Raw genomic sequence first — 53,182 nt, 5'->3', positions numbered from 1 at the left:
GAGGTTGACCCAGCGACAGGATTGGCAGTTGTGCCTTCAAATTGTGATTCGGTAACGGTTACTATAGTAGTGTCGAATCCATTCGATGCCGTAGCTGATGTTTTCCCAACGCAAACTCCAAGCACAACAGCTCCAACAACAGTTGGAAATGTAACAGCAAACGATACGTTAAATGGAGTTCCGGTAACGGCCGACAATAGCGATGTGACGCCTGTAACGGCAGGCCCATTAAGCATTGATGCTGACGGAGTATTGACTCTGGCGCCAAACACACCATCTGGAAGTTATTCAATCACGTACACAATATGTGAGGTTAACCCAGTGACAGGATTGGCAGTTGTGCCTTCAAATTGTGATTCGGTAACGGTTACTATAGTAGTGTCGAATCCAATTGATGCTGTAGCCGATAGGCCCCCAGCTGTATTACCGGGAGCGAATGTACCAAGTGTAATTGCAAACGATACGTTAAACGGAATTCCTGTAGTAATCGGAACTGCTCCGGGGAATGTAACGCTAAGCTCTACGCCGACCGGACCGTTAACGATGAACCCTGACGGAACGATAACAGTGGCGCCAAACACACCTGCGGGAAGCTATTCAATAGCTTATACGATCTGTGAGGTTAGCAATCGAAGTAACTGTAGCACGACAACAGTTACGGTAACGGTAACGGCACCAGCGATAGCGGCAGTAGCCGATACAGCAACAACATTGCCGGGAACCAATACACCGAGCGTGATCACAAACGATACGCTAAACGGTGTACCAGTTGTGATCGGAACTGCTCCGGGTAATGTAACGCTAAGCTCTACACCGACAGGACCATTAACGATGAACCCTGACGGAACGATAGCTGTTGCGCCAAACACGCCAGCTGGAGACTACTTAATTGATTATACGATATGTGAGGTAAATAACCCAAGTATCTGTAAAACAACAACAGTTACGGTAACGGTAACAGCACCTCCGATGACGGCAGTAGCCGATGCTACAACGGCATTGCCGGGAACCAATACGCCAAGTGTAATCGGAAACGATACGCTAAACGGTGTACGAGTAGTAATAGGAACCGCTCCTGGAAATGTAACATTGAGCTCTACGCCGACAGGACCATTAACGATGAACCCTGACGGAACGATAGCAGTTGCGCCAAACACGCCAGCGGGAGTCTACTCAATAAATTATACCATATGTGAGGTAAGCAGCCAGGGTAACTGTAAAACAACAACAGCGACGGTAACGGTAAGTGCATCGGTGTTATTGGCTAATAATGACAACGATAATGGTAGAGCAGCAGAGTTTACCATAAACGGATTTACTGGAGGTAAAGTGGCTGATATAATTGGTAACGATACTTTGAATGGGGTGGCTTTAACGCCAGCTATGGTGAATGTTTCTTTTGTAAGTTCAACCAATGCGGGTATTACATTATCGGGTATCGATGTTATCGTAGCACCAGGTACTCCTGCGGGAACTTATACATTGAGATACGCTGTTTGTGATAAAGTGAATCCTAGTAATTGTGAAGAGGCATTAGTTACCATAATAGTAACTTCAGAATGTGAAATTAAAGTGTACAACTCAGTTACTGCAGATGGAAGTGGGATGTATGATAGATTTGTTATACAAGGAATAGAATGTTATCCAAACAATTCAGTACAGATTTTTAACCGTTGGGGAGTATTGGTATTTGAACGTGAACATTATAATAATGATGACGTTGCATTTAGAGGAATCTCCGAGGGTAGGGTGACTTTCGAAAAATCACAAGAATTACCAGTTGGGAATTATTTCTACATACTGAAATACAAAGACAGTAATTCGAATGCTTTTGAGAAATCTGGTTACCTGTATTTGAATAGAAGATAGTCAGATGAGACAAAGGTGTTATAAAAAAAATCAGAACATGAAAACAAGAATAATAGGGGTAATAGTAATGTTTTTTACTATTGTGGTTTCTGCCCAACAAGACGCACAATACACACAGTATATGTACAATACGATAGTGGTAAATCCCGCTTATGCCGGATCCAGACAGTCGATGAGTATTTTTGCTTTGCACCGTAACCAATGGGTAGGAGTCGATGGAGCTCCAGTGACAAATTCCTTTTCGATCAATACTCCTTTGAATGATAGTAAAGTTGGATTGGGTTTATCCATTGTAAACGATAAAATTGGAATTTCTACAGAGAATAATATTGCTGCGGATTTCTCCTATACAATACCGGCATCAGAAAAGTATAAAATGTCCTTTGGATTAAAAGCCAGCGCGAATTTGTTAAACATAGATTTCAGTAAACTTACTTATCAGCCAGGCGACCCAAATCAGTATCAGGATGATATTGATAATAAATTTTCGCCTAATATAGGAGTTGGATTTTATTTGCATTCTGACAATAGTTACATCGGAATATCGGCACCGAATTTGCTTGAAACGAAGCATTTTGATCAATCATCAAACTCGAGCCCTTCAAGCCATGTTGCTGCTGAAAAAATCAACTATTACTTGATCGCTGGATACGTGTTTGATTTGAATCCAAGCCTGAAATTAAAACCCACTTTGGAAACCAAATATGTTCAAGGAGCTCCTCTGCAGGTAGATGTATCGGCTAATTTTATGTTTAACGAAAAATTTGTCGCAGGATTGGCTTATAGATGGAGTGCAGCTATGAGTGCCATGGTAGGATTTCAGGCAAGTGATTCCTGGTTTATTGGATACAGTTATGATTTTGACACCACCGAATTTAGGCATTACAATTCAGGCTCACACGAAATCTTTTTGCGATACGAATTGTTTAATAAATACGACAAAATTATATCCCCAAGATTCTTCTAAAACCGACACCTATGAAAATTAAAAAATTACTATATAGTCTGTTCTTGAGTATTTTCTTATTACAAGGATTTGCACAAAAATCTACAGTGGCTAAAGCCGAAAAAAAATATGATCGTTTTGCCTATATAGATGTGATAGACATTTATGAAAAAGTGGCAGCAAAAGGGTATCAAGACGAGAAGATGTTTCAGAAATTAGGGAATGCCAACTATTTTGTTGCTGAATTTTCACAAGCTTTAAAGTGGTATGACCAGCTTTTTACTTTATACCCCAATCAGGAACCAGAGTATTTTTATCGTTATTCCCAGACTCTAAGAACCAAAGGGGATTATACTAAAGCAGATCAGATACTAGAGCAGTTCAATCAAAAATTAAATAATGATAAGCGTGGGATATTGTTCAAAGACAACCGAAATTATCTTGAGAAAATCAAGGCCAATTCAGGTCGCTTTGAAGTAGTGGATGCGGGGATAAACTCTATGTTTTCAGATTACGGCAGTTCGTTGTTGGGAAATAAATTGGTGTTTGCGTCTGCTAGAGATACGGGTGGAGTTTCAAAAAAAGTATTCAAATGGACTAATAAAGCGTTTACAAATTTGTATTGGTCGGAGATTAAACCCGATGGAGAAATGGGGACACCGGAACGATTTAATCGCAAGATTAATTCTAAATTCAATGAATCGACTCCAATATTTACAAAGGATGGTCAAACCATGTATTTTACCCGAAACAACTTTTTGGAAGGAAAAAGAGGGAGAGATGCCAATAAAAACACTTTGCTAAAACTGTACAAAGCCACACTCGATAAGAGCGGTCAATGGGGTAATGTAGCGGAATTGCCATTTAATAGTAACGAATATAGTGTAGCACATCCTACTTTAAGCGTTGACGAAAAAACTTTGTATTTTGCCTCGGATATGCCTGGAACATTTGGACAATCGGATTTATTCAGAGTCAAAATAAATGCCGATGGCAGTTATGGAGTTCCTGAGAATCTAGGACCTGAAGTCAATACAGAAGGAAGAGAAAGCTTCCCTTTTATCTCCAAGGATAACGAATTGTATTTTGCTTCTGATGGAAGACCTGGTTTAGGGGGATTGGATGTTTTTATAGCTAGAATAAGCGTAGATGATAGTTTTTATGATATACAAAATGTTGGTGAACCTATTAATAGCAAACAAGATGATTTTGCTTTTTTAATCAACAGCAAAGATAGAAATGGATTTTTTACCTCTAATAGAGAAGGAGGAAAAGGATATGATGATATTTACCGATTTGTGGAGAGAAAAAAACTGAATTGCGAACAAACGCTTGCCGGGCTTGTTACCGACTCAGATTCTGGAAAAATACTTGCAAATACGAAGATGACCTTGTTAGATGCTAGCTTAAAGCCTCTTCAAGTGGTTCAAACTGATGAGCAAGGGCGTTACAGTTTTCCTGTCGATTGCAGTAAAACCTATTATGTAAGAGGAGAAAAAGACGAGTATCAAACGAAGGAGGGTTTTGTTACAATAAAGGCAGTTTCTGGCAATGAAGACTTTCCTTTGACACTAGAGCGTTATGTCAAACCAGTAGAAGTTGGAACTGATCTAGCTAAAACATTGAATATTTCGAATATTTATTTTGATTTGGATAAATCAAACATTAATAAGGATGCGGCTTATGAGTTGGCTAAAATATTAATTGTGATGAAGGAACATTCAGAGATGAAAGTTGAAGTTCGCTCCCATACGGATAGTCGTCAAACAGCTGATTACAATCAAAAATTATCAAATATGAGAGCCAAAGCCACGGTGGAATGGTTAGTAAAAAATGGTATTAATTCGGTTCGATTAATAGGGAAAGGTTACGGTGAATCCCAGTTGGTAAACCATTGTTCTGACGGAGTGGAATGTACTGAAGAAGAACATAAAGCCAACAGACGTTCGGAGTTTATTATAATTAAATTATAATAGTTGAAACTGATTGAATGCTGATAAAAAGCACTTCCTAGAAAACGTGTGTTTTAAAAAAAAAGGTTTTGTTTTTTTAATCAGTTAAATTCCTCGAGGCTCTGTCTCGGGGTTAGAGAGGAAAGCTTGAAAACCTAAGGTTTTCATAAAACTAAAAATTTACTTCCTTCCGATAGACACCTCGAGGCTTTGCCTCGGGGTGATCCATTTATAATCCAAAATTAAAATCATTTATGTTTCTCAAATTCTACTTCAAAACGATCTGTATTTCTTTTATCGTTATTCTTTTACTAACAGCTTGTAGCAGCAATGATGAAAGTTTATCAGAAAATACTGGTGAATCTATAACTCCAGCTACAAGCAATTTAAAGATAGAATCTACTAATACTTTTTGCTATTTAAAATTATCAGCCGATGATTATAACTACTGGAATGGTAATTCCATTAATTCAATAGATGCAACTGCTAAATTAAAGGCTTTTTACAAGAAGGAAATTTATTCAAACCTAAAAGATGATTTTGACTTCGTCATCATAGTGATGAATAATACCGATCTTCCTTCACTTCCAGCGGGGGGAAGTATGCCTTATGGTGAGTACCAACATGTAAAAAATGACATACAAGGTATTGGTCTTGAATTATTTGATCACACAAGTGAATATGGCTCTACGGGTAAATTACAAGGCGTTTATTTCCTTTATAAAAACAACATTGACCTTGGTCCTGTATTGCACGAAATGTGTCATCGCTGGGCAAATTGGGCAGTTCCTCAAAATTACGGGGGGCATTGGGATAAGGTACAAGGGGTACTCACAGGTGCGGGTAACAGTTATGCAGATATCGAATTATATCTTGCAGGAGCAATCCCTGCTTCACAAATTAAAGATCCTGAAAGTTTGACTATTTATAATGATTCCCGTTTTACCAATAAAACAAGAACTCCAAATAGTGCGAATTCTCAAAAAAGCTTCAAGTCACTTGTAGTCGTTATGAGCAAAACCGATTTGACTGATGCGGAAATAACTGCTTTTAAAGCTCGTATTGCAAATATAACACGTATTCCTTCGCAAGGAACCACAAATCCAGTTTATCAAAATATATATAATAAAAGTAATGGACTATTGACATTGTCAATAGGACAACTTGATGCATCTAAAAAATAGTATTACTTGTATTTTAAAAAGTAAAAAAAAGGGAAATCGCGAGATTTTCCTTTTTTTATATAGAAAATATAGTTGTATCCGTCTTTAAAATTGCTTTCGTATTTAAGAAACTCTTCAAGCTTATAGATAAACGAGCTGGATATCTCCAAAGCAGGTATATCATTAATCTCATAGTTTTTTTTCATAAAATTCAACAGAAGTTCTTTCGATCTCTCATATTTTTGAAGTGAAGCAGAGGAACGCTCACATGCTGCTACTTTTCTTCTAAAGTGCTTATTGTATTTGTCCAAAATCTCAATTATGGTAATCTGTTTTGTACTGAGGTTAGTTTTTACTTTACCCACCAGATCAGCTTTTAGTAATTCCAAGGATACTTCAGGATCAATTTTGAAGAGTTCGTTCAATTTTTTTTCCGCATTGAGCTGGAAAAGATCAAGAGAGTTTTTAATCACTTTTTCTTTTTCGAGTTTTAAAACATTTCTTAGGTTATTTGTAAAGAGCCATCTTTTTTTAGAGATAGATCTACATGTACTAATTGAAATACGTTGATTTTTGAATGATAGACGGGCGAATATCGGAGATTCTCCATTTTTGTCTATTTTGTCTGATTTTTGGTAAAAAATTACTTTTAACATGTTTTCTAGTTTTTAAATTAATAATCAAATTGATTTAAAAATTTTGCTAGAACTCTATAATAGCAGGGAATTCCCGGGGAATTCTCTTTTTTTAGTGCACTTAAAATTGGAAAAAAAATCCAAAATTTTTAGGTGCACTAATAGGTGTACTGTTCTTTGATAGAAGATGTGTTTTTTGAAAGGTTTCCAAAAAAGAAAAAGCCTTTAAACACTAGTGTTTAAAGGCTTTTGATTTTTAAAGTTTCTTTTGAAACTTCTACTGGCGGAGAAAGAGGGATTCGAACCCCCGGACCTGTTACAGTCAACAGTTTTCAAGACTGCCGCATTCGACCGCTCTGCCATTTCTCCAGTATGTTGCTTTCATTATCTGATTGCGAGTGCAAATATAAGAACCTTTTTTGGTTATGCAAATCTATTTTTAGAAAAATTACCCTTATTTTTCTAGTATTTTTTTAATTGTTTCATTTGCTTTGGTTTAGGTTAAAAATATTTTTCAAAAAAAATTGATGTGAGATTTGATCAGTTAGGATCCGAACAGCAAATCAAGTATTTTTTGGAATGATTGTATAGTTATAAGTGAAAATTTGGATCATTAGCTACGAATAGTTTTTCGAAAGACAGAGTCTGTTATATGTTTTTGGATATAATTAATTCAAGTTGCTAGTTAATTGACTTATTTAATAGGAGTCCAAATGCAAATAAGGTTAGCTTTATTAGAAAACCCTCGAATGTTACAGCATGTATTGTTCTTGGAAACATTTTCTTGATGTCATTTATTGTCGTTTCTACTCTTTTTCTCATTTTTAACTTTTCGATTTTTTGTTCCAATATATCTATTCTTTTGGTGTTTGACTTGCATTGAATTTTCAACAAAATGCATTTCCTCTCAATTCCGAAATATCAAAAATGAGGGGTACTTCAGAAGAAGCCGTTCAATAAACGCCGATCTCGACAATTTAAAATCTAAAATTTTAAATGCGGATAAACGATTCAAAAAAAAGATTAAATCTATTTATTACCTTTTGTTTGCTATTACTTCAAAAAATATTGAAATATCAACGTTTTTTTATAAATTTACTTGTCAGCTTCTTTCCTGCTAATTCCTGCAATTATGACTTTCAAAATATTTTTTTGTTTAGTAGTCTTTACCGCATCCGCCCAAAACATAAAGGAATCCGTTGGGTTTAGGGAAAACAAGGGACAGATTATGGACCAAAACAGGAAACCCAATTCTTTAGTAAAGTTCCTGTTGAATACTAAGGGATTGAATGTACAAATCAAGAAGAATGGATTTTCGTATGAGGTGTATGAACCTAAAAAACGCCCCAAAGAAAAGAGAGTTGATCAAAATATAGACGAATTAGCAATCCCTTTAAAAGAAAACAAGAACAGTCCAAGCGAAACTTTAGATTATGATTGCCACAGAATTGATATTGATTTTGTCAACCCTAATCCAAAAGCAACATTGATTGGTGAAGGGAAGTCAGATGATTATGATAACTACTACAATGTACCCAACAAGCCTGATGGCATTACGATGGTGCATCAATACAAAAAGATAATCTACAAAAATATTTATCCAAAAATCGATGTTGTTTTTTCCATTCCCGATGACAGATTAAAACCGGTTGAATACAATTTTGTAATCCATCCCGGAGGGAACATGTCTGATATCCAAATGAAATTCAGTGGAGCCAAAACCGAATTGATTAAGAATAAAATCCGAATTGAAACCCGATTTGGTCTGATGAATGAAACTCTTCCTGCAAGTTGGATAGAAGAGAAAAATAACAAAAATGGAATTACTGTTGGATACCGAAAAATTAAGGATGGTATTTACGGTTTTAACACCAAAAAAGTAATTACAAATAGAACAGTGGTAATAGACCCTATACCCGAGCGGCTGTGGGTATTTGTTTATGGCTTAGAAGATAAAGATCAACATTTTACTGATATGGATTCTGATAAAAATGGAGATATTTATTTTTCAGGGGATACTTCGGGAGCATCTTCTTTTTATGCCAGTTCAGGTGCGTATAAAACCATTCTAACGGGAGGGGAGGATGGCGTAATTGCAAAATTTGATGCTGATGGGAAAAGGATATGGGGTACCTATTTTGGAGGTTTAGAATTTGATCACGTAGCTGGTTTAGCAGCTGATTCAGAGGGGAATATTGTGATTACTGGTTCAACTTCAAGTGTTGCCAATATCTCGACTTCTGGAGCTTACAAAGAATATTATTTAGATAATGATGGACAAAGTATGGGAGACGCATTTGTAGTGAAATTCAATTCCAGTGGTATTCGTCTCTGGGGGACTTATTTTGGAGGAAGTACATATGAAGGGGGATATAGTATTGATACAGATAAGGATAATAACATATACATTGCAGGAGCAACATCAAGTGCCGACGGAATTGCGGTAAATAGTAATTTTCAAAATAAATTTAACGGTGGTTGGCGAGATGGTTTTTTATCCAAGTTTGACCCAAACGGTAAGATTACTTGGAGCACCTATGTCGGTGGAGAGGTCTATGATTATTTTGGAGAAAGTATAAAATGTGCAGATGACTATTTGGTTGTAATTAGTCGGTTTTCTGAATCTCGATATCTTGGAACTCCAGGAGTGTTTCAGGAGAATTATTATCCTAAGTTATATGGAGAAGACCTTGGGGATCCTCTAATATCCAAATTTGCTTTGGATGGGAAAAGAATTTGGAGCACCTATTACGGTGGAGAAAGAGCTTCAGTACTATTTGATGTAGAAATTGATGACAATAATAATATTTATATTGTTGGTGGAACAAAAGCTACGAAGAATATGGCCACTACAGGAAGTTTTAAAGAGTCCTATCCAGCTGGTTTTTCCTCTTTTCTAGGTAAACTCGATAGTAGCGGCATGAGGGTTTGGGGGACCTATTTCAGCAAAAATACAGAAGTAAATACCATTGTTTTTAAAAACGGATATCTTTATGTTTCCGGAAACGGTGGTGGAGATGATACCTCAATCACAACCCCCTGCGCATTTAAAAGAGCAGGAGCTAACGAAGGATATTTGGGAAAATTGAACAAAAATGGAGAATTGGTATTCGGGACTTATACCGGTAAGCCTTCCGGATATGAAAATGGAAAGGCATCTACTAGCAGGCTTTGTTTCGATAAAAATAATGATATTATTATAGGAGGAACAGCACAAAAGGGACTTGGAGATTTTGAGAAATCTTCTTTTTATTTCATGAAGTTTCATGAGTCCATGGATAAAGGTTTCCCAAAACCAGAGAGTAATTCTCCCGTGTGTCTGGGCAAAGACATTAAACTCAAAGCCTCAGGGGGCACCAGCTATTTGTGGACTGGACCAGAAGGATTTACATCAACGGAACAAAATCCAATAATAGCAAATGCAACTACCGAAAATGCTGGGGAATACATTTGTACAATTACAGCCGATGAAGGTTGTGTGGATACATTGACAACAACTGTTTTTGTAGGAGACAAAACTCCTCCCATTCCGGATGTTGTCGATCTCCCTGTCTTAAACGTAAATTGCAGCGAGCAAATCACTACAGTCCCAACTGCTACCGATGGCTGTTCGGGTTTAATCATGGGAACTACCGTGAGTTCACTTTTCTATTCGATACCAGGAACCTATACGCTGGTTTGGAAATATGATGACGGCAACGGAAATTCCATTACCCAAAACCAAACTTTGATTATCGGCGCCCCACAACCAATACCAACTGCAAGTTCACCCCAGGCATTTTGCATTCAACAAAACGTAACTCTAGCCGATATTGGCGTGACGGGACAAAACCTTAAATGGTATAATCAGACGGTAAACGGTTCGCTGTTAAATACCGCAACGAAACTACAGGACGGTGGAACTTATTTTGCAACCCAAACTATAAATGGATGCGAAAGTGATCGACTTCCTATTCAAATAGAAATACCAAATGCTGCACCAACGGGTGATGCTAATCAAAGTTTCTGCAGCACGCAGGATGCCACAATCGAGAGTATAGTCGTTTCGGGAAGTAATATTAGTTGGTATGCCAGTGCAACCCAAACCACGAGCCTTCCCTCGGGGACAAAATTAAAAGACAATACGTCCTATTACGCGACTCAAACCGTTCGAAATTGTGAAAGTATCCCTCGGCTGGCCGTAAAGGCAACGTTTGTCAATACACTCAAAGCAAATGATTACAGCCAAACGGTATGCGGTGATTTCAACGACAGTTATCAAACGGTTGATCTGTCCAGTTATACTCCAAAACTTATCGATAATGTGGCCAACTATAATTTTACCTATTATGGTTCATTAGAAGGAGCTAACAATCAAATAGAATCCGATAAAATCACTAAGGTCACTGATTACCAACTTACTGTTGGTTCGCATGATATTTATGTGCAAATCCTTTCCGATAAAGGCTGTGGGCAAATTGTAAAGTTGAATCTGAATTTAGTTCACAAACCCATTATCCCAATTTCGGATATCGTGCCCATTTGTGGTAATGATTCAATTACGATAGATGCAGGCTCGGGCAACGATATTTATAAATGGTCAACCTCTGAATCAAGTCAGACAATTGCGGTTTCCACACCTGGGAACTATTTGGTTGATGTGAGCAAAAATTACGGCATCCTATCGTGTACATCTAGTAAGAATTTTACTGTTGTAAAATCAAGCAGTGCCATAATCTCCAAAATTGAGATTGACGATTGGACAGACAACAAGAACGCATTAACCATTTTACTAGAGCCCGGCAGTATTGGTGACTATGAATATTCCATAGACGGAATTCATTTTCAGGACAATAATACTTTTATGGATTTATCAGCCGGAGGATATACCGTTTACATAAAAGACAAAAATGGTTGCCCAACAACAAAGAAAGAAGCCAGTGTGCTGATGTATCCAAAATATTTCACGCCAAACGGGGACGGTTATAACGATACCTGGGGCATAATTGGATCCAATTTGAACAATAAGTCTGCCATAAGAATATTTGACCGTTATGGAAAACTGATAACAGAAATGGGCGTCAATAAGACTTGGGACGGCACCTTTGGAGGGATTCCACTTCCAGCCACTGACTATTGGTTTTCCATAAACATGGAAAACGGAAAGGAAATCAAAGGACATTTTTCTTTAAAGAGATAACTTGCAGGTACAGTATGTTTCATGAAAAATAGTTTAGGATTAAAAATTATATTTGTATAGTTCTAACAGGATTTATTTAATAACCTATATAGTTATTTTAGGATTGGGCATGTTACCCTTTTATGTTTTTTAAATTGCTGTTCTTAAACTATCCAACATGATTATTTAGTACTGTTTTACTGATGAATATTTGACAATGAGGTTCCTATAAAGCTTGTTCCTTCCGTAATTGTGCATTTATTCATCATTATTTTCTTCTTTTACTAGTTTACGTTCCAGTTTATTTCAGGATAATATTTTTTCAAATATTCTTTTACCTCGAGTATATCTTCTTTTGCTGTTAAGTCTGGAACATGTTCAGAAAAAGGAATTCCAACTGTCATATTTGGATGATCTTTTATGGAGTTTAAAAGTGCGGTTGGAAGTTCTTTTTCGTCTCTTTCAGGATGAGCAGGACAGTTTTTGAGATAGGGATATAAAAGTGCCCCGTTAAATTTGAAGGCGTTCATGCTTACTCTTAATTTACCTTGTGAATCTTTATAATCCTCGATACTATCAGCCAATGGTTTTTCAAGAATATCCAAGAGTTGATTATCAGTGCCTAGTTTTGCAATGGCAAAGCGTGAAATTCGTTCTGAAGTAAATTCCATTGCGTCACGATCATAACTTATGAAAGCATTTGGGCTACTTGTTTCTCTAAGTGCCAAAAGTGCTCTGGTCGAATATAAATTATCGCTATTACAAACCGAATAAAATTGAGTGTTTAGTTCTGGATACTGTTCGACAGCTTGGAATAAGGCGTCGGCTGTGCCAAATGGTTTTATTCTGTTTTCAGGAACATATTGGACAGCAAATGAAATGTTTAATCCATGAAAATCATTGTTTTCATTTTTACGGCCGTAAAATTCTTTGAACAATTCTCCTTGTTCACCAATGATAATATAGATGTTTTTATATCCAGCTTTTTTAGCATTCAGCAAAAGGTAATCTAATAAAGGTCTTCCATTAGGACCTACTCCAATAAGTCCTTTACTTCTCTCATTGGCTTGTTGGATTTCTTTATTACTTAAATTTTCCAATGAAGCTTGTTTTTTCATTCTTGAAGAAGCTCCTCCTGCCAAAATAATTAAATTGTTATGCATGTTTTTTATTTAATTATATTATAATATTCTCGCTCCAGAATCTATCCCTACAGCATAAGCTTCTTTTGCACCTGCTTCCAAAATGGATTGGACAACTCGTTCTTGATTTTTTGGATCAGCAATAACCACTATGCAGCCGCCTCCGCCTGAACCAACAATTTTTGCCCCATATGCGCCTGAGTTTAATGCGGCTCTTATCATGGCATCAATTTTTGGCACTGTAATTTTTAATAAATCTCTCAAAACAGCATGATGACCATTCATTAATTCCCCAATCTTTTTTAGATCAAGAGTTGGCTTCTGAAATTCTTTCAGAGCAAGTTTTGTGTATTGATGATTTTTTATTGCTGCTTCGAAATAAGGAATCAATCGATCTGGCAAAAAGTTGCAATATTTCTTTAAATCTTCATTTTCGGTAGCATTTAAATCAAAATCTTTATGATTCTGTTTTACAATATCTATCGCCAATAAAGCATTGTTTTTTAATTCACCAATTAGCCCTATGGTTTCTTTTGGAACACCGGAAACACCTATAATTAGTCCTTTTAAATCAGTTCCAATAATTGAACAGCGAAACGGTTCATTTGTGTTAATATGCACAATATTGCCCATACTGATGCTATAATGATCCATCATTCCTCCTGGCTCTCCATGTTCTAATACTTCAGAAACATATCCCATTTGTGCAATAAATTCAGGTGTTATTTCATCATCAACACCAAATGCGGTTATCAAAAAATTTATCCATGCAATTAGTAGGGCAGATGAACTAGATGTTCCTGAATTGATAGGAATATTTCCGGTTACGGTAATGTCATATCCAAGAGTTGGAATGCAACCATGTCTTCTAAGAACCCTTAATGAGGAGGCAAAATAGTCGCGTGGTTTTAAATTCGGGAAGGTTTCATTGATATCAATAATTCGTACTTCATTAATATCAACCATATTTAATTTAAATACGTTGGTGGTATTTTGTGTTGCAGTTAATTTTATATCTCTGTCAATTGCGCATGCTATAACGGGTAAACCAAGATAATCTTGATGGTCTCCAAAGAGACAGGTACGACCCGGGGCTAATGATATAATTTTTCTCACTTATAAAACGTGTTAAATAGTTGAATTTAATTTGTTTAGATGTAAAAATGAATATGAATAAATATTCTTAAGTTTCTTTTTAATGAAACGAAATTATATATTAAGTTCTAATAAAACAAGAAAAAGCAAATAAAATGTGTTCGAGCACATTATTTGTAAATAACCTTAAATTAGTAAAATTAGATACTTTATTTATTGGTGATATCTTAATGGAAAACTTATATATTTGTGATTATGGATAAGAAATATACAATAAAAGATATTGCTCAATTAGCTGGAGTTTCAAAAGGAACTGTAGATAGAGTTCTGCACAAAAGAGGAAAGGTTTCTGTTGATGCTCTAAATAAAATCAACGAAGTTCTAAATGTTATAAACTACGAACCAAATCTTGTTGCTAGGAATTTAAAGAACAATAAAGTGTATCACATTTGTATATTACTTCCAGATCCTGAAATCGATCCCTATTGGCAGCCTTGCATAAAAGGTATTGAAGATGCCGTTAAAGAATTCAGAGCTTACAATTTTTCGATTAAAACTTTTTTCTTCAACCCGGAAAGTAAAAAATCCTTTTTGGAAATAAATGAAATTGTTTTGGAGATGTCACCAGATGCCGTTTTGTTACCTCCTTTATTTCATAAAGAAACGTTGGAGGTTGTCAAAAAATACGATGAGTTAAATATTATTGTAAATACTTTTAATAACCAAGTTCAATCCGATTCAATAAAGAGTTTTGTTGGCCAGGACTTATTCCATAGTGGGAGAGTAGCAGCTAAATTATTGGATTTGCTTTTGAAAAAAGGACAGATTACCATTATTCATATTGACGAATCGATTAAGAATGCGATTCACATGCAGGAGAAGGAGAGAGGTTTCCGAAATTATTTCAATGAAAAAGAAAATCAGGATTATGATATATCTACTTTGAAATTAAAGAGTCCCAATGTTGAAATCAATTTTACTAATTTTCTCAATGAAAATCAGGATTTGTCTGGCATCTTTGTTTCTACTTCAAAAGCTTATCAAATTGCCAAAGTAATTAGTGAAACAAAGACTAAAAACATTGCCATCATTGGGTATGATTTGATTGCGAATAATGTGAATTATTTGAATCAAGGAGTAATTGATTTTTTAATTCATCAAAATCAAAAAAGACAAACCTATTTGGGAGTTATCTCGATTATCGAATTTTTCCTTTTTGATAAACAGATTCCAAACACAATCCTTTTGCCTATAGATATAGTTAATTCAGAGAATGCTATGTCTTATGTGGAATAATATTTATTCTTTTAAGATTAGGGTTCCAAAAGAAGAAGCTATATGAAAATTTGGTGTTTCCGTATTTGGATTTATCCATGTTACCCAGATAGGTTCAAAATTTCCGTTTTTGTCTGGGGAGTATTTTGCCTGAAAAATTCCAGTTTCGATTTTATTGTTTTTAATTAATTTAAAATCGTTTAGGGATTGAATAGAAATTGAACCTTCAACAGTAAAAGAATCCTTTTTTATGGAAGATCGAATTAGTATGTCATCCTTTGGCCAGCTCCATTTAAAATCGAAATTCTTATTTGGATAAGCGATAAAATCCATTAACCGTGCATCAGTATCCATTTCCAAGCAGTAGTAGGGATTCATGGTATCATCGGGTCTGAAAAAAAGTTCGACTCTATCCGAATTATTGATGCTGTCAATACTGTCATCCTCTTTTTTTATATGAATTGACGAATCTAAAACGGTGAAGTTGAAAAATAATTTTTCGGAATCCCAAAGTGCCTTAAATGTTATTTTTAATGGTTTTTTACTATCCCATGGAGAATAAAAATCGGTTAAAATCATAGCTCTATTCCATAAATTATCATCTCCTTTTCCTGAGATAATCAACTGTTCTTTTTCGATTAAATTTACTGTGTATTCTTTTATTTCGTGATCCATTTTATATTGGATTTATTATTTATTTTCTACAAATTAATCATTTAATCAATATTGTAGTCATTTGTAAGAAAATAATATTTCAAATCTGCTCAATCGCTTTTTTTAAAATTGGAATTTATACAAAAATAGGTTTGTTTCATGTTCTTTTGTGCTCGAGAACACAAAAGTAATGTGTTCGAGCACATTGTTTGTCGTTTTCTTGTTTAATAAAAATTTAATATATAGATTCGTAATTGAATTGTAGTGTGGATTATTTAGAAAGTTAATATGAAAATCACCCTATTTGAAAAATAGTGGTTTTTTTTAATTCGATGAAGGAGTAAATTATTTTCACTAGGATTTTAATCAGCAATAAATTAAGCATGACTTTAATGGTTTGCCATAATTGTCAAAATGATTTAGATGAATTTGATACAGTTTTTTGTGTCAATTTTTTTATAACTAATTAATATAATAATGAAAGCTATTTTTTTTAAAAACATTTTGATTATTTGTTGTTTATTGGGATGGATTGGAACATCTGCCCAAATGATAAAGACTAACACTCCAAAACGTCCCAAAGGAAAAACAGATGTTTTGCGTATGGCTTGTACTCCAATACCAACAGTTCGTGTTGCATTTATCGGATTGGGTATGAGAGGTCCTGGTGCTGTAGAGCGTATGACACATATTCCTGGCGTAGAAATTGTTGCTCTTTGCGATATGGTGGAAGACAGAACAAAATCTGCGAATCAGATTTTGGTAAAAGCGGGACTCCCTAAAGCACAAGAATTTTTTGGAGATGCTAATGCTTGGCGTAAAGTGACTGCACTTCCAAATGTAGATCTTGTTTATGTTGCTACCGACTGGAAACATCATGCCCAGATTGGTGTTCAAGCGATGAAAGACGGAAAGCACGTGGCAATTGAGGTGCCCGGCGCTATGACAATGGAAGAAATTTGGGATTTAATCAATACTTCTGAAGAAACCAGAAAACATTGTATGCAATTAGAGAACTGTGTTTATGATTTCTTTGAATTGACCACTTTGAATATGACTCAACAAGGATTGTTCGGTGAAATACTTCATGCAGAAGGTGCTTATATACACAATCTTGAACCTTTTTGGAAAGATTATTGGAATAACTGGCGTTTGGACTATAATAAAGAACATCGCGGTGACATTTATGCCACACACGGTATGGGACCGGTATGTTTAGCGTTGAATATTCACCGTGGTGACAAAATGAATTATCTGGTTTCTATGGATACTAAAGTTGTTGGTATTCCTGCATTTATTAAAGAAAATACTGGGCAGGATTTGAAAGATTTTAAAAATGGGGATCATACCATGACTATGATTCGTACCGAGAATGGAAAAACAATTCAAATTCAGCATGATGTGGCGAATCCTCGTCCGTATAGCCGAATGTATCAGCTTACTGGATCAAAGGGGTTTGCTAATAAATACCCAGTAGAAGGATATGCATTGGATTCAAAATCGATAAGTTCAGATATTGCTCCAAATCATGAGAACTTATCTGCACATAGTTTTGTGCCAGCTGATGTAAAAAAGGCTTTAATGGAAAAATATAAGCATCCAATAGTAGTTGGAATCGAAGAAAAAGCCAAACAAGTTGGTGGCCATGGAGGAATGGATTTTATAATGGATTACCGTTTAATTCATTGCCTTCAAAACGGACTTCCATTGGATATGGATGTATATGACTTGGCCGAATGGTCTTGTCTCGGTCCATTGACTGAAATTTCTCTTGACAATGGTTCTGCTCCTGTACAAATCCCTGATTTTACCCGTGGAGGATGGAACAAATTGAAAACAGTGGAGTTTTCGAAATAAATTGAATTATATTGTTATGGATATAATGTAATAAAACTGCAATGAATACTATAACTATATATAGTCATTTTGTTCATTGGCAGTATAGATTGTTTTTTTTGAGTAGGTATATTTTTTAAAATCTTCAATATGTTTTAGAGTGATTTTGTATCATTTTGAAGTGCTTGCAGAGTGCTCTTTCTCCGCTGAAAATGGAACCCTTAGTATTTACTAGGGGTATTGTTGTTTTAAATCGTAACTGTTTTATCCACAAAAAGTAGCTCAAAGCGGTACTTTTTATATTTTCTATGCTTTACAAAAGCTTACATTTAGATAACTATTTCTGCCTACTTGATTGTATATCCTTTTCCTTCCATACAGACTGAAAATGCTTTACCAAACTTGTCTTTCATTTCCAGCTCTGCTGAAGATGCACCCTCCGCTGCTTGCTGTGTTTGTGCTTTAGCTTGTTTTTTTGATTGTCTACGTCCTGCAACTCCACCAGCTATTGCACCCACTGCTGCACCATCACCTGCATCTCCTGAAACAGAACCGACGGCAGCGCCAACAGCGGCACCTTTGGCAGCTCCTTTAACAGCGGCACCTTTAGGGGCGGTATCAACAGGTGCAGCTTGTACTTTTGGCAGATTCAAGATGTCGACACCGGATTGTTCATTTGCCCATTTGTAACATTCGTACTCATCACTTTTTTGCGTATCCTGACTTTGACCTTTTGCAGGATATACGATTACATTAGCGGCTTTTGAAACCTGATTGTAGGTAAGGTTGGTTGTTGCAGCTTCCTGTCCACAAACCGACGGAGCGATAATAATCAAAAACAGTGGAGTGAAAAAACTGTTTCTTAGACTAACAAAAAATGCTTGAATTTTCATATTGATAAAATTTAAGATAAATAACTCTATTGATGTTTTGTGAAGCAGTCAAAAAATAAATATTTTTTTATGTTGTTTGTTTTCAGTAGATTATGGTTAAAATTAATAAATAATACAATATGATTTTGCAAATAAGGGTTTTTCTTTATAACAAATTTTAAATAATTGAATTGAAATTTAGCACAAGGATTTGAAACAAAAAACCCTGATCACAAGATCAGGGTTTTTTGTTTATTCGAAAAGAGCTATTAATCAAAACCAGATTATTTAATTTTCGCATCTAATTAAATAATTTATTTGGATTAATTAACGACTTTTTATTAGTTATTTAATTTGATAAATCCACCATCAATTGGATAATCGCAACCGGTAATAAAACCAGCTTCATCACTGCATAAAAACAATGCCAAAGCGGCTACTTCTTCGGGTTTTGCCATACGGCCTATAGGTTGTGATTTTGATAATTTTTCAAACATTTCGGCTTCCTGACCAGGATAATTCTTGGAAATGAATCCATCCACAAAAGGAGTGTGTACTCGTGCTGGTGAAATTGAATTACAACGGATGTTTTCAGCCATATAATCTTTGGCTACTGATAAAGTCATTGCCATTACAGCTCCTTTTGCCGTAGAATAAGCAAATCGATCTGGGATACCTACCCAAGCCGCAATTGAGGCCATATTCAGTATAACTCCACCTCCAGAAATTTTTAGTTGGGGTACTGCCATATGCAAACAATTGTAAACACCTTTCACATTTACGCTCATGATACGGTCAAAGTCGGCTTCTGGAGTGGTTTCTACTTTTCCCACATGAGCGATTCCGGCATTGTTAACCAAGATATCAATGGCTCCAATAGTTTCGAATGTTGCTGATACCTCTTGCTGATTGGCCACATTGCAGGCATGCGAAAATACTTTTCCACCAGATAATTTTATTTCTTCTACTGCTGATTGTGCGCTTTCCTGAGTCAATTCAACAATATGGACCTCGGCTCCTTGCTTGGCAAATAAAACCGAAATAGCTTTTCCTATTCCACTTCCGCCTCCTGTTACTACCGCCTTTTTATTTTGTAATGAAAACATGATTTGTATATTTTAAAATTATAATATTGTTTTATAATGAAACTCCACGTTTCCATGGAATAAAATCATCTTGGTTCAATTGCACTGCTTTAGGGATAATTTCGCCACTAGCTGCTTTAATGCAATACTCCAAAATATCTTCTCCCATTTCTTCAATGGTTTTTTCTCCACTGATTACTGGTCCACAATCGATATCAATAATATCACTCATTTTTTTAGCCAAAATGGAATTGGTCGCTACCTTAATAACAGGACAAACCGGGTTGCCTGTTGGAGTTCCTAATCCTGTTGTAAACAAGATTAATGTTGCTCCAGAAGCCGCTTTTCCAGTTGTTGCCTCTACATCATTTCCAGGTGTACAAACCAAGCTTAAACCAGCTTTTGTTGCTGGTTCAGTATAATCCAATACATCAACTACAGGTGCTGTTCCTCCTTTTTTGGCGGCACCAGCACTTTTTATTGCATCGGTTATTAATCCGTCCTTGATATTTCCTGGCGAAGGATTCATATGAAAACCAGAACCTACTTTATGAGCCAAAGCATCGTAGGATTGCATCAAATCAATGAATTTTTTTGCCGAAGTTTCAGTTGTGCAACGGTCAATCAAATTTTGCTCTACTCCACATAATTCAGGGAACTCAGCCAATAAAACTTTAGCTCCCAAAGCTACCAATAAATCAGAAGTATATCCTACGGCTGGATTTGCGGAAACTCCACTAAAACCATCGCTTCCACCACATTTTACACCAACACACAATTCGCTTAAAGGAGTCGCTGTTCTTTCGTATTTATTGATTTCTATTAAGCCCTCAAAGGTTTTTTTAATGGCATTGGCCACTAAAGCTTCTTCGCTTACGGTTTGCTGCTGTTCAAAAATCAGTAATGGTTTGTCGAATGCAGGATTTTGTTTCTTTACGTCATTTACAAAATCTTGCACTTGTAAATGCTGACAGCCTAGACTTAACAACGTAATACCTCCCACATTTGGATGGTTCGCATAAGATGCCAATAAAGCACTTAAAGTTGCCGAATCCTGACGTGTACCTCCACAACCACCTTGATGATTAAGAAATTTTATTCCATCTACATTTTTAAAAACACGATTAGCATTATTATTTGGTGTAAGTTGAAGGTTAACTGAATCAATATTTTCACCATTTTGATAGGCTTCCAATAAATGATGGGTGTATTGTGTGTATTTATCACTTACAGAATAGCCCAATTCATTATGTAAAGCTTCTTTAATTACATCCAAATTTCGGTTTTCACAAAAAACGGTTGGCACAAATAACCAGTAATTTGCAGTTCCCACACGACCGTCTTTTCTTTTAAATCCCTTAAATGTTTTGTCTTTGTATTTTGAAACATCTGGGGCTTGCCATGAAAAATCTGTCTGACGATACCCGTAAGGCTCAGCTGCATGTTTTAGATTTTCGGTGGTCATCAAGCTTCCTTTGGCCACATCGCATTGTACTTTCCCAACCAAAACACCATACATAATCACTTCATCACCTTTATTCAGATCTGAGGTGTAAAATTTATGCTTTGCTTTAATATCGTCTTGAAGGATATACGTTTGTCCTTCAAAAATAATACTTTCTCCTTTTGATAAATCGATCAAAGCCACCAATGCATTGTCGCTCGGGTGCATTTTCACTACTAATCTTTTCATTTCCATAATTATATTAAGTATAATTTAAGCTTCATTTGTTTTATGTCCATTAAATGCAAATAGCAGTATGACTGAAAAGCAAACCAATGGAACTATATATCCGTTTTGGATGCTTCCTGTAGCATCCGAGATTAATCCTAAAACAGGAGGTAATAAGGCTCCTCCTACGATTGACATTACGATCAACGAAGATCCAATTTTAGTATTATGTCCAAGTCCGTCAATTCCCATAGAAAAGATAGTCGGAAACATAATGCTCATAAAAAATGCGATTGCAATTAAAGTATAGACTACAATCATTCCTGTACCCATTATAGCCAAAATTGAAAGTAAAATATTGATTATTGAATATATAATCAATAATTTTCTAGGTTGTACGTATTGCATGAAAAATGTTCCGGCAAAACGCCCTATCATGAAAGTTAAACCAAAAACTCCTAAATATTTGGCAGCAGTGTCTTCTGAGAGTCCTGCAGAAGTAGTTGCCATTTTTATAAAAAAACTAGCCACACAAACTTGTGCTCCCACATAAAAGAATTGCGCTAGAATTCCCCATCGTAATCGCATCGATTTTAGGGCACCTGCAAAACTGGCACCGTCAACTCCTTCTTTATCTTCATCTTTTACATCGGGCATATTAGTAAAATAAAAAACTACAGCCACGGCCAAAATAATTAATCCTAAAACTAAATAAGGCATTTTGACACTCGCTGCCTCTTCTAAAATATGAGCATGCAATTCAGATGGGTTCATGGCGTCCATCTGTTCTTGAGTCAAATTTTTCCCTGACAAAATCATGGGGCCAATATATGCTGGAGCTATAAAAGCGGCCAGTCCGTTAAAGGATTGCGAAAAATTTAATCTTTTGGTTGCTGTTTCAGCTGGTCCCAATATCGTTACATAAGGATTGGCTGCCGTTTCTAAAAAAGTAAGTCCACAAGCTATGATAAACAAAGCGCCCAGAAAATAAACATATTGTAATGAATTGGCTGCAGGTACAAATAAAATAGAGCCAATGCCAAACATAATCAGTCCTAAAATGATCCCAGATTTATAACCATACTTTCGCATAATATAACCCGCTGGCAAAGCCATAACAAAATAGGCTATAAATACGGAAGAATCTATCAAAGAAGATTGCAAATCCGTAAGATTAAAGGCTTTTCTCAAATGAGGAATAAGGATAGGATCCAAATTGTGTACAAATCCCCAGAAAAAAAACAAGCTAGTTACCAAAACAAAGGGAAATAACCACTTTTTATTTTCTGTAGAATCAACGTTCTTTCGAACAACTGAAGTAGGTGATAATGCCATACGGATTTTATTAATTTTTTACTGTTTTAGAATTCGAAAGGTATAATTCATAAAGTAAATTTATTAATTCAATATTATCCTAGATTAACTATTTATTATCACTGTAAAGAGAAATGAAAAAATAATCTTGTTTAAGTAATTATGTACCCGATGTTTACTGTGAATATTATTTATGAGAGAATAGAAATCCTGAAAACAGATATTTAGATTATTAGACTCTGTTTTTTATAGATAGTATTATAAATTTTGTGAGGCATACCGAAAGCCCTTTATAAACTCAAAAGAAATTAGTTTTCTGTGTTTTTACGGTATTCTTTTGGAGTGGTTTCAGTCAGTTTTTTGAAAAGTTTATTGAAATTGGAAACAGTTTTGTATCCACACTCATATGCAATTTCAGACATACCCATATCGGTTTCAATCAGAAATTTGCAGGCATTGGAAACCCGAATCTCGTTAAGGTATTCCACAAAATGTTTTTGGGTTTTTGATTTAAACATTCTGCAGAAGGAAGTTGGTGTTAGATTGGCAATTTTGGCAATTTCATCCAGTGAAATATCTTGTTTGAAATTATTTTTTACATATTCGAAAACATCCGAAAGTCGATCATTTTTGGCACTGTCATTCACGGGAGTGTAAGCTTCATTATTTACAAATGAAATATCGCTGCTTTCAGAAAGAATTGATAAAATTTCAAAAAGTCCGATAATGATTTCGAAGTTTTTTTTGTGAACCAATTTTTCTAATTTTTTGGCAACTAATTCATTCGTTTTTCCGCTAATAGATAGGCCTCTGCAAGCTCTATTAAAGAGATTGTTTATTTTCTGTGTTTCTTTTAATTCGTAAAAAATGGGACCGAAGATGTCTTTGTTAAAATAAACGACTATGGCCTCAGCTTTTAAAGTATTAATGCCCTTATAATAAATTTCGTCATTTAACCATACATGAGGAATGTCTGAACCAAGAAATACCATGTCACCCGACACAAATTGTTCTACTGAATTTCCAACAATTCTCTTTCCATAACTTTCTTTGATATAAACCAATTCAAGTTCTGGATGCGAATGAAAAGGAGATTGAAAAAAAGGATCTTCACGAGAAATAACAGAAATGTAGCTATTTAGATATGATGTGATTTTTGTTTTTTCAATTTTCATTATTCGTTTTTTTACAAAGATAAATAATAATTAATCTAAGATAATATTGAATTAATAAATATACTTTGGTTATTATATCTTTCAAATTCTAAAACAATAAAAATTTAACTAAAAACTTACAGTTTATCAGAAGGTTAATAAAGGAAATTCTTGTTATAACGCTATGTTTTTTTGTGAAATTTTGGATAAAGCAATAAGGTAAAATCTAAGAAGAAAATCTTTCTTGTCTAGGAAAAAAAAGATTAAATAATGATTCATATAAAATAATAAAAACCATAAATAATGAAAAAAATAATTTTATTAACGTTTTTGCTATCCTCCATATTATCGAGGGCGCAACAGGCAGTTCACATCATCCCACAACCCGTAAGTTTAGAAATGAAACAAGGCAGTTTTGTCATTGATGATAAAACAATAATTAAATTTTCTAAAAAAGATAAAGAAACAGAGAAAGTGGTTCACTTTTTCACAGAATATGTAAAGAGAGTCTCAGGCTATGAGTTGAAAGATAATAAGACCCAAGGAGGGAAGATTATTTTTAGCATTGATAAAATTGAAGAAATAGGGGATGAGGGGTATTTAATTAGTGTAAATCCAAATGAAATTCTTGTAAAGGCAAATACATCCAAAGGATTGTTCTATGGGGTTCAATCGTTATTGCAAACCTTGCCTGCAACAAGAAACAATGATTTGGTTCAGATTCCAAGTATGGAAATTAAGGATTATCCTCGTTTTCAGTGGAGAGGATTGATGCTGGATGTCAGCCGCCATTTTTTTGCACCTGAATTGGTGAAAGAATTTATCGATTTGCTCGCGACTTATAAAATGAACGTTTTTCATTGGCATTTGGTTGACGGAGCCGGATGGCGTTTGGAAATAAAAAAATATCCTAAACTTACCCAGCAAGCAGCATGGCGTGTAGATGATTGGGGTAAATCTTGGAATTGGGCGGAGGTAGAATTCAATGCAGACAGAAGTAAATCGACTTATGGAGGCTATTATACTCAAGAACAAGCCAAAGAGATTGTGGCTTATGCCAAAGCAAGAAATATTACCGTGGTACCGGAAATTGAAATGCCAGGTCATTCTGAAGCGGCAATGGCTGCTTATCCGGAACTTTCCTGTAATTCTAAAAATAATTTCGGACAATCAGGGAATTTCTTTGCTAGTAAAGGCGAAAGTAATTACTGTGCGGGCAATGATGAGGCTTTTGCTTTTTTAGAAGATGTGCTTACAGAGGTGATGGCTATTTTTCCTTCAAAATATATTCACGTAGGTGGAGATGAAGTAGATAAAACGAGCTGGAAAAAATGTGCTAAATGTCAGGCTAGAATGAAAACGGAGCAATTGAAAGATGAAAAGGAATTGCAGAGTTATTTTATTCGTAGAATGGAAAAATTCTTGGTTTCAAAAGATAGAAAAATGATTGGTTGGGATGAAATTCTAGAAGGAGGATTGGCTCCCGAAGCCACTGTTATGAGCTGGAGAGGAGAAGAGGGCGGAATTGAAGCTGCCAAGATGGGACACGATGTTATTATGACACCTAGTTTTCCTTGCTATTTTGACCATTATCAAGGTGATCCAGAAACTGAACCTTTGGCAATTGGCGGGTTTAATACCTTGAAAAAAGTGTATAGTTATGAACCAATTCCTGCAGAATTATCTAAGGAGGAAGGCAAACGAGTTTTGGGTTCACAGGCTAATTTGTGGACAGAATACATACCAACTGCGGAACAGGCAGAGTATATGATTCTTCCTCGTATGCCAGCTTTGGCAGAAGTATTATGGTCTCCAAAAGAACAGCGCAATTGGAAAAATTTCAATGAGCGTTTGCAGCCTCATTTGGTAGGTTTTGAGCAAAAAGGGCTTCATTATTCCAAAGGGAATTTTAAAGTAGATATTATGCCAATTGTGGAAAACAACAAACTTTCGATCGCTCTCGAAACAGAGAACAGTGATGGTGTAATTTATTATACAATCGATGGAAGTGTACCTTCAACTGGAAGTATTAAGTATGAAAAACCTTTTGAAGTGAATACATCTATGACAGTAAAGGCTATCATGGCATTAAACAACAAAGTGATGAATGCCAAACCAGCAGAGCAATCATTTACATTTAATAAAGCTACAGGGAAAACAGTGACGTATGCAAATGCTTTTAGCCGCTACTATCCTGCTAATGGTGCCAATTCACTAACGGATGGTTTTAGAGGAACCAAAAATATAGCTAAACAATGGCATGCATTCAATGGAAGTGATTTGGTTGCTACTATTGATTTGGGAACGATCACAACTGTTGGTAGTATTACTTTGGGTTGTATCCAAAATTGGGGACAATGGGTGTTTTTACCACAATGGGTGAAGTTTGAAGTATCGGATGATGGAATTAATTTTAAGGAAGTAAAAACAATAACTAATTCTATTCCAGTTGCAGAAAGAGACACGCAGATAAAAGATTTTACGGCCAAATTTGCGGAACAGAAAGTAAAAACTGTGCGCGTTACGGCCAAAAACCTAGGTCAGTGTCCTGCGGGTCATCCTGGTGAAAACCAATCTGCTTGGTTGTTTGTTGATGAAATTTTAGTAGAGTAATAAATAGATTTCCTAAAAAAAAAAATAGCTGTGATTTTTGTTTAAATCACAGCTATTTTTTTATGGAATTTCCTGTAGTGTTTAAGCCTAGCCAATTTGTAAATCAAATGATTTTATTTTGTTAGTTGAGTAATATCAACTGAAATATAATGTATGTTTTTTCTGTTGTCGGTATATGAAATGTGTACGTTTCCGTCTTCACTCTGTATGATTGCAGGATAACTGTATTCCCCTTTGTCGTGTTTTTCTAAAGTGTAAATATCAGTCCAGTTTTTTCCATCTTTAGAAATGGCCAATCTCAATTCTGAGCGTCCCAACCACCAGTCTTTTCCAGAAATCATTGGATTATAAACCAAAATCTGACTACCGTTTTTAAGCATCACAGAATCAATACCTGAATTAGGATTGGGAAGTGAAATCGCAGCAGGTTTTGACCAAGTCAATCCTTCATCTGTTGACCAAGTTTCGACGATTACATTTTGTCGGCTTCTGCATAGTATTTGAAGGCTTCCATCGGGGTATTCCACAATAGAAGGTTGAATTAGTCCAAATTCTCCATTGTCGATAGCTATCTTATTCCATTTGGAAGCATTACTGTCGCTAATTTCTATATGGATTTTCCAAATATCATCCTTTACGCTTTCTGTGCTTGAAGGATAAATAATTTTACCAGATTTGAGTTGAATAGGCTTGTTTTTGATAGGTCCCAGAATTTCATTTGGTAATCGTTTGGCCTTTCCCCAAGTCTCTCCGTTGTTGTTCGAAACCTTTATTTCTCCCCACCATTCCCGCGGATTTGGACCTACTTTGTAAAACAAAAATAATTTTCCTTTTTTGTTTTTGAATAAAACGGGATTCCAACAAGCAAAACGGAGTGTATCATTTTGAATCCCGTTGGCAATGGATTTGGGTTGACTCCATTTTCCATCTTCCAAAACTGACGTCCAAATCGCAACGTCATTTGCACCTTCATGATCGCCTGCAAACCAAGATGCCATGATCCGATGATCGCTCAATTCTGCCAAAGTAGAGGCGTGACAGCTTTGGAAAGTGTTCTCGGGAAAAATATTTTCCTGAGTAATTAATTTGACTTTTGAGGAATTCTGTGCTTTCATAACTATCATTGATAGAACCAACATCGGTATGACAATATTTTGTTTTAAAATATACATGTTCCTAGTTTTAGATTTTGAAATGAATCAATATGAAATGAATTTAACTTTTCGGAAAGACACAAATTAATTTACTCCTTTCACTCCCAATTCAGCTGCACTGATATAATTTCCATCCACACTAGTTTTTCCGATGAATTTAAAATATCTAGCTTTTACAGCAGTTCTCAAAACGATATTTTGTTCTACTGGATTACTTTTGATGTTGGAAAATTCACCTTCGGCTACTGTTGTCCAAGTTACATTATCTGTACTTGTCTGCCATTGGTAGTTTTTCACAATTCCACCCGTTCCGTTTTGACGCGGTAAATATGACAAAGAAACGATTGTCATTTCTTTACCCATATCGACAGTAATAGATTGTGGTAAGGCTGTTGCCGATGTGTTATCGGAGGTGTTCCAAAGCGTTCCTTCATTTTCATCAATTGCATTCAATGATTTTCCTTTTTCTTGATTGTCAAAAGAAGTAGCAACTATTTTCCAGTCTTTTTTGCAAACATTAAACGATTGGATTACTGTTTCGCCAGATTTCATATTGGTGTCAAATGATTTGGCTTTCACTTCTCCAGAAGTCAAAAATGAAAAGGCACTTTCGTAAACTGGAGATTGAACAGTAGGTTCTGTTCCGTCAATGGTATAATGGATTTGGTTTACTGGGACTTCGGTCACTATTGAAACCATACCTTCTTTGTTTCTTTTAATTTTTGGAACTGCTAATTGTTCAGGTTCTTTAAACACTCCCACATCGCTTAAAGCAATACAAACAGGTGATTCTTCGATGCGAATTCTCAATTTTGAAGTGGATATATAATTTTGTAAACGCACCAATCTATTAGCTCCAATACTTGTAGCTTCGCCAACTTTTTTCCAATTTCCATTGATAAAAGCATCAATTTCAATTTTCTCGATTCGTTGACCAAGTTTGATGTTTTCTCTCAGACGGATGATATTAAAAGTTTGTTCTTTTTTCCATTCCAAAGTTACTGAGGCTTTTTTTACTTCATCATTGGTGGCCCAGTAGGAGTAACGATCGTCATCAGTCAGATTTTTGGTTCCGAATGATTTGTTATCATCTCCTCTAATTTCCGAAGCAGTAATTACAGCTGATTTTGCAAGATTATCAGCATACAGTTGCTTTAAGAAATCTCCGAAATCTTTCAATGCTTTGACGTCATTTTGATGTAATAAACCACTAGTATCTGGAGCAATTCCTAAATCTAGACAACCACCTCTTCCAACAGATTTGCAATAAATCTCAAATAATTTCGAAACTGATTTCACCTGATTATCTTCATTAGTGTGGTAAAACCAACCATTTCTGAGAGGTACATCGCATTCTGCAGGTTTCCAAAACTTACCGTTTCGTGTTCCTTCTTGCGCTTTTTCTGAATTGGTTTCTCCGGGAGCGGCTTTAGTTTTACCAGCTATTGGCTCAGGAGTAAAAGTTGCCCAAGAGGTTTCTGCTGCAAAACCATGTTCATTTCCTACCCAGCGTACATCTCCATTATCAGCAAAAATTACTGCTCCAGGTTGCATTTCTTTGGAAATTCCCCAAGTTGTATCCCATCCGTAATAGTTTGAACGATCTATATTTCTTTTTTCTTTTTTACCGCCATAATAACCATCGCCACCATTGGCACCATCAAACCAAGTAATGAATAATTTTCCGTAATTAGAATACAATTCTCTTAATTGATCACGGTATTTCGTTACATATTCTGGCTTTCCATAATCTTCATTATTTCTGTCCCAAGGCGAACAATAGAGTCCAAATTTCATTCCTGCGCTGCGTGTTGCAAGTTCAAATTCTTTTACCATATCACCTTTCCCTTCACGAAAAGGGCTTTTGCTAATATTGTAAGATGTTGTTTTAGTAGGCCAAAGGCAGAAGCCATCGTGATGTTTGGCAACAAGAATCACTCCTTTGAAACCTCCATCTTTGGCAGCGTTCACGATTTGACTCGCATCAAATTTTGATGGATTGAAAATATTCGGATCAGCATCTCCATATCCCCATTCTTTGTTTTGAAAAGTTGTTGGCGTAAAATGAACTAAAACATATTGTTCTAATTCCTGCCAACGCAATTGGGTTTCGCTAGGCAAAACTCCATAAGGTGCTGGAGCACTTACTTTCTGGGCTGTCATTGACAAAAATATGAAACATCCCAAAACTGTTAATAACTGTTTTTTCATCTTTTATAATTTTAAATGGTAACAAAAAATAATCAGTCAATAAAAAATTATATTACTGACTGATTATTTCTATAGCTTCTTCCAAAGAATTATTTACTCACTTTAATAACTACCGCTTCTTGACTGGATAAAGAAGTTCTGAGTTGTTTCGGAATCGTTATTATGATTCCATTGTCTGTCTTTTTGCTAACCAATTTTTGCTTGTTGCTCAATAAAGTAGCTTTTAAACTGCCTTTCATATCTGTTTTGATGGTGATTTCGGCAGGTAATTCTTTTTCGTCTTTTGCAGGCATATAAATACCGTAAATCGCATTTCCTTTTTGAGTATAACCCACTTTTCCGTCTAAGTATGGCGCAACAGGTTTGGTATCGTAAATTGCTTCACCGTTTACCGCAAGCCATTTTCCAACACTAGCCAAAGTTTTCTCAATTTTGGGATCAAATTCTCCTTTGGCATCAGGACCAACGCCCAATAAGAGGTTTCCACCTTTCACTACAATACTGGTCATCAATTGCACTACTTCTTTTGAAGATTTATAATGGTCATTTGGTACCCATCCCCAAGCTCCTCCAAGGGTTATGCAACTTTCCCAAGGAACGCTCAAAGGTTGCTCAGGTGTTTTTTGTTCTGGAGTCAAATAATTCTCATATTCGCTGGGAACCCAACGGTCTACAACCAGCATTCCCGGTTGTTTTTTTCGGGCCGTTTCCGAAACTAATTTCATGTCGATGTCCATATCGTATGGATATTTACAAAATTCTTCGACTTTTTTGTTAATGGTTGACAATGGTCGAACCCAACATCCATCAAGCCAAAGAATATCCACTTTTCCATAATTTGTGGTTAATTCGTTCAACTGATTTTGAGTGTATTGTACATAACTTTTCCATCTGTCTGGAAATTTTGTAATGTCATATGTGGGGTTTCTGTCTTTTGGCGGATAATATGACCACCAGAAGTTTTCAGTTGTCCAGTCAGGTTTTGAGAAATAGACTCCTACAGCCAATCCTTCTTTTCTGGATGCATCCAATACATTTTTTAACACATCGGCTTTAGGGTTTTTTGCATAAGGCAATTCAGGATTTGTGATTTTGAAATCGGTGAATTTCGAATCATACATACAAAATCCATCGTGGTGTTTGGAAGTAAAAATCATATATTTTGCTCCGGCACCTTTGAACATTTTTGCCCATTTTTCTGAATCCAGATTCGTTGGATTTAATTTGTATTTGGTATTCCTGTAATCGTTGGCATATTTGTAATAATCGTCATAGCCGTCTCTGGTTACCCAATCTTCAGGAGCTAATCCCCAAGATTCAACCGTTCCTAACTGACTGTAAAGTCCCATGTGGATCAATACACCAAATTTGTAACCCTGCCATTTGTCAAGGTTGGCTTTTACCAGTGGATCTTTCGTCCAAACATAGCCTTCCTCCTCCGATTTGTCAGCTTTCATACTGAAATCATTTTGGGCATGAAGGGAAACTGTATTGGCAAATACGAATGATGCAAACAATAACTTGAATCTGTTTTTCATTTTGTGTCTTTTTTAAAATGATAAATGCCTCACAAGCAAAATATTTATGAGTGTGTTTTTACTTTAAATTAGTAACCAAAGCTTTTATTTCTTTGCCATCGGCTATTTCTGTTCCATCGGTGATTGCCGATGAATGGTAGTATGTTGTATTCATTTTTTCTTTCAACAGGGTTACATTCGAGGAACGAACACCTCCACCAGGCATGATGATAATACGATTTCCTGCTTTTTTTGCCAGTTGTTCTAAAACTGTAATTCCTTCCACCACATTTGGTTCTTGTCCCGAAGTCAAAATGGTTTTGAATCCACAATCAATAACAGTTTCCAAGGAATTGTAAACGTCTGTAACCACATCAAAAGCACGATGGAAAGTACAAGGCAATGGTCTTGCCAAAAACACTAACTCTTTGTTTCGTTCTACGTTGATACTATTATCATTGTTCAAAATCCCGAATACAAATCCGTCAACTTTTAACTTTTTGTACTCTTTTATTTCTTGTTTCATTTGTTCGAATTCCGCATCGCTATAAACGAAATTTCCGCCACGTGGACGAATCATCACGTTCATGTCAATGGTCAATTCTTCACGAGTTGCAATCACTGCTTCTGGCGAAGGCGTTGTTCCACCTTCAATCATTTCATCGCAAAGTTCTACACGATTTGCTCCATTTTTTTGAGCAATTACTGCCGATTCTGGATTGAAACAGGCAATTTCTATATGATATTTTTTCATTGTATCGAGCTTTTTTAGGCTACCTGATTTAGTTCTTTGCCTGCTTCAAATAAAATTCGGGATCAATCAGTCGGTTACCTGTTTCATCATAAACTGCATAATTGAAACCACTTTGAACACAATAAGAACCGTAATCCCCTTTTTTGTTCAAAGCAATAAATCCAACCTGAATATCTTTCAAATCTTTTTTTCTGTTTTTCATCAGTTTAACCACTCTCAAAACCGCTTCTTCACAGGCTTTTTGTGGCGATCTGCCTTGACGCATTAATTCGACAACTAAGTGGCATCCTGCAATTCGAATGACTTCTTCACCATGCCCTGTTGCAGTTGCAGCACCAATTTCGTTATCAACATATAAACCAGCACCAATGATAGGGGAGTCGCCTAAACGTCCGTGCATTTTGAAAGCCATTCCGCTCGTGGTACAGGCTCCAGATAAATTACCAGCAGCATCCAACGCAATCATCCCAATGGTATCGTGATTTTCGATGTTGGCAATTGGTTTGTATTCTGAAGTTTTCAACCATTCTTTCCATTCTCTTTCGGAATCAGGAACCAATAAGTTTTCTTTTGGAAAACCTTGCGCTAAGGCAAATTGAAGAGCTCCATCTCCAACCAACATTACGTGAGGTGTTTTTTCCATTACGGCACGTGCCACAGATATTGGGTGCTTGATGAATTCTAAACATCCCACTGATCCAATATTCGACATTTCATCCATGATACAGGCATCCAGCGTCACGCGTCCATCTCTATCAGGACGCCCTCCGTAACCCACACTTCTTTCTTTCGGATCGGCTTCGGGAACTCTTACACCAGTTTCGACAGCGTCTAAGGCACGTCCTCCTTTTTTCAATACTTCCCAGGCTGCTTCATTGGCCTCAAGACCAAAACGCCAGGTAGAAAGAACAATAGGCTTTCTTACTTTTGAAGAATCAATAATTGTTTCTTCACCTTCTGATGATATTCCTTTGAAGGAACTCAATGCAACTGCTGCGGATGCAAAGGCTGTTTTTTTTAGAAAATTTCTACGATTTGTCATCTCTTTTTATTTTAAATCTGATTGTTAAAAATCAGAAAGTATTATTGTACGTTAACTTCGTAAAGCAAAGTGGCTACTCCCAATAAAGCAGCTGTTTCATTATCGCTTGAGATTACAAGTTCAATTTCAATTCCTGCGTTTTTTGCTTTTTCTCTGAAAACATTCAGAAATAAATCTCCAGCGTTTGCTAATTTACCACCAATAACAAGCATATCGGCATTAAAGCTTTTTAACCAAGGAATTACAACCTCGGCTAAGTCTTCCCCAAATTTATTAAAAGATTTGATTGCTTTTTCATCTCCATCATTAGCCAAATGATATAATTCGATACCTTTATTTAGTTGAATATCGCTTAAATCATGGTAATTAGAAAGCAATCCTCTTAATGATATAGAATCTTCGGCTATACCGTTTTGATAAGGGTGATCCCATATTTCACCACTGCGAGGGACTTTTTCACCTGAATTTACAATTTTTCCGTTTTCGATAAAACAAGAACCAAGTCCTGTTCCCAAAGTAATTGCCATCACTTTTTTAGAAAGATTTTCTGTGTTTTTGTAAACTTCACCTTTTCCGAAACTGATAGCATCATTTTCGAAAACAATTGGAAAATCCTGATTAAAATCAAATCGTTCTCTTAACAAGTCTTTTATGTTCAGACCGTAGAAATTATCGTATTTATTTTGGTCTTTAATCCAACAAGTTCCATTTCCGTAATCAAACGGGCCTGGGATAGCCATAGCAATTCCGGATAATTTTTCCACTTGTGTTTTTTCACATAAAGAACGAATGGCATTTTCCCAAAAATCCATTACCACTTTAACTGGTAAATTAGAATCGAAAGAAACTTTAGAAACAGACCCTTCAACGACTTTCATATCATTTAAATCAATTATTGCGGCAGTAATGTGCGAACCGCCAATATCCATTCCTATTGCAAATCTTTTTTCCATCTTTATATTTTTCCTCTTTTTTTTAATTTTCTTAAGATTTTTGCTAAAAGTAGGTAATTTTTATTGAAATACTAAATCGTATTAGTAAATTGAATATCAGTTACCCAGTTTTTAACATAAAACCAATATTTTTCTTTTTTTATACTTAGTTTTAGTCAGTTTTATTTATTCTAATATGCTTTTCTTGATGAATTAATTCAATTATAATGATACAGTTAAGAGATTTTTAAAGCTAATAAGCCTTTTGGAAATTCAATTTAATCCCTATTTATTTTTTGTTATTCGACGACAAACCAAGTATAACTTTCTGGTTCGATTGTGAAAGTCAATTCAGCTTCATAATTACGATTGATTTTGTAATTTTTGACTGTACTTTCTTTCTCACGAATCATGGCTTTATCGGTCAGACCCGTATAATACAATGGCACTTTGATTGTTTTGGTCATTTTTTCTTTGGTAGGATTATACAACATGATAAAAGCTTTCTGCTTCAATGTCGGATTCACATGTACAAACCCGTCCCAATCCCTGCCATCAGCACGACGCAATTGAATCATATCAGAATTCAAAATTTCACGATATTTTTTGTACCAATTGATTGTAGTTTTGACCAATTCTTTTGTTGCATCGGTATCATATAATCGAGGTCCTCGGTAACAAGCCTGAACTCCAGCCCCATAATATTGAACCATTAATTGTTCGTAATCTTTAAGATGTTCGCTTAAAGGTTCCAAAACTGCCGAAGCATCTCCTCCTTGATAAACAGTCAAAGGAACAAATCCCCAAGACATTGAAGCCGATTTTTCAATCGTTCCATCATGGATATTCTGACGGTTCAAAATGCGTTGTTGTTCTCTCGACCTAGAGAAGTTTGTTTCTCGATAACCTAAGGCAATTTTGTGTGTACCGTCTAGGAAATACCAGTCGGGAGCGTTGATATAAACTCCTTTTTCATTCAACCAACGATATAGTTCTTTTTGGATTTCCATTTGTTTCCATTGTGAATCATCCAAACCTTTATGTCCGAGATGTGTTGACGAGGCACAAACATCACCAGGATAAGGGCCATCATTTTCCCAAATATCAAAACCGGTAACCGTGAAAAACTTCTTGATACGGTCTCTGTATGACAATCCCCATTTACTTCCAAAGCAAGGAGCATTTCCAAAAAAAGCGCCACCCGGTTTCCCCGTTTTTGGATCCACTACATCATCTTCATCACTGATGCGCCGGCTACTGAACAATGAATATCCTCCGATTTTAACTCCTTTGCCATGAGCGTAATATGCCAGTGCTTTCCATTTTTGATGATTTTCGGGTGTGTCCAATTCCATATTCAAATGACTTCCGAAACTCAAAATTAGTGCTTCGTAACCCGTAGCTGCGCATTGGTCAATTGCAGTGCGGACTTGTTCGTCATTTTGACTTACCAAGTGCATGAAAATTGGATTTTCAGTTGTCCATGGTGCAATTGTGCTGTACATTCTCTTTATCATCAGTCCACGACGTTGACGGTCATATGTATCAATAAGTAACTCATTAGAGCGAACCGAATTGTATACCTCGTTTGGCTTTAACTCAATCCCCGGAGCTTTATCGGGATAAACCTCAAGTAAACAAGGTGTTTTGTAGTTATAATGCACTTGCGAAGTGTAAACGGAATCCATTTTCCAATGGGTCGTTTGGTCGCTCAATTCATAACTCATCGAGTTGTTGAAAGCATAATTGGTTTCGATATAGAATCCGTGTTGGCTTCTCATCTTTTCGGGATTGCCTTCCACGGCACTTTGTTCTTCCACCATTGCGATGGTTTCGCTTATCACTTTGTTAAGTTTAAAAACTTTTTGGGTTGTATTTTCAATTGCAATCGATTTCGTAATCAATGGTAATCCATCATATAATTCGTAATTTACTTTTACTTTCAAACCCTTCATTTCGGGTAGGGAAGAGGCGTATTCAAAAACCAACAATTTTCCGGTGGCTTGTTTTTTATTCATTGCCCAATTGGTCGATTTCCAGTTGATGTACGGTTTTATATCCGAAACTGTATAGTTCACGAATGTGAAATCTTCTCTTCCAACTTCCATTTTATCAACCCATTCCGGTAGTAAATAGGCATTTTCTTTCTGTCCTCTCAATCCTCCGATGGCATATTCTTTTCCGTCAAGTGTGATTTTTGCTTCCGGTTTCACTGCTCGAATCAATTGTTGATCATTTGTGAGATTGGTAAAATCGGTACAAGCAACATTGGGGGAAATTCGAAAACTTCTTCTTACTAGTCCATTATTTAGGATAATAGTTTTTTCTTCCGTGTAAACTTTGGCTTTTTGAGTAATTGGGGTAACCAACCAATCAACATTGGTTGACTGATCAGATAAATTTTGTTTACGCTCTGTTTTATTTTGCGCTTGTGTAAGTCCTAGATTTAAGATTGTCAAGATTGAAAACAAAAATCGATTCATTTGAAAATTTATTTTGAAATTAAAAGCATTTAATTGTTGAAATTTTGTCTAAGACTGCACTCAATTAATGAACAAAATACCGACTGATTTTTTTTTAGCTTATTGGATAACTGAAAATTATTGATTCATTAAAAAACAATTATTCGAAAAAAGTTTATTATTTCAATACTTCTGTTATTTCTTTAGCTATAGGATGTTCTGCTTTAAAAGTATATCCCATCAGTTTAGCAATGGTCTGGGCAAATTGCTGTTGATATAACTGTCCTTCCATTTTTACTTCTCCTTTCTCACTAATTCCAGGTCCCATAGCGGCAAACCATATTTCGGATGCGTCCTGAATAGAACTACCATGACTAGTCCATTCCTGTTTTATCTTATCACCACGACCATGATCTGTTGTAAAGAACAAAACGGTTTTGTTTTTATATTTCGGATCATTTTGTACAAAGTCCCAAATTTGTTTGATCCAAGCATCAACCTGATGAGCTGCATCCAAATAAGAACGATATTGTCCTGCATGTGCCCATTCGTCTGTTTCTCCAAAAGCAACATACAATACTTTTGGCTTATTTGTTTTTAATTCTTCCATGGCTTCGTATTGCGTAAACACATCAAAGCACTCATCGGCATGCCAAGGCTTATAAGAATCCTTAAGCATATTATTAATCAGCTTCTGCTGTTCAGTTGGACTATTCCCTCCTACATTGTCAAAAGCTGAAGCTACGGGAATTCCGCTTCGTTTTTCATTTAAGATTCTGTCAAATGCTTCCCATGCACCAAAAGCCGCCACTTTTCCTTTTAGTTTTGGTTGTTGGTTTAAAAACTCCAGTAAGGTGACATGAGGATTCGGTTCATAATCATTTGAATTTATGGCTGGGTCGGCAAAACCAGTCATTATTTCGCTGTAACCAGGATAACTGAACCAATATGGATTGGCATTATCTACTTTATTTCCATAATTTCTATTGCCATATAATTGTCCTTTTGAAGCAGTAACTGACCACATAAAAGGCATCAATTTTTCTCTACGTTCTTTGACATCAGTACTCCAGTATTTATTAAAAATATAGGTGCTGTCCCCTTGATTAAATCTTTTGTCTTTGGCAATTACTTGATCCATTCCTTCAAAAAGCTCATGCCATCTCAGCCCATCCGTCGTTATGATGATAATGTTTTCTGCTCGTTGGGCATAAGACAAAACACCCGTAAAAATCAGCAATAGTAATAAGGATTTTTTCATATGTAGATATTTATTGTTTTTTATAGTTCATATGTAATTGCTTCGCCTGTTTGCTATAGCTCGAGTCGCGTATCTCCATTGGTGTTAGTTACCAATTTAGAGTCATACTCATTTCATACTTAGTTATCTAAATGTTTTTCTCTGCCAATATATTTGGATGGCTTTTACTTGTATTAACAATTAATTCTCCAAACAAAGTATTTGCCCATGCAAACCATTTGCGGGTGAACTGTTTTGCATCGTCTTTATGGAACGATTCGTGCATAAATCCGGTATCGGCGTGGGTTTTCTTCAAAATGCTTATACAATATCGGATCTCGTTTTCATCAACACTAGTAATGGCTCTCAAAATGATACTCATTGGCCAGATGGTGTCGGCTCCCGTGTGTGGACCGCCAATTCCTTCGGCTGCTTTTCCTTTGTAGAAAAATGGATTATTGTCTGAAAGAACCACTTTTCTAGTATTCAAATACAATGGACTGTCTGGTTTTACGGCTCCTAAATAAGGTAAGGACAATAGAGAAGGTACATTGGCATCATCCATAAAATGGAAACTACCATAACCGTTCACTTCAAATGCAATAATTTCACCGAATTTAGGATGAGTAATGATTCCGTTTTCTTTCAGTCCTTTTTGAACTTGTGCTCTTAATTCGGTTGCTTTTTTTACAATTTCATCATCTTTCAAAGCGGAAGTCGAACACATTTCAATCATGTATCCCAATATTTCGATGGCAAACATATTGCTAGGAATCAAATATCCAAATAATGTACTGTCATCACTTGGACGGAAAGTCGAAACAATCAATCCGCAAGGTTTTACGGGGTAACCATAACCTGATAAAGGAACGCCATCAGTTGCCCAAGCGGTGGTTCTCTGGAAGGTGTAAGGTCCTTTGTCTGTCCAACGTTGTTGTTCTTTGAACGTTTGTAAAACTAAATGCATGGCTTTTTTCCAATTTTCGTCAAACATCGAAATGTCTCCAGTTTCTTTCCAGTAGCCATGTGCCAAGCGAACTGGGTAACACAAACTGTCTATTTCCCATTTGCGCTCATGAATTCCGGGTTGCATTTTGGTAATATCGCTTTTCCACTCGCTCACTTGGTTGAAATCTTTGTAAAAAGCATTGGCATAAGGGTCTAATAAAATACATTTCGTTTGGCGATTTATTACTCCTTTTACCAATTCTTTCAGTTTTTTATCTTCTTTCACAAAAGGAATATATGGCCAAATTTGAGCCGTTGAATCACGAAGCCACATCGCGTCAATATCTCCCGTAATGACATAGGTATCCGGTTTCCCGTCTATGATTTCAAAATCGACAGTCGTGTCCAAAGTGTTTGGGAAACAGTTTTCAAACAACCAAGCCAATTCCGGATTGGCAATTTGTTTTTTGATTCGAACAATGGTATCTTCAATGGCTTTACTGGTGAATTTGCGTTGTGCCAATGGTGGACGTTGACTCACAAAATCTGGAGCAAGACTGAAAAATGAATTATTATTTGAAGCAAAAACTTCAGTGTTCAGAGCAAGCATTCCTGCCGATAAAATCCCTGTGTTTCTTATAAATTTTCTACGTGACTGCATATCTTTTTATTTTTTTGACTCAGATTGGCAAAATCTGTGTTTGTTTATTTTTTCTCTGTTGAATATGAATACGGATAACTTGTTTTTGAAGTTCCTCTTTTTTCGTTTGGAGTACTGATCATATTAAAATCCAATTCAGCTCCTTTTTGTAATTCAAAATGGTTGATGTAATTTTTGTCATACACTTTTTGATTCCATTTCAATTCCTGAACATATTTGTTTTCGGTTGAATTCTTATCTGCTTTGATGACGATTTGTTTGCCGTTTTCCAAAGTGACCGTTACTTTCTTGAACAAAGGCGCACCCAAAACATATTCATCCGAAGTCGGACAAACAGGGTAGAAGCCCATAGACGAGAAAATATACCAAGCCGAAGTTTGTCCGTTGTCCTCGTCTCCACAATAACCATCAGGCGTTGGTTTATACAAACGGTTCATTACTTCTCTTGACCAATATTGTGTTTTCCAAGGTTGTCCAGCAAAATTGTATAAATAAATCATATGCTGAATCGGTTGATTTCCGTGGGCATATTGTCCCATGTTCATAATCTGCATTTCGCGGATTTCATGAATCACGCTGCCGTAATAGGAATCATCAAATGTTGGAGGCAATGAAAACACTTCATCCAATTTTGCCGTAAAGGCTTTTTCACCTCCCATCAAATTAATCAAACCCTGAATGTCGTGGAAAACACTCCAACTGTAATGCCAGCTGTTTCCTTCAGTAAAAGCATCACCCCATTTGAATGGATTGAAATTCTTAGTGAAACTACCATCTTTATTTCTTCCGCTCATTAAATTGAATTCCGGATTGAACAGGTTTTTATAATTCATCATACGTTTTTCGTATTGGGCAATTTCTGCTGCTGGACGATTTAAGGCTTTCGCTAATTTCCAAATAGCAAAATCATCGTAGGCATATTCCAGAGTACGTGCGGCATTCTCGTTGATTTTTACGTCATAGGGAACATAACCCAGAGTGTTGTAATATTCCACACCTTTTCGTCCCGTTGCATTAGGCCCGTCGTTATTTGCATCGTGCTGTAAAGCTTCGTATAAAGTATTGATGTCGTACCCTCTCAAACCTTTCAAATACGCTTCCGCAACTACCGAAGCCGAGTTGTTACCCACCATACAATCTCTTAAACCAGGGCTCGACCATTCAGGTAAAAATCCACCTTCTTTATAATCGTTAATCAAGGCTTCTTGCATTTCTTTGTTAATAGAAGGATAAACCAAGTTCAACAAAGGGTACAATGCGCGAAAAGTGTCCCAAAATCCTGTTCCACCATACATATAACCGTCCAAAACTTTTCCGTTGTACGGACTGTAATGCACAATTTTTCCAGCAGAATCAATTTCATATAATTTTTGTGGAAAACAAACGGTGCGGTATAAACAAGAGTAAAAGGTATTAATTTGCTCTTCGGTTCCGCCTTCTGCTTTTACTTTTCCTAGAGTTGTATTCCAAACCGCTTTTGATTCGGCTACCACTTTTTCGAATGGAGCATTTTTCAATTCGGTTTTCAAATTTTGCTCAGCCTGTTCAAAACTGATGAATGACGAAGCCACACGAACATTGACTTTTTCTCCTTTATTAGTTTTAAAACCAACGACAGCACCCGAATGATCTGCTTTCATTTCGAGTTGATCTTTAGCTAGTCCATTACCATTCCAAGTATATTTGGTTTCAAAAGGTTTGTCGAAAACCAAAACAAAATAATTTTTGAAATTATCGGGAACGCCACTACTGTTTCTAGTTGTGTAACCAATGATTTTGTTTTCCGAAGGAATGATTTTGATGTACGAACCTTTGTCGAAAGCATCGATCACTACAGAAGATTGCTCGTTTTTTGGAAAAGTGAATTGGAAATGAGCCGCTCTTTCAGTTGCAGTCATTTCGGTGGTAATGTCAAAATCGGCAAGATAAACGCTGTAATAATGCGGTTTTGCAATTTCTGATTTATGGCTAAACCAACTTGCTCTGTCGTCTTCTTTATAGACTATTTTTCCGGTAACGGGCATAATCGAAAACTGGCCGTAGTCGTTAATCCATGGGGAAGGTTGATGGGTTTGTTTGAATCCACGTATTTTTTCGGCTGTGTAGGTATACATCCATCCGTCACCCATTTTTCCTGTTTGAGGTGACCAAAAATTCATTCCCCAAGGGCGGGCAATTGCAGGATAGGTATTTCCGTTTGACAAACTGTGAACTGATTGTGTCCCCATCAAAGTATTAACATAATCCACAGGACTTTCTGTTTTGTTTTGGGCATTCACACCAAAACTAAAAAGAAGAAATACCAAAAAGAAGAAGCTATTATTTTTCATTATAAAGTTTTTATTTAAAACAAATGTTGATTATTTAGAAAGTAACGTTAATAAATACCGGCGCATGATCCGAAAGAAAAAGATCATTTAAAGTTTCTGCCAATACCCCATATTTACGAACTGTAATTCCTTTGGTGACTAAAATATAATCGATTAATGGTCGATCTTTGAAAGATACTTTTCCAAAATCATGGTAAGACCAATTTGGGCCATATACGATTGAAGCAAGTTTTTTGGAATCCAATAGACTTAACGATTTATCTGCTGTTAGCAATGATTGTATAACTGATGAATCGGGTGTTGCATTCAAATCACCCATCATGATTTGCGGCATTCCTTCACTCAATTGAGCAATTTTTATTCTAATTAAATTTACACTTTCTCTTCTTGCTACTTCGCCTATGTGATCAAAATGCGTATTCAGAACAAATATTTTCTTTCCGGTAGCTTTGTCTTTCAATTGTACCCAAGTTGCAATGCGTTCGCAAGCGGCATCCCATCCTTTTGAAGGTTTTTCAGTTGTTTGGCTCAACCAGAAATATCCCGATTTGATAAGCGTAAATTTATTTTTATTGTATAAAATTGGACTGAATTCCCCTTTTTCCTTTCCGTCTTCTCTACCTACACCTACAGTTGCATATTCAGTAAGATTTGCGGTAATGTCTTTTAGTTGATGAGCTAGAACTTCTTGCATACCTAGAATATCGACTTCGTTGAACCGAATCATTTTTAAAGCATTTTCTTTTCGATTCGGCCAGCTGTTTGTTCCATCTCCCGGATTGTCATAACGGATATTAAACGTCATGATGTTCAGATTCGATTGCGCTTTGTTTTGCGCAATTGAATTTGCAATGGTAAAAAAGATTCCTAAAGCCAATATTATTTTTTTCATGTTTCCTTTCTGAAATGGTTGTGTGTTTTCCTTTGCCTAAAGAGGTCTGTCCGCCTTTGCAGTTCCAAAGTCCAATGAAGGTTGGCTTCCCATGTATAATTTCAACTCACCGCCTTTTACAATCATGTCATGAGTGATATATGATTTTGTATATGGTTTTCCGTTGTATTCCACTTTTTGGATGTATATATTCGTTTTACTGTTATTTACTGCAGTCATTTTGAATGATATATTTTCTTTGTAATGAACTATAGCTTCGTCAACAGCAGGACTTCCAAAAACGTAGATTCCGTTTGCAGGATTCACGGCATAGAACCCCATTGATGACAATACATACCAAGCTGACATTTGTCCGACATCTTCGTTTCCACAAATTCCGTCAATTTTTGTTGTATAAAATTGGTCAAAAACCTGACGAACGATTTTTGCAGTTTTCCAAGGTTGTCCTACATAAGCATACAAATAAGGGATATGGTGACTTGGTTCATTTCCTTGTGCATATTGTCCAATCAATCCACTGATGTCTGGAGAAGCTTCCTCTCCAGCTACTTTTTCTGATAACGTAAATAATTGGTCAAATTTATCGATGAATTTTTGGTCTCCGCCAAATAAATCAATCAAACCATAAGGATCTTGAGGAACCAACCAAGTGTATTGCCATGCATTTCCTTCCACGTAATCGTCTTTACGGTGGGAAGAAGCCAACGGGTTGAATGGCTCTCTCCATTGTCCATTAGTCAATTTTCCGCGCATGAAACCGGTATTTTTATCAAAATATTGTTTGTATAATTCCGCTCTTTTGGTAAAGTATGCGTAATCTTCCATTTTGTTTAAATCTTTGGCCATTTTAGCAATACACCAATCATCAACAGCATATTCCAAAGCATTGGCAACAGTTTCAAGTTGACTGTCTGCTGGAATGTATTGTAGTTTTTGAACGTAATCCATTCCGGCACGATTTTGCATTGCTGTTTTTTTGATGGCTTCGTAAGCCAAATTCACGTCATAATTTCTATATCCTTTAAAATAGGCATCGACAATTACTGCAATCGAGTGGTTTCCGTTCATACAATCAGTTTCATTCCCCATCAAATGCCAAACTGGCAATCTTCCTTGTTGTTGATAGATTGCTAAAAACGTTTTGACAATGTCGTTAATTTTGTCCTCTTGCGTGATAGTGTAGAGTGGGTGTAACGCACGATAGGTATCCCATAATGAGAATGTGGTGTAGTTTACAAAATCTGCATTTTTATAGACTTTTTTGTCGGTCCCTCTGTAATCACCATTTGCATCGTTGAAAATTGATGGTGCAAACATTGTGTGATACAATGAAGTATAGAAAATTGTTTTGGTATCAGCGTCGGCTTTGATGTCGATTTTTGCTAAAGCTTTATTCCATTTAACATCAGCATTTTGAATCGATTTTGCAAAATCCCATTGTGGAATTTCTGCTTTAATATTTGCTATAGCATTTTCAACACTTACTGGTGAGATTCCAACTTTCACCATAATGACATTTCCTTTTTTGTTTTTGAAATCCAAAATAGCTTTCATTTTTCTGCCTTCACCTTGAAGTCCACTTTTTACTGCAGTGCTATCGTACAAAGCAATCGATGAAATCTCTTCAGAAAATTCCATTGCAAAAAACAAGCGTTGGTCATCTGCCCAGCCTTTTGAATGGCGATATCCGACAATTGTTTTGCTTCCAGTTTTTTGAATCATGGTTTGTTTCGGACTGTCCCAACCCACACCGTCAGCAAGATCCAATAATACGTGTGCTTCTTCTTTCGAATTGAAAGTATATTTGTGAAAACCCACTCTCTCCGATGTGGTCAATTCTGCTTTCACATTGTATTTATCCAAAAGAACACTGTAATATCCTGGTTTTACCACTTCATTTTGATGCGAAAAAGTAGAACCATAACCATTTGGATCTTTTTTGTCTGCTTTGACTAAAGGCACTTTTCCAGTTGCTGGCAGCAATAGAATGTCATTTAAATCACCAATTCCCGTTCCGCTTAGATGAGTATGTGTAAATCCTAGAATGGTGTTACTTGAATAATTGTATCCACTGCACCAATCCCAACCTTCAAAAATAGTAGAAGGTCCCAATTGAACAGCTCCGAAAGGAACATTTGCACCCACAAAAATATGCCCATGACCACCGGAACCAATGTATGGGTTTACAAATTGGGTATAATTGGCATTTGGATTGTTTTTTGCTTTTCCCTGAGAGAAACTAGGCGTTGCGAAAAACAAACTTGCCATTGCAAGGAATGTGGCTTTAAATTTGAAAGACTGCATCTTTATTCGTTTTAATTTTTATTTTTTGCATTGATCACTTCTGTTCAAAAATGAAACAGAAGTGATTTTTTGATTCCTATTATTTGGTTCTGCTCAAAACATCAAACAACGAAGTAATCGTGATTTGTGGTTTTGATATCTGAGTTTGAATCTCGATTGTTTTTTCTTCACCCGCTTTCAAGTCGAAATAATTATCGCTCAATCTTCCAGTATAACCTTTGATGTCAACCCACACATACTTAGCATCTTTTGCAGCTTTTAAAGTGATATTATTACCTTCGACTTTGAATGTAATTTGTGGATTTTCTAATTTTAACTCTATTGGTCGTACCTTGTCAATTGTAGGTTTAACGTCATCTCTATAGGCTTCTTTCACAGCATACCAAGCGGCTTTCGGCTGACGGTTGTAATAATCAGTGATACTCCAACTTGCCACAGGCCAACAATCGTTCAACTGCCACAATAAGGTTCCCATATTGTACGGTTCTTTCGAGCGCTGTATTCCGATGATGTTTTTAAAAGAATAATGCTGTAAACATTGTGTGTAATATGTATAATCTTTCACCGACCAAGTTTTTACATTCGTTGTGTCTTTGAAATAACGATGAATATAAGTGTTTAGTTTCGTAAAGCCTTTTCCTGCTTTTTGATGTGCTTTCAGTACATCCGAATACAATTTTCGATCCTCTTCCAAAGTAATTTTTTCAATTGAGGAATAATTTGGCATTGCCTGCATTCCGTATTCGCTTACAAAACGACCAGTTTTTTTATGTGCTACCTCGATGTCTTCAGTTCCCCACCAGATACCCCAATAATGGCTGTCTCCTTGTGTAATACTTTCCTTTTTCCCCCAACCAAAGAGGGGAGAACTACTCACATAAGGGCGATGTGGATCGACTTCTTTTACCCATTTTGGTATACTGTCCTGAAACAATCGTTTGTAATCATCCCACAATTTGATAGAATCTTTTTTATTCATTTTGAATTGCTTTTGCCAACCCCAATTTTTGAAAGCTTCATCTATCTCGTTATTTCCACACCAAACCACAATTGACGGATGATGGCGTAAACGTTTTACTTGGTATTTTACTTCTTCTCTTACATTGTCGAAAAAGTCTTTGTCACCAGGAACCATTGTTCCGGCAAACATGAAATCCTGCCAAACATAAATTCCGTTTTTGTCGCACAAATCATAGAAATAATCGCTTTCATAAATTCCGCCACCCCAAATACGAAGCATGTTCATGTTCGCGTCTTTTGCAGTTGCAATCACTTTGTCGTATTCAGCATTTGTCATTCTTGACAAAAAAGCATCTGATGGAATATAATTTGCTCCTTTCATATAAACCGCTTTGTCGTCTATTTTGAAATAAAACGAAGTTCCAGCAGTATCTTTTTCCTGAACCAATTCGTATTTGTGAGGTGCTTTGTATTCTTCTTCAGCTTCCTTTTCATTGTAAGCTTCCAATCGAACGGCTTTCCAAATTCCGCAAGTAGTAAATTTTGGTCCCCAATCCCAGCCAAAATGGTATTGTGCTTTACGTACATAACATCTTGGATTGTCAGGTATAACATAAGGTAAATCTTTTTTTGCCAACGAATCCACCACATTTTGAGCTGATTTGAACACGATTCTCAATTCGTTTTTTTCTGCTTTTAAATTCTGTTTCACATCAGCAGACCATTGTCGGAACATATTATTGGCATTCAAAATTTCTATTCCGTTGATATAAACGGTTGCATAAGTGTCCAATCCATCAAAAACCAACAGATTATTTTCTTTTTTCAAAAATTCAGGTGAGACATCAAAAGTGGTTTTGTATTCCCAATCTTTTTTCTCAATCCAAACTAATTTTTTCTCGTTATCACGATAAAATGGATCTGGAATCATTTTGTTTTTCAATAAATCAGTGTGTACTTCACCGGGAACAGTTGCGGGATGCCAATCATTTGCTGACACTTCGCTGAACTGCCAACCCTTGTTGATTTCCATCGAAATTTTTTCCTGGTTACTGGAGCAGCTTGTCCCCAAAAAGTACGTTGCCATCAAAAGGATCGCCACGCTTAAATTGTTTTTTTTGATTCTGTTCATCTTTTATATTTTTTAGCCACTAATAGTGAATTGGAAATTTTTATTTTGTTTCGCCTTTTTCAGGTTGTAGATCTTCCAAAATTGGCGTCTCGATAGATTTTATTGTCGTTTGAAGTTTGTCATTTTTTTGTTCGAAAATCACAATTTCATTTGCTCCTTCGTTTAACCAACAACCTGGGACATATAATGTTTGTTGTGGTCCAACACTCCAATAGCGCCCAATATTGATTCCGTTGATGAATACAATTCCTTTGCCCCAATCACGCATATCAAGGAAAGTGTCTCCTTTTTTAGTCAATTGAAAAGTACCTTGGTAAAGGGTAGGTTGCCCAACTTTAGCATTGTTTTTGGCATCAGCCAGATTTGGCATTTTGTCCATTGGTAGCGAATACATATTCCAGTCGCCAGTGATTTTTTCACCATTGATAATAACTGGAGAAATAATTCCTTTTGTACTGTTGATGATGTCTGCACCGTAGTTGATACGTCCCATGTTTTCAACTATAATATCCAAAGTAGCGTTGAAAGGAACGTCAATTGTGCACTCATAATTTTTATAATAACGATTCAATTCAGCTACCTTTTGACCATTGACATACACAATTGCGTAGTCGCGAAGTCCATTCAATTCTAATTTTCCACTGATAGGCTGTTTGAATTTTTTGCTGTACCAAACATAACCGTGCCCTTGATTTAATTCTTCAAAAGTCAATGGATTTTCGTTGTTTACAGGTTTTATTTTGTTTTTCAATGATTCCAAAGTCACTGCTTTTGTCAATTTGATTTCAGGAATGGAAATCACATCTATTTTAGCAGGAACAGCAGGTGTTTTTGGTGTTTTCAATAATTCACGTAAAGCATTGTATTTTTCCGTTGCCCAGCCTGCTTCGCTGATAGGGGCATCATAATCATAAGAGGTAAGGTCTGGTTGAATGTCGTGATTACCATCGTAATTGGCTCCTGAGGTAAAACCGAAATTTGTTCCTCCGTGTACCATGTAAAAGTTGAAAGAAACACCTGCATCCAGGTACTTTTTAGTTTGCTTAGCTACAGTTTCAGCAGAAACTTTTGGGAAAGGTTCAGCCCAATGATCTAACCAACCCGGATAGAATTCGGCCACCATATAAGGACCTTTACCACCGTTAAATTTATTTACAACTTCTTTTAGTTTGTCCACATTATCTTCGCCATTTGCAGTAGGCAAAGCACCTGGAAGAGCACCTTCGGCAAATAACCAACTTCCGTCCGAAGTAAAGAAAGGAACGTTGAAACCAACATCTTTCAATTGTTGGAAAACCGCTGCACTGTATTTTTTGTGCTCTTCTATCGAAATATCTTTGCGTTGGGCAACATAGGAACCAAATTCATTTTCACCCTGAACCATGATAATTGGCCCGCCATTGGTCACCAATAAATTTTTCACTTGTCCGTAAAGTGCAGTGAAATACGATTTGGTTGCTGCCAAATATTGAGGGTTGTTTCCACGAATTACCATTCCTGGAACTTTTTGCAGAAACCACGGGTAACCACCAAATTCCCATTCGGCACAAACATATGGCCCCGGACGTAAAATCACGTACAGTCCTTCTTCCTGTGCAATTTTGATATATTCAGCTACATCTTTATTTCCAGTTTTAAAATCCCAAACTCCCGGAGATACTTCGTGATAATTCCAGAAAACATAAGTCGCCACAGCATTCAATCCCATCGCTTTCATCATCTGCAAACGATTGCGCCAATATTCTTTAGGAATTCTGGAATAGTGCATTTCACCACTATGAATCTGGATGTTTTTCCCATCGATAACAAAATTACCGTCTTTGATGGCAAAGGTGTGTTTCTTTTGCCCAACTGCATTCACAGCTAACAAAAGGAATAAAATCACAGAGAATAGATTTTTTTTCATTTTATAAAAATTGATTGTTTTTTTTAAAACTATATGGTTTAAGGTTCACCACTAAAACGCTAATTTTATGCTTGCAACATCTTTTTCTAATTAGCGAATTAGCAGTAAATCATTTTTTTTAATTTAAAAATTCAAGTGTTTTGGTTGACCAGTCGTTGTCAAAGAATCCACTTACTTTCATTTCCGGCAACCCTTTTAAAAGTAAATCGGCTTTGAAAATCATTACATCAGGAAAACCTGTGATTCCCGAAATATAATTATTTGCCCAAGTTGCTTTCATTCCTGCTTCCGAAGTTCCAGCCACAACGCCTACCATAGCCGTTTTGCTGTCTTTTCTTGGTAACACGAAATAAGCAGCCAAATCATCTCCTTTTAACACTTTGTCGCCCACTTTTACTTGTTGGTTGTCAATTTGAATAGGAGAATTTTTCAACAACAAATTCCATGCCTTGTTGTTGGATGCATTTCCATAAATCACCACATTTCTGTCTTTGTATTTTTCCAATGAAAATTCTTTATCAGAAATCACATCGATGCTTCCGTTTCCTCTGTAATAAAAAGTCTCTGCATCAAAACGAGCTTTGTTTAGATACCATTCACGCTCCGAGGCTGAACCTCCTGTAGCATACACAAAAACAACGTTGTTATTGAAAGCAAACTTGAATCCACCTTGACGATCTGCGTATTTTTCGGATGTATTGATTTCGTTTATCAAAGACCATTTTGCATCTTTTAAAGCTAAAATTGCTTTTTTGTCTGATGCTGCTTTTACTGTTTGGTCATTGATGTTTATCGAGATTTCGCCTTTTAATTCTAATGAAACCAAATCAAGTTCTAAGATAGCAACATTTTCTGTTTTTATTGTAATTAGTTGATTATCAATTTTCGCGTTGATGTTTGAAAAATCAAACGGACGAATTTGTTGCTGTAATTTTATCCAATAATCGGTTGAGGAAACCGCAGGAGTGGCTGTGTGGAAATCAATTTCTTTGACTTCTTTGTTTGTTGGAATTGTTTGACGTTTAAAGAATTCAAAAATAGGGAACCAATCCACAGAATGATCGCCATACCAATGTTGACCGCCTGGGTATTCGTAATAGCAGAAATTGGGGTGGAAAGTGCTTAAAATCTCGCGCATTTCTCTCACTTGCGAAATTGGCACAGTCGAATCGGCATCACCATGAAGAATATAAACACCTGATTGTTTCAGGTTTTTAACGATACTTTTTACACGACCTGAATTGGCCGAACGTTTAATTGATTCAAAAGCTTTAAACTTATCATGCATTTCGTCGCCTTTGTCAAATCCGTAAGTCGAAATATCAGGGTAGGAGGCACAAGGTGCAATTGCTGCAAATTTATCAGGATAGGTCGTTCCCAAGAACCAAGTTCCATGTCCACCCATCGAGTGACCAGTTAAGTAGGTCTGGGCAGGAATGGTGTTGAATATTTTTTTGCCTTCTGCCAAAACTTCCAACGCATCAATTCTTCCCCAATCTTCCCAATTAAACCCAAAAGGGCGGCGATTTGTAGCCGCAACGATATGAGCCCAATCTTTCTGTTTGTAGGCACGTGCCTGATTTCTTGCTTCAACTGAAGCGCCGTGAACCGAAAGGATTAAAGCTTTTGGTCCGCTTCCTAATGCAGGAGCTACACTATAATATTGAACGCTGTTATCGACTTTACTCACAAATGTACGTTCGTGGTGAACGGTTGCAGAGCGTTGTTGAATCGGAACTTCGATTTCATCAATTACTTTTCCGCTTTTGTCCGAAAGCACTATTTTCATTTTTAATTCGCCAGTATAATCATTTTTTGCTGCAGGAACTTTAAATTTTACTTTTCTGACAAACAAAGGAATAATTGCATCGGTTGCATAAGTAGCAGTTTCTCCACTTGACAATTTTGCAGAAATAACAAGGTTTTTTAGGTTTTTTTCGGTCGCATTGATTACACGAACTGAAGCCCATTTTTGATCTTTTTCACCATTAATAACATCTGGGAGTGTTAAATCACGTTTGGTAAATAGTATACTTTTTGAAGGGATAACAATTTTTGATTTCACACGTCCAAAACGACCTTTGGTATAAATAAATTCGTTGATGCCTTTGTGAAGTTTAAACGGAATCAAAGTATATCCAAAATCATAATGGTCTCCTTCGTGAGGCATTCCATTAATGTATGTTCGGGTTCCGCCTGTGGTTTCCAAGAGTACAATTTGCTCTTTGGGAGAATTATATTCAGTAAAAAGAAAAGCTGATCTCATTTCTTTTTGGCTGAAAGCTCCAGCAGAATCAATTTTGATGGACTGCCAGTCTCCTTTTTGTTTGTTTGGATTAATGAATTTACCAACGGCATATTGCCAAGCGATAGGATCTTGCCCGTTAAAAAGAGTACCAGTTCTTTTCTCGGAAGGAAGAAAATAACCATCGCTGAAATGATGTAAAACACTTCCTTCGGCAGTTGTTACAATTTTTTCCTTTCCAAAATATTCGACTACATTCCCAGTGACTTTTGTTTGTGCAATCAAATTAGTACTCAAAACAACTAAAGATATTATCAGCCTTATCCTCATTTTTATCAAGTTTAGTTTTTATTTATTCTTATTTCTTATTGCAACTTTTATAAATCACTTTTAACTAAATCGGTTTAGTAGAAAGGGTTAAAAAAATGGAAACTCTATGATTTCCATTTTTATATGAACTGCAATGATTACCATGCTATTGTAACAAATATAAAGAAATTAAATTCACAAAAAACATTTTTTTTAAGTAAAAAACATTTTAAATTTCGTTAATATCCATTAGCTCTTATTAAAGTAATCGGATTATTTTTGCCTCCGTTAATTTTCTCATACAAAACCCAAGTATTGTTGTCATTTCCTTTTTCAAGAGTCCAACTTCTTTTCGGATCGGCTAATTTTTTTTTCAAATCATCTGGGAAAGCATTTGCTGCCCTTGCATCTTCCCAAGTTCGTATTGCTTTGAAAATTTGGTATTTCTGAGGACAAATTTCTACATTTTTCTGATTGATTCCCAACATATATGTGGCTCCAACACCAATAGATATGGCTTGAACATGTTCATAATCTTCTACTTTTGAAGATTTGTCGATGCTAAAGTTCCCTCCGAATGTTGCTGGGAAATAATTAGAATAGGCCACATCACGAATGTCTTTACCTTCACTGGTGGTACTTCCCCAAACACGTTTTTCTACATCATACATATTTTTCCCTCCACCAACATTCCATACACTTTGATAGTGCCAAGAACCTTCTGAAAGCGTCGCTCCTGTGATGCGGATATAATCTATTTTGTGATAGGCAGCTCTTTCGAACATTTTTCTAAAGAAACGTTTTACGCCATAATAACCTTGGCCAGTGTTGAATAGAAATTCCTGTCCATCTAAATCCATAAAATAAATTCCGTTTACTTTTGCAACATCAGCGTAATCTTCTGCCACAGCGTCCTGTAAGTTCAAATCTGGAATCAAACCATCATAACCGTATTCGATGGTTACTTGTAATTTAAGAATATCGTCATTAGCTTTATGGGAGGAAGGAGTTGTATTCCAATATCCTCTTTTTACATTCAAAAGTCTATAAGGGGCTGTTTTTGAAACACGCAAATAATGAATGAGTTCTTTACCAATTTTTACCATATTTAGACTTTTGCAATGTCCTTCCCAACTGGCAATTTCATCTAAATAGATGGGGTCGTTTACTAAGATAATTGTATCAGTTGCGGAAATTGATTTTACCAAAAGACGTTTCTGTTGATAGCACAAACTATCACTTGGAATTGGGCTAGCATCTTTTGTTCCTGGTGCCAATGCCGTTGCAATTGTGTGTCGGCCCATGAAAATTCCTTGTGCATTAGAAATATCGGTGAACTCTTTATGTGATTTATTTCCAGAAGTAAATTTGAAAGGTTTGGTTTCAAAATTTTTCCCGTCGATATAGCCTTTATGGCTGCGGTTGACTTTGTAATAAGGCAGATCATTGGCTTCTATGGCTTTAAAACCTAATTGTTTTGTATAGGAAACAATACTGTCAAACAAGTTACCTTCTGAAGTGACATCTGGAGTATATCGCGCCGGATCTTTTACCCATTTGCCATTAACGGTAGGATAGGGAAGTCCTTCGGACAAAACGATATTTTGAAGAACATCCATCAAAGCCGTGTTGTCTGGGCTACCCCAAAGAGCAATAGAGGAACCGATATAGTCAACACCCGGAATTGGTGCTATTTCCTGGTGGTTGGGGATATTGGTTGGCAACATTGGAATCAAAGAAAAGAAAAT

33 protein-coding genes, 1 tRNA gene and 1 pseudogene (1 of these 35 running past the window's edge) are annotated in these 53,182 nt (G+C 36.2%); 8 read left to right on the top strand and 27 right to left on the bottom strand.

Annotated features, from left to right (window positions below; genetic code table 11):
- The 4 genes from J2W95_RS07035 to J2W95_RS07020 all read left to right on the top strand — a co-directional run.
- Positions 1-1,869 (top strand): T9SS type B sorting domain-containing protein (locus J2W95_RS07035; protein WP_310005375.1); only part of this gene is annotated, 1,869 nt, incomplete at its 5' end.
- A gap of 37 nt (positions 1,870-1,906) precedes the next feature.
- Positions 1,907-2,836, top strand: coding sequence for a PorP/SprF family type IX secretion system membrane protein (locus J2W95_RS07030; protein WP_310005373.1), 930 nt, complete (start codon positions 1,907-1,909; stop codon positions 2,834-2,836).
- A gap of 11 nt (positions 2,837-2,847) precedes the next feature.
- Positions 2,848-4,788, top strand: a complete 1,941-nt coding sequence (locus J2W95_RS07025) for an OmpA family protein (protein WP_310005372.1) — start codon at positions 2,848-2,850, stop codon at positions 4,786-4,788.
- A 233-nt stretch (positions 4,789-5,021) separates the two neighbouring features.
- On the top strand, positions 5,022-5,951 hold the full coding sequence (locus J2W95_RS07020) for a hypothetical protein (protein ID WP_310005369.1): 930 nt from the start codon (positions 5,022-5,024) through the stop codon (positions 5,949-5,951).
- 2 nt (positions 5,952-5,953) lie between these two features.
- On the opposite strand, the gene J2W95_RS07015 is transcribed toward J2W95_RS07020, so the two are convergent.
- The 3 genes and pseudogenes from J2W95_RS07015 to J2W95_RS17430 all read right to left on the bottom strand — a co-directional run.
- A complete protein-coding gene (locus tag J2W95_RS07015) occupies positions 5,954-6,586 on the bottom strand; it encodes a hypothetical protein (protein ID WP_310005367.1) in 633 nt (210 codons plus the stop codon).
- 260 nt (positions 6,587-6,846) lie between these two features.
- A tRNA-Ser gene (locus J2W95_RS07010) sits at positions 6,847-6,934 on the bottom strand.
- Between the two features lie 312 nt (positions 6,935-7,246).
- Positions 7,247-7,477: pseudogene (locus tag J2W95_RS17430) on the bottom strand (IS982 family transposase); the annotation flags it as partial.
- A gap of 220 nt (positions 7,478-7,697) precedes the next feature.
- On the opposite strand from J2W95_RS17430, the gene J2W95_RS07005 reads away from it, so the two are divergent.
- A complete protein-coding gene (locus tag J2W95_RS07005; protein WP_310005364.1) occupies positions 7,698-11,744 on the top strand; it encodes a DUF7948 domain-containing protein in 4,047 nt (1,348 codons plus the stop codon).
- Between the two features lie 263 nt (positions 11,745-12,007).
- Here the strand turns inward: J2W95_RS07005 and J2W95_RS07000 are convergent, their stop codons facing one another.
- Both J2W95_RS07000 and J2W95_RS06995 read right to left on the bottom strand, forming a co-directional pair.
- Positions 12,008-12,886, bottom strand: coding sequence for a sugar phosphate nucleotidyltransferase (locus J2W95_RS07000; RefSeq protein ID WP_310005362.1), 879 nt, complete (start codon positions 12,884-12,886; stop codon positions 12,008-12,010).
- 18 nt (positions 12,887-12,904) lie between these two features.
- Complete coding sequence (locus tag J2W95_RS06995) at positions 12,905-13,981, bottom strand: GHMP family kinase ATP-binding protein (RefSeq protein ID WP_310005360.1); 1,077 nt, start codon at positions 13,979-13,981, stop codon at positions 12,905-12,907.
- 234 nt (positions 13,982-14,215) lie between these two features.
- Between J2W95_RS06995 and J2W95_RS06990 the strand changes: the two genes are divergently transcribed.
- Entirely contained in the window at positions 14,216-15,256 is a 1,041-nt protein-coding gene (locus J2W95_RS06990) for a LacI family DNA-binding transcriptional regulator (RefSeq protein ID WP_310005357.1), read from the top strand.
- Between the two features lie 3 nt (positions 15,257-15,259).
- Here J2W95_RS06990 and J2W95_RS06985 read toward each other — a convergent pair whose 3' ends face one another.
- Positions 15,260-15,910 carry a sugar-binding protein gene (locus J2W95_RS06985; RefSeq protein ID WP_310005355.1) on the bottom strand — a complete coding sequence of 217 codons (651 nt, stop codon included), beginning with the start codon at positions 15,908-15,910 and terminating at the stop codon, positions 15,260-15,262.
- A 456-nt stretch (positions 15,911-16,366) separates the two neighbouring features.
- On the opposite strand from J2W95_RS06985, the gene J2W95_RS06980 reads away from it, so the two are divergent.
- The gene (locus J2W95_RS06980) at positions 16,367-17,746 is read left to right on the top strand and encodes a Gfo/Idh/MocA family protein (RefSeq protein ID WP_409025119.1); all 1,380 of its coding nucleotides are present in this window, start codon (positions 16,367-16,369) and stop codon (positions 17,744-17,746) included.
- A gap of 326 nt (positions 17,747-18,072) precedes the next feature.
- Here J2W95_RS06980 and J2W95_RS06975 read toward each other — a convergent pair whose 3' ends face one another.
- The 5 genes from J2W95_RS06975 to J2W95_RS06955 form a co-directional block, all read right to left on the bottom strand.
- The gene (locus tag J2W95_RS06975) at positions 18,073-18,618 is read right to left on the bottom strand and encodes a glycine zipper domain-containing protein (RefSeq protein ID WP_310005353.1); all 546 of its coding nucleotides are present in this window, start codon (positions 18,616-18,618) and stop codon (positions 18,073-18,075) included.
- 320 nt (positions 18,619-18,938) lie between these two features.
- Positions 18,939-19,703, bottom strand: coding sequence for an SDR family NAD(P)-dependent oxidoreductase (locus J2W95_RS06970; protein WP_310005352.1), 765 nt, complete (start codon positions 19,701-19,703; stop codon positions 18,939-18,941).
- A gap of 31 nt (positions 19,704-19,734) precedes the next feature.
- The gene (locus J2W95_RS06965) at positions 19,735-21,375 is read right to left on the bottom strand and encodes a UxaA family hydrolase (RefSeq protein ID WP_310005350.1); all 1,641 of its coding nucleotides are present in this window, start codon (positions 21,373-21,375) and stop codon (positions 19,735-19,737) included.
- Between the two features lie 24 nt (positions 21,376-21,399).
- Complete coding sequence (gene fucP / locus J2W95_RS06960; RefSeq protein WP_310005348.1) at positions 21,400-22,689, bottom strand: L-fucose:H+ symporter permease; 1,290 nt, start codon at positions 22,687-22,689, stop codon at positions 21,400-21,402.
- Positions 22,690-22,976: 287 nt separating this feature from the next.
- Complete coding sequence (locus J2W95_RS06955) at positions 22,977-23,843, bottom strand: AraC family transcriptional regulator (RefSeq protein ID WP_310005346.1); 867 nt, start codon at positions 23,841-23,843, stop codon at positions 22,977-22,979.
- Positions 23,844-24,125: 282 nt separating this feature from the next.
- Here J2W95_RS06955 and J2W95_RS06950 point away from each other — a divergent pair, with 282 nt between their 5' ends.
- Positions 24,126-26,435: a glycoside hydrolase family 20 protein gene (locus J2W95_RS06950; RefSeq protein WP_310005344.1), complete on the top strand. Its 2,310-nt coding sequence runs from the start codon at positions 24,126-24,128 to the stop codon at positions 26,433-26,435.
- 113 nt (positions 26,436-26,548) lie between these two features.
- Here J2W95_RS06950 and J2W95_RS06945 read toward each other — a convergent pair whose 3' ends face one another.
- The 16 genes from J2W95_RS06945 to J2W95_RS06870 all read right to left on the bottom strand — a co-directional run.
- A complete protein-coding gene (locus tag J2W95_RS06945; RefSeq protein WP_310005342.1) occupies positions 26,549-27,607 on the bottom strand; it encodes a sialidase family protein in 1,059 nt (352 codons plus the stop codon).
- A gap of 66 nt (positions 27,608-27,673) precedes the next feature.
- A complete protein-coding gene (locus tag J2W95_RS06940; RefSeq protein ID WP_310005340.1) occupies positions 27,674-29,800 on the bottom strand; it encodes an alpha-L-fucosidase in 2,127 nt (708 codons plus the stop codon).
- A gap of 89 nt (positions 29,801-29,889) precedes the next feature.
- A complete protein-coding gene (locus J2W95_RS06935; RefSeq protein ID WP_310005338.1) occupies positions 29,890-31,338 on the bottom strand; it encodes an alpha-L-fucosidase in 1,449 nt (482 codons plus the stop codon).
- Between the two features lie 58 nt (positions 31,339-31,396).
- Entirely contained in the window at positions 31,397-32,071 is a 675-nt protein-coding gene (locus J2W95_RS06930; RefSeq protein WP_310005336.1) for a copper homeostasis protein CutC, read from the bottom strand.
- A 28-nt stretch (positions 32,072-32,099) separates the two neighbouring features.
- Positions 32,100-33,113, bottom strand: coding sequence for an isoaspartyl peptidase/L-asparaginase family protein (locus J2W95_RS06925; RefSeq protein ID WP_310005332.1), 1,014 nt, complete (start codon positions 33,111-33,113; stop codon positions 32,100-32,102).
- A 41-nt stretch (positions 33,114-33,154) separates the two neighbouring features.
- Positions 33,155-34,066, bottom strand: a complete 912-nt coding sequence (locus J2W95_RS06920; protein WP_310005330.1) for an ROK family protein — start codon at positions 34,064-34,066, stop codon at positions 33,155-33,157.
- A gap of 278 nt (positions 34,067-34,344) precedes the next feature.
- Entirely contained in the window at positions 34,345-36,528 is a 2,184-nt protein-coding gene (locus J2W95_RS06915) for an alpha-galactosidase (RefSeq protein ID WP_310005328.1), read from the bottom strand.
- 157 nt (positions 36,529-36,685) lie between these two features.
- Entirely contained in the window at positions 36,686-37,768 is a 1,083-nt protein-coding gene (locus J2W95_RS06910) for a sulfatase-like hydrolase/transferase (protein WP_310005325.1), read from the bottom strand.
- Positions 37,769-37,895: 127 nt separating this feature from the next.
- Entirely contained in the window at positions 37,896-39,356 is a 1,461-nt protein-coding gene (locus J2W95_RS06905; protein WP_310005322.1) for a glycoside hydrolase family 125 protein, read from the bottom strand.
- 44 nt (positions 39,357-39,400) lie between these two features.
- The gene (locus tag J2W95_RS06900; RefSeq protein WP_310005321.1) at positions 39,401-41,686 is read right to left on the bottom strand and encodes a GH92 family glycosyl hydrolase; all 2,286 of its coding nucleotides are present in this window, start codon (positions 41,684-41,686) and stop codon (positions 39,401-39,403) included.
- Between the two features lie 34 nt (positions 41,687-41,720).
- On the bottom strand, positions 41,721-42,578 hold the full coding sequence (locus J2W95_RS06895; protein ID WP_310005319.1) for an endonuclease/exonuclease/phosphatase family protein: 858 nt from the start codon (positions 42,576-42,578) through the stop codon (positions 41,721-41,723).
- A gap of 36 nt (positions 42,579-42,614) precedes the next feature.
- Positions 42,615-44,882, bottom strand: coding sequence for a GH92 family glycosyl hydrolase (locus J2W95_RS06890; RefSeq protein WP_310005317.1), 2,268 nt, complete (start codon positions 44,880-44,882; stop codon positions 42,615-42,617).
- Between the two features lie 79 nt (positions 44,883-44,961).
- Positions 44,962-46,974: a beta-mannosidase gene (locus tag J2W95_RS06885; protein ID WP_310005315.1), complete on the bottom strand. Its 2,013-nt coding sequence runs from the start codon at positions 46,972-46,974 to the stop codon at positions 44,962-44,964.
- Positions 46,975-47,014: 40 nt separating this feature from the next.
- A complete protein-coding gene (locus J2W95_RS06880) occupies positions 47,015-48,880 on the bottom strand; it encodes a glycoside hydrolase family 35 protein (RefSeq protein WP_310005313.1) in 1,866 nt (621 codons plus the stop codon).
- A 118-nt stretch (positions 48,881-48,998) separates the two neighbouring features.
- Positions 48,999-51,455 carry a prolyl oligopeptidase family serine peptidase gene (locus J2W95_RS06875; protein ID WP_310005310.1) on the bottom strand — a complete coding sequence of 819 codons (2,457 nt, stop codon included), beginning with the start codon at positions 51,453-51,455 and terminating at the stop codon, positions 48,999-49,001.
- Positions 51,456-51,673: 218 nt separating this feature from the next.
- Positions 51,674-53,182: the 3' portion of a hypothetical protein gene (locus tag J2W95_RS06870; protein WP_310005308.1), read on the bottom strand. The gene runs 780 nt beyond the window's last position; the window shows 1,509 of its 2,289 coding nt (coding positions 781-2,289); its start codon lies beyond the right edge, outside the window — the gene reads right to left on this strand; the stop codon is at positions 51,674-51,676.

It is taken from the genome of Flavobacterium granuli, from assembly GCF_031456055.1.
GTDB lineage: Bacteria > Bacteroidota > Bacteroidia > Flavobacteriales > Flavobacteriaceae > Flavobacterium > Flavobacterium granuli_A.
The sequence above is the reverse complement of the archived record's forward strand: the minus strand, read 5'-3'. Positions and strand labels throughout refer to the sequence as shown.

What these genes read in the sequence shown, in the direction of transcription:
- J2W95_RS07030 (WP_310005373.1), top strand. Translation starts at nt 1,907, where the DNA reads ATGAAAACAAGAATAATAGGGGTAATAGTAATGTTTTTTACTATTGTG.
- J2W95_RS07025 (WP_310005372.1), top strand. Translation starts at nt 2,848, where the DNA reads ATGAAAATTAAAAAATTACTATATAGTCTGTTCTTGAGTATTTTCTTA.
- J2W95_RS07020 (WP_310005369.1), top strand. Translation starts at nt 5,022, where the DNA reads ATGTTTCTCAAATTCTACTTCAAAACGATCTGTATTTCTTTTATCGTT.
- J2W95_RS07015 (WP_310005367.1), bottom strand. Translation starts at nt 6,586, where the DNA reads ATGTTAAAAGTAATTTTTTACCAAAAATCAGACAAAATAGACAAAAAT.
- J2W95_RS07005 (WP_310005364.1), top strand. Translation starts at nt 7,698, where the DNA reads ATGACTTTCAAAATATTTTTTTGTTTAGTAGTCTTTACCGCATCCGCC.
- J2W95_RS07000 (WP_310005362.1), bottom strand. Translation starts at nt 12,886, where the DNA reads ATGCATAACAATTTAATTATTTTGGCAGGAGGAGCTTCTTCAAGAATG.
- J2W95_RS06990 (WP_310005357.1), top strand. Translation starts at nt 14,216, where the DNA reads ATGGATAAGAAATATACAATAAAAGATATTGCTCAATTAGCTGGAGTT.
- J2W95_RS06985 (WP_310005355.1), bottom strand. Translation starts at nt 15,910, where the DNA reads ATGGATCACGAAATAAAAGAATACACAGTAAATTTAATCGAAAAAGAA.
- J2W95_RS06980 (WP_409025119.1), top strand. Translation starts at nt 16,367, where the DNA reads ATGAAAGCTATTTTTTTTAAAAACATTTTGATTATTTGTTGTTTATTG.
- J2W95_RS06975 (WP_310005353.1), bottom strand. Translation starts at nt 18,618, where the DNA reads ATGAAAATTCAAGCATTTTTTGTTAGTCTAAGAAACAGTTTTTTCACT.
- J2W95_RS06970 (WP_310005352.1), bottom strand. Translation starts at nt 19,703, where the DNA reads ATGTTTTCATTACAAAATAAAAAGGCGGTAGTAACAGGAGGCGGAAGT.
- J2W95_RS06965 (WP_310005350.1), bottom strand. Translation starts at nt 21,375, where the DNA reads ATGAAAAGATTAGTAGTGAAAATGCACCCGAGCGACAATGCATTGGTG.
- fucP (WP_310005348.1), bottom strand. Translation starts at nt 22,689, where the DNA reads ATGGCATTATCACCTACTTCAGTTGTTCGAAAGAACGTTGATTCTACA.
- J2W95_RS06955 (WP_310005346.1), bottom strand. Translation starts at nt 23,843, where the DNA reads ATGAAAATTGAAAAAACAAAAATCACATCATATCTAAATAGCTACATT.
- J2W95_RS06950 (WP_310005344.1), top strand. Translation starts at nt 24,126, where the DNA reads ATGAAAAAAATAATTTTATTAACGTTTTTGCTATCCTCCATATTATCG.
- J2W95_RS06945 (WP_310005342.1), bottom strand. Translation starts at nt 27,607, where the DNA reads ATGTATATTTTAAAACAAAATATTGTCATACCGATGTTGGTTCTATCA.
- J2W95_RS06940 (WP_310005340.1), bottom strand. Translation starts at nt 29,800, where the DNA reads ATGAAAAAACAGTTATTAACAGTTTTGGGATGTTTCATATTTTTGTCA.
- J2W95_RS06935 (WP_310005338.1), bottom strand. Translation starts at nt 31,338, where the DNA reads ATGAAAAACAGATTCAAGTTATTGTTTGCATCATTCGTATTTGCCAAT.
- J2W95_RS06930 (WP_310005336.1), bottom strand. Translation starts at nt 32,071, where the DNA reads ATGAAAAAATATCATATAGAAATTGCCTGTTTCAATCCAGAATCGGCA.
- J2W95_RS06925 (WP_310005332.1), bottom strand. Translation starts at nt 33,113, where the DNA reads ATGACAAATCGTAGAAATTTTCTAAAAAAAACAGCCTTTGCATCCGCA.
- J2W95_RS06920 (WP_310005330.1), bottom strand. Translation starts at nt 34,066, where the DNA reads ATGGAAAAAAGATTTGCAATAGGAATGGATATTGGCGGTTCGCACATT.
- J2W95_RS06915 (WP_310005328.1), bottom strand. Translation starts at nt 36,528, where the DNA reads ATGAATCGATTTTTGTTTTCAATCTTGACAATCTTAAATCTAGGACTT.
- J2W95_RS06910 (WP_310005325.1), bottom strand. Translation starts at nt 37,768, where the DNA reads ATGAAAAAATCCTTATTACTATTGCTGATTTTTACGGGTGTTTTGTCT.
- J2W95_RS06905 (WP_310005322.1), bottom strand. Translation starts at nt 39,356, where the DNA reads ATGCAGTCACGTAGAAAATTTATAAGAAACACAGGGATTTTATCGGCA.
- J2W95_RS06900 (WP_310005321.1), bottom strand. Translation starts at nt 41,686, where the DNA reads ATGAAAAATAATAGCTTCTTCTTTTTGGTATTTCTTCTTTTTAGTTTT.
- J2W95_RS06895 (WP_310005319.1), bottom strand. Translation starts at nt 42,578, where the DNA reads ATGAAAAAAATAATATTGGCTTTAGGAATCTTTTTTACCATTGCAAAT.
- J2W95_RS06890 (WP_310005317.1), bottom strand. Translation starts at nt 44,882, where the DNA reads ATGCAGTCTTTCAAATTTAAAGCCACATTCCTTGCAATGGCAAGTTTG.
- J2W95_RS06885 (WP_310005315.1), bottom strand. Translation starts at nt 46,974, where the DNA reads ATGAACAGAATCAAAAAAAACAATTTAAGCGTGGCGATCCTTTTGATG.
- J2W95_RS06880 (WP_310005313.1), bottom strand. Translation starts at nt 48,880, where the DNA reads ATGAAAAAAAATCTATTCTCTGTGATTTTATTCCTTTTGTTAGCTGTG.
- J2W95_RS06875 (WP_310005310.1), bottom strand. Translation starts at nt 51,455, where the DNA reads ATGAGGATAAGGCTGATAATATCTTTAGTTGTTTTGAGTACTAATTTG.